The organism is Pontibacterium sinense (assembly GCF_015209595.1).
In the GTDB taxonomy this organism is placed as follows: Bacteria; Pseudomonadota; Gammaproteobacteria; order Pseudomonadales; family Balneatricaceae; genus Pontibacterium; species Pontibacterium sinense.
Map to the genome: position 1 here is coordinate 1 of NZ_JADEYS010000005.1, position 57,671 is coordinate 57,671.

General features: G+C 51.8%; 50 protein-coding genes and 1 tRNA gene (1 of these 51 running past the window's edge). 33 read left to right on the forward strand and 18 right to left on the reverse strand.

Annotation, left to right across the window (positions count from 1 at the left end; genetic code table 11):
* Positions 1–564 precede the first annotated feature (564 nt).
* Complete coding sequence (gene fabI, locus IOQ59_RS06020) at positions 565–1,338, forward strand: enoyl-ACP reductase FabI (protein ID WP_193952377.1); 774 nt, start codon at positions 565–567, stop codon at positions 1,336–1,338.
* A gap of 192 nt (positions 1,339–1,530) precedes the next feature.
* Here fabI and IOQ59_RS06025 read toward each other — a convergent pair whose 3' ends face one another.
* From IOQ59_RS06025 to IOQ59_RS06040, 4 genes are all read right to left on the reverse strand, one after another.
* Complete coding sequence (locus IOQ59_RS06025) at positions 1,531–3,198, reverse strand: acyl CoA:acetate/3-ketoacid CoA transferase (protein WP_228050726.1); 1,668 nt, start codon at positions 3,196–3,198, stop codon at positions 1,531–1,533.
* A 193-nt stretch (positions 3,199–3,391) separates the two neighbouring features.
* The gene (locus IOQ59_RS06030) at positions 3,392–4,777 is read right to left on the reverse strand and encodes a sigma-54 interaction domain-containing protein (RefSeq protein WP_193952378.1); all 1,386 of its coding nucleotides are present in this window, start codon (positions 4,775–4,777) and stop codon (positions 3,392–3,394) included.
* A gap of 194 nt (positions 4,778–4,971) precedes the next feature.
* Complete coding sequence (gene mtgA / locus IOQ59_RS06035; RefSeq protein ID WP_193952379.1) at positions 4,972–5,667, reverse strand: monofunctional biosynthetic peptidoglycan transglycosylase; 696 nt, start codon at positions 5,665–5,667, stop codon at positions 4,972–4,974.
* Between the two features lie 417 nt (positions 5,668–6,084).
* Positions 6,085–6,160: transfer RNA gene (locus IOQ59_RS06040), tRNA-Phe, on the reverse strand.
* 321 nt (positions 6,161–6,481) lie between these two features.
* Here IOQ59_RS06040 and IOQ59_RS06045 point away from each other — a divergent pair.
* The 14 genes from IOQ59_RS06045 (at position 6,482) to IOQ59_RS06110 (ending at position 19,302) form a co-directional block, all read left to right on the forward strand.
* Complete coding sequence (locus IOQ59_RS06045; RefSeq protein ID WP_193952380.1) at positions 6,482–7,447, forward strand: type IV pilus biogenesis protein PilM; 966 nt, start codon at positions 6,482–6,484, stop codon at positions 7,445–7,447.
* Positions 7,444–8,052, forward strand: a complete 609-nt coding sequence (locus IOQ59_RS06050; RefSeq protein WP_193952381.1) for a PilN domain-containing protein — start codon at positions 7,444–7,446, stop codon at positions 8,050–8,052. The genes IOQ59_RS06045 and IOQ59_RS06050 overlap by 4 nt, the downstream gene beginning before the upstream one ends.
* The gene (locus IOQ59_RS06055) at positions 8,045–8,770 is read left to right on the forward strand and encodes a type II secretion system protein M (RefSeq protein ID WP_193952382.1); all 726 of its coding nucleotides are present in this window, start codon (positions 8,045–8,047) and stop codon (positions 8,768–8,770) included. Before IOQ59_RS06050 ends, IOQ59_RS06055 begins: the two co-directional genes overlap by 8 nt.
* Entirely contained in the window at positions 8,763–9,107 is a 345-nt protein-coding gene (locus IOQ59_RS06060) for a hypothetical protein (RefSeq protein ID WP_193952383.1), read from the forward strand. The genes IOQ59_RS06055 and IOQ59_RS06060 overlap by 8 nt, the downstream gene beginning before the upstream one ends.
* A gap of 2 nt (positions 9,108–9,109) precedes the next feature.
* Entirely contained in the window at positions 9,110–10,738 is a 1,629-nt protein-coding gene (mshL, locus tag IOQ59_RS06065; RefSeq protein ID WP_193952384.1) for a pilus (MSHA type) biogenesis protein MshL, read from the forward strand.
* Positions 10,739–10,753: 15 nt separating this feature from the next.
* Entirely contained in the window at positions 10,754–11,668 is a 915-nt protein-coding gene (locus IOQ59_RS06070) for an ExeA family protein (RefSeq protein ID WP_193952385.1), read from the forward strand.
* Complete coding sequence (locus tag IOQ59_RS06075) at positions 11,665–13,173, forward strand: tetratricopeptide repeat protein (RefSeq protein ID WP_193952386.1); 1,509 nt, start codon at positions 11,665–11,667, stop codon at positions 13,171–13,173. The genes IOQ59_RS06070 and IOQ59_RS06075 overlap by 4 nt, the downstream gene beginning before the upstream one ends.
* 15 nt (positions 13,174–13,188) lie before the next feature.
* Positions 13,189–15,015 (forward strand): GspE/PulE family protein, encoded by a 1,827-nt coding sequence (locus IOQ59_RS06080; protein ID WP_193952387.1) that lies wholly within the window; start codon positions 13,189–13,191, stop codon positions 15,013–15,015.
* A gap of 6 nt (positions 15,016–15,021) precedes the next feature.
* Positions 15,022–16,254, forward strand: coding sequence for a type II secretion system F family protein (locus IOQ59_RS06085; protein WP_193952388.1), 1,233 nt, complete (start codon positions 15,022–15,024; stop codon positions 16,252–16,254).
* A 234-nt stretch (positions 16,255–16,488) separates the two neighbouring features.
* Positions 16,489–16,965 carry a type II secretion system protein gene (locus IOQ59_RS21445; protein ID WP_193952389.1) on the forward strand — a complete coding sequence of 159 codons (477 nt, stop codon included), beginning with the start codon at positions 16,489–16,491 and terminating at the stop codon, positions 16,963–16,965.
* Between the two features lie 14 nt (positions 16,966–16,979).
* On the forward strand, positions 16,980–17,495 hold the full coding sequence (locus tag IOQ59_RS06095; RefSeq protein ID WP_228050727.1) for a pilus assembly FimT family protein: 516 nt from the start codon (positions 16,980–16,982) through the stop codon (positions 17,493–17,495).
* Positions 17,476–18,021, forward strand: coding sequence for a type IV pilus modification PilV family protein (locus IOQ59_RS06100; RefSeq protein WP_193952391.1), 546 nt, complete (start codon positions 17,476–17,478; stop codon positions 18,019–18,021). The genes IOQ59_RS06095 and IOQ59_RS06100 overlap by 20 nt, the downstream gene beginning before the upstream one ends.
* Positions 18,021–18,881: a PulJ/GspJ family protein gene (locus IOQ59_RS06105; protein ID WP_193952392.1), complete on the forward strand. Its 861-nt coding sequence runs from the start codon at positions 18,021–18,023 to the stop codon at positions 18,879–18,881. The genes IOQ59_RS06100 and IOQ59_RS06105 overlap by 1 nt, the downstream gene beginning before the upstream one ends.
* Positions 18,871–19,302: a hypothetical protein gene (locus IOQ59_RS06110; RefSeq protein ID WP_193952393.1), complete on the forward strand. Its 432-nt coding sequence runs from the start codon at positions 18,871–18,873 to the stop codon at positions 19,300–19,302. Before IOQ59_RS06105 ends, IOQ59_RS06110 begins: the two co-directional genes overlap by 11 nt.
* Positions 19,303–19,325: 23 nt before the next feature.
* Here the strand turns inward: IOQ59_RS06110 and pyrE are convergent, their stop codons facing one another.
* On the reverse strand, positions 19,326–19,967 hold the full coding sequence (pyrE, locus tag IOQ59_RS06115) for an orotate phosphoribosyltransferase (RefSeq protein WP_193952602.1): 642 nt from the start codon (positions 19,965–19,967) through the stop codon (positions 19,326–19,328).
* A gap of 318 nt (positions 19,968–20,285) precedes the next feature.
* Here pyrE and IOQ59_RS06120 point away from each other — a divergent pair, with 318 nt between their 5' ends.
* On the forward strand, positions 20,286–21,059 hold the full coding sequence (locus IOQ59_RS06120) for an exodeoxyribonuclease III (protein WP_193952394.1): 774 nt from the start codon (positions 20,286–20,288) through the stop codon (positions 21,057–21,059).
* 85 nt (positions 21,060–21,144) lie between these two features.
* On the opposite strand, the gene rph is transcribed toward IOQ59_RS06120, so the two are convergent.
* Positions 21,145–21,915: a ribonuclease PH gene (rph, locus tag IOQ59_RS06125; protein ID WP_193952395.1), complete on the reverse strand. Its 771-nt coding sequence runs from the start codon at positions 21,913–21,915 to the stop codon at positions 21,145–21,147.
* Between the two features lie 101 nt (positions 21,916–22,016).
* On the opposite strand from rph, the gene IOQ59_RS06130 reads away from it, so the two are divergent.
* Together IOQ59_RS06130 and IOQ59_RS06135 are read left to right on the forward strand one after the other, a co-directional pair.
* On the forward strand, positions 22,017–22,886 hold the full coding sequence (locus IOQ59_RS06130; RefSeq protein ID WP_193952396.1) for a YicC/YloC family endoribonuclease: 870 nt from the start codon (positions 22,017–22,019) through the stop codon (positions 22,884–22,886).
* Between the two features lie 233 nt (positions 22,887–23,119).
* Entirely contained in the window at positions 23,120–23,959 is an 840-nt protein-coding gene (locus IOQ59_RS06135; RefSeq protein ID WP_193952397.1) for a YkgJ family cysteine cluster protein, read from the forward strand.
* 229 nt (positions 23,960–24,188) lie between these two features.
* On the opposite strand, the gene IOQ59_RS06140 is transcribed toward IOQ59_RS06135, so the two are convergent.
* From IOQ59_RS06140 to IOQ59_RS06155, 4 genes are all read right to left on the reverse strand, one after another.
* Entirely contained in the window at positions 24,189–25,487 is a 1,299-nt protein-coding gene (locus tag IOQ59_RS06140; protein ID WP_193952398.1) for a hypothetical protein, read from the reverse strand.
* A gap of 83 nt (positions 25,488–25,570) precedes the next feature.
* Positions 25,571–26,863 carry a glycoside hydrolase family 2 TIM barrel-domain containing protein gene (locus IOQ59_RS06145; protein WP_193952399.1) on the reverse strand — a complete coding sequence of 431 codons (1,293 nt, stop codon included), beginning with the start codon at positions 26,861–26,863 and terminating at the stop codon, positions 25,571–25,573.
* Positions 26,860–27,441, reverse strand: coding sequence for a glycosyltransferase family 2 protein (locus IOQ59_RS06150; protein WP_193952400.1), 582 nt, complete (start codon positions 27,439–27,441; stop codon positions 26,860–26,862). Before IOQ59_RS06150 ends, IOQ59_RS06145 begins: the two co-directional genes overlap by 4 nt.
* A 7-nt stretch (positions 27,442–27,448) precedes the next feature.
* Positions 27,449–28,123 (reverse strand): glycosyltransferase, encoded by a 675-nt coding sequence (locus tag IOQ59_RS06155; protein WP_193952401.1) that lies wholly within the window; start codon positions 28,121–28,123, stop codon positions 27,449–27,451.
* A 349-nt stretch (positions 28,124–28,472) separates the two neighbouring features.
* Between IOQ59_RS06155 and gmk the strand changes: the two genes are divergently transcribed.
* From gmk to spoT, 3 genes are all read left to right on the forward strand, one after another.
* The gene (gene gmk, locus IOQ59_RS06160) at positions 28,473–29,093 is read left to right on the forward strand and encodes a guanylate kinase (protein ID WP_193952402.1); all 621 of its coding nucleotides are present in this window, start codon (positions 28,473–28,475) and stop codon (positions 29,091–29,093) included.
* Positions 29,094–29,149: 56 nt separating this feature from the next.
* Complete coding sequence (gene rpoZ, locus IOQ59_RS06165; protein WP_193952403.1) at positions 29,150–29,362, forward strand: DNA-directed RNA polymerase subunit omega; 213 nt, start codon at positions 29,150–29,152, stop codon at positions 29,360–29,362.
* Between the two features lie 87 nt (positions 29,363–29,449).
* Positions 29,450–31,558, forward strand: a complete 2,109-nt coding sequence (gene spoT, locus IOQ59_RS06170; RefSeq protein ID WP_193952404.1) for a bifunctional GTP diphosphokinase/guanosine-3',5'-bis pyrophosphate 3'-pyrophosphohydrolase — start codon at positions 29,450–29,452, stop codon at positions 31,556–31,558.
* Positions 31,559–31,617: 59 nt separating this feature from the next.
* Here the strand turns inward: spoT and ggt are convergent, their stop codons facing one another.
* The gene (ggt, locus tag IOQ59_RS06175) at positions 31,618–33,354 is read right to left on the reverse strand and encodes a gamma-glutamyltransferase (RefSeq protein WP_193952405.1); all 1,737 of its coding nucleotides are present in this window, start codon (positions 33,352–33,354) and stop codon (positions 31,618–31,620) included.
* 194 nt (positions 33,355–33,548) lie between these two features.
* On the opposite strand from ggt, the gene IOQ59_RS06180 reads away from it, so the two are divergent.
* Complete coding sequence (locus IOQ59_RS06180) at positions 33,549–34,871, forward strand: HDOD domain-containing protein (RefSeq protein WP_228050728.1); 1,323 nt, start codon at positions 33,549–33,551, stop codon at positions 34,869–34,871.
* Positions 34,872–34,953: 82 nt separating this feature from the next.
* Here IOQ59_RS06180 and IOQ59_RS06185 read toward each other — a convergent pair whose 3' ends face one another.
* Positions 34,954–36,873 carry an ATP-binding cassette domain-containing protein gene (locus tag IOQ59_RS06185; protein WP_193952406.1) on the reverse strand — a complete coding sequence of 640 codons (1,920 nt, stop codon included), beginning with the start codon at positions 36,871–36,873 and terminating at the stop codon, positions 34,954–34,956.
* 22 nt (positions 36,874–36,895) lie between these two features.
* On the opposite strand from IOQ59_RS06185, the gene IOQ59_RS06190 reads away from it, so the two are divergent.
* Together IOQ59_RS06190 and bamJ are read left to right on the forward strand one after the other, a co-directional pair.
* Positions 36,896–37,417 (forward strand): TIGR02444 family protein, encoded by a 522-nt coding sequence (locus tag IOQ59_RS06190; RefSeq protein ID WP_193952407.1) that lies wholly within the window; start codon positions 36,896–36,898, stop codon positions 37,415–37,417.
* Positions 37,418–37,501: 84 nt separating this feature from the next.
* The gene (gene bamJ, locus IOQ59_RS06195; RefSeq protein ID WP_307726995.1) at positions 37,502–38,215 is read left to right on the forward strand and encodes a BamJ family beta-barrel-assembly machinery protein; all 714 of its coding nucleotides are present in this window, start codon (positions 37,502–37,504) and stop codon (positions 38,213–38,215) included.
* A 76-nt stretch (positions 38,216–38,291) separates the two neighbouring features.
* Here the strand turns inward: bamJ and IOQ59_RS06200 are convergent, their stop codons facing one another.
* Positions 38,292–39,269 (reverse strand): WD40 repeat domain-containing protein, encoded by a 978-nt coding sequence (locus IOQ59_RS06200; RefSeq protein ID WP_193952409.1) that lies wholly within the window; start codon positions 39,267–39,269, stop codon positions 38,292–38,294.
* Positions 39,270–39,293: 24 nt separating this feature from the next.
* Complete coding sequence (rsd, locus tag IOQ59_RS06205; RefSeq protein ID WP_193952410.1) at positions 39,294–39,770, reverse strand: sigma D regulator; 477 nt, start codon at positions 39,768–39,770, stop codon at positions 39,294–39,296.
* 148 nt (positions 39,771–39,918) lie between these two features.
* On the opposite strand from rsd, the gene IOQ59_RS06210 reads away from it, so the two are divergent.
* Positions 39,919–40,317, forward strand: coding sequence for a flagellar basal body-associated FliL family protein (locus tag IOQ59_RS06210; protein WP_228050729.1), 399 nt, complete (start codon positions 39,919–39,921; stop codon positions 40,315–40,317).
* Positions 40,318–40,399: 82 nt separating this feature from the next.
* Here IOQ59_RS06210 and gshA read toward each other — a convergent pair whose 3' ends face one another.
* From gshA to pyk, 3 genes are all read right to left on the reverse strand, one after another.
* On the reverse strand, positions 40,400–41,965 hold the full coding sequence (gene gshA / locus IOQ59_RS06215) for a glutamate--cysteine ligase (protein ID WP_193952412.1): 1,566 nt from the start codon (positions 41,963–41,965) through the stop codon (positions 40,400–40,402).
* Between the two features lie 119 nt (positions 41,966–42,084).
* On the reverse strand, positions 42,085–44,355 hold the full coding sequence (locus IOQ59_RS06220) for a Tex family protein (RefSeq protein WP_193952413.1): 2,271 nt from the start codon (positions 44,353–44,355) through the stop codon (positions 42,085–42,087).
* A gap of 78 nt (positions 44,356–44,433) precedes the next feature.
* Positions 44,434–45,870, reverse strand: a complete 1,437-nt coding sequence (gene pyk / locus IOQ59_RS06225) for a pyruvate kinase (protein ID WP_193952414.1) — start codon at positions 45,868–45,870, stop codon at positions 44,434–44,436.
* A gap of 269 nt (positions 45,871–46,139) precedes the next feature.
* On the opposite strand from pyk, the gene IOQ59_RS06230 reads away from it, so the two are divergent.
* Positions 46,140–48,398, forward strand: coding sequence for an ATP-binding protein (locus tag IOQ59_RS06230; protein WP_193952415.1), 2,259 nt, complete (start codon positions 46,140–46,142; stop codon positions 48,396–48,398).
* A 1-nt stretch (position 48,399) separates the two neighbouring features.
* Positions 48,400–49,785 (forward strand): sigma-54-dependent transcriptional regulator, encoded by a 1,386-nt coding sequence (locus IOQ59_RS06235; protein ID WP_193952416.1) that lies wholly within the window; start codon positions 48,400–48,402, stop codon positions 49,783–49,785.
* Positions 49,786–49,866: 81 nt separating this feature from the next.
* Here the strand turns inward: IOQ59_RS06235 and IOQ59_RS06240 are convergent, their stop codons facing one another.
* On the reverse strand, positions 49,867–51,477 hold the full coding sequence (locus tag IOQ59_RS06240; RefSeq protein ID WP_193952417.1) for a methyl-accepting chemotaxis protein: 1,611 nt from the start codon (positions 51,475–51,477) through the stop codon (positions 49,867–49,869).
* Positions 51,478–51,912: 435 nt separating this feature from the next.
* Here IOQ59_RS06240 and IOQ59_RS06245 point away from each other — a divergent pair, with 435 nt between their 5' ends.
* The 6 genes from IOQ59_RS06245 to IOQ59_RS06270 form a co-directional block, all read left to right on the forward strand.
* Entirely contained in the window at positions 51,913–52,896 is a 984-nt protein-coding gene (locus tag IOQ59_RS06245; RefSeq protein ID WP_193952418.1) for a TRAP transporter substrate-binding protein, read from the forward strand.
* Between the two features lie 211 nt (positions 52,897–53,107).
* On the forward strand, positions 53,108–53,689 hold the full coding sequence (locus IOQ59_RS06250) for a TRAP transporter small permease (protein ID WP_193952419.1): 582 nt from the start codon (positions 53,108–53,110) through the stop codon (positions 53,687–53,689).
* Entirely contained in the window at positions 53,690–55,087 is a 1,398-nt protein-coding gene (locus tag IOQ59_RS06255) for a TRAP transporter large permease (RefSeq protein ID WP_193952420.1), read from the forward strand.
* A 251-nt stretch (positions 55,088–55,338) separates the two neighbouring features.
* Positions 55,339–55,839, forward strand: coding sequence for a hypothetical protein (locus IOQ59_RS06260; protein ID WP_193952421.1), 501 nt, complete (start codon positions 55,339–55,341; stop codon positions 55,837–55,839).
* Positions 55,840–56,039: 200 nt separating this feature from the next.
* A complete protein-coding gene (locus tag IOQ59_RS06265) occupies positions 56,040–57,089 on the forward strand; it encodes an HD domain-containing phosphohydrolase (protein WP_193952422.1) in 1,050 nt (349 codons plus the stop codon).
* Positions 57,061–57,671 carry the beginning of a transporter substrate-binding domain-containing protein gene (locus IOQ59_RS06270; RefSeq protein ID WP_193952423.1) on the forward strand. It continues 3,604 nt past the right edge of the window, so 611 of the gene's 4,215 nt are visible here — the first part of the coding sequence; its start codon is at positions 57,061–57,063; the stop codon falls past the right edge of the window. The genes IOQ59_RS06265 and IOQ59_RS06270 overlap by 29 nt, the downstream gene beginning before the upstream one ends.

The window sequence follows — 57,671 nt, forward strand, 5'->3', positions numbered from 1 at the left end:
AAACGCCTTAGCGCCGATGGTAGTGTGGGGCTTCCCCATGTGAGAGTAGGTCATTGCCAAGCACCTAATTAGTACCCTTGTGGTATGAGAGAGAACCCCAGTTGCGATGCAGCTGGGGTTTTTTCGTTATGGCCGGAGATCAAAACGGCCGCGCACTGCGCGCTCCCATCTTAATGTAGGGTTATCTTCAGGCAACCAGGCAGGCATCAGCATGCCTTCTGCCAATCACCTTAGTTCTGAACTCGAACACGTCATCCGCGCTTCTCCGAAGCCCTTGTCGCCTAAAGACGCTTCTATAAGGCGCATTCTCTAAACTCATGGTGCGCTACACTGTGTTTACTCTCGCCACCACGTTGATATCTCATCGACTCTTATCAAAGTAATTCCGATTACTGTGCGACTGCAAAAAAAAGATCGCTAAATTTTCCTAATGCTATCTTCGTATGTGCCGCTATACCTGCATGTCTATATGGTTTCCTTATTATGCTGCGTATGCGTTAACCGCGCTGTAATAGAGCCACTCTAGGCTCAGGTTACAAAACACTTTTCTTACAGGTATTTGCAATGAGTAATAAGCTGTCTCTGGAAGGCCGTAAAGGTCTGGTTGTTGGTATTGCGAACGACAAAAGCATCGCTTATGGCTGTGCTCAAGCGTTGAAAGAGCTCGGTGCTGACCTGTGTGTGACGTATATGAATGAGAAATCATTGCAGTACATGGGGCCATTAGCTGATCGCTTAGGGGCGGAGCTCATCTTGCCTTTAGACGTGAGCTCGGAAGCGGAAATGGATGAGTTGTTTCAGACGATCGAGCGGACGTGGGGCAAACTTGATTTTGTCGTTCATTCCGTTGCGTGGTCACCTTTGGAGGAGTTGCACGGTCGATTGACTGACAGCACATCTGAAGGGTTTTGTAAGGCGATGGATATCTCTTGCCATTCTTTTATCCGAATGGCCAAACGGGCTGAGGGGTTGATGAAAGACGGTGGGACGTTGGTCACCATGAGTTACTACGGATCAGAGAAGGTTGTAGATCATTACAACATGATGGGGCCGATCAAAGCTGCACTGGAAAGCTCCACTCGTTATCTAGCGGCAGAGCTAGGCGACAAAAATATTCGCGTACACTCGATTTCACCCGGGCCTATGCCTACCCGAGCGGCTTCTGGTATTGATCATTTCGATCAACTGATGGAGCAGTCAATTGCACGCTCACCACTTCATAAACTGGCGACACCAGAAGACGTTGGTAACTTGGTGGCGTTTCTGATTAGCGATTTGGGCCAGAGAATGACTGGTAACCTCGTGTATGTGGATGCCGGCGATAATATTATGTCCTGATAGAGGATGCAGATCAGGAGAGAGGCCACGCAGTCTTGTGTGCACTGTAGTTAATAAACAGAGATTGATCGCCTCAATTCGAAAGGATTCGTAAAAGGCTCCGTACCCGACGCAAAAAATGACCAACGCACGACCAGATTTGGGTACGGAGAAAGGCCTTGATGTCAGATCTCAAGGCCTGAAACCAGCAGATTAGGCTGCCGGGGATGCAAGAACCCTGTGTGTTTCCAAGTGCTCGTCTTGGGCGTGTAGCATGTTGCGGAACAGATTACGCATGTGCTTGATGGGCATGCTACCGCGGTGATCCAGATTCATCGGGCCGTCGTGAAATAGACGCGGATCCATCATATCCAGATCATCATCAATGATCGGTCTGAAATCCATCTGATCAAGAATATCCCTTTGTAGGTCTATTCCAGGCGCAATTTCAATGAGCTTTAAACCTTCCGGGGTGAGCCGGAAAACAGCTCGCTCGGTGATAAACATAACGGATTGCCCGTTGCGTATAGCTGCTTCCCCGTTAAAGGTAATTTGTTGCACCGATTGACGGAATTTCCGAATAGCCCCGTTGCTGATAATCTTTAGATTGTGCTCTTCAATTTCCAGTGTTTGACGGCCGGAAGTGAACGTGCCGAGAAAATAGAGATCACCGGTATTCTGGGTAATATTGATGAAGCCACCTGCGCCTGCTAGCTTGTTGCCAAAACGGCTGACATTTACGTGCCCTTCCGGGCATGTTTCAGCAAGCCCCAAAAAAGCCTGATCCAAACCGCCTCCATCATAAAAATCGAATTGTGCTGGCTGATCTATGATTGCATGCGCATTGGTTACCGCGCCAAAACTGAGGCCGCTGGCGGGCTGCCCCCCGATTCCCCCGGGTTCGACTGTCAGAGTAAACTCGCTCAGGCGTCCCTCTTCGGCAGCAACTTGAGCTACAGTTTCGGGCATTCCAATGCCCAGATTAACCACGGAGCCCTTTCGAAGCTCCATCAGAGCTCGACGTCCAATGACCTTGCGGGCGTCCAATGGCATACTGCTCGTGCTGTTTTCAGAGACGCGGATATCTCCACAGTAGGCGGGGTTAAACGGTTCGGAGAAGGTTTGCAGATGATCTTCGGCAGGTGAGACAACAACATGATCTACCAGAATGCCGGGGATGCGCACCCGGTCAGGTGTCAGTTGGTGTTGATCGGTGATCCGTTCTACCTGCACAATCACTTTACCGCCGCTGTTTCTAACGGCTTGTGCAATAGCGAGCGCCTCCAGGGGCAATGCTTCACGCTCCATTGATATATTGCCTTTGTGATCGGCAGTGGTGCCGCGTAATAGAGCAATGTCGATGGAAAAGCCTTTGTAGAACAGCTGTTCCTCACCCATGATTTCGACTAGCTCAATGAGGTTCTCTTGCGAAATGTCGTTGATCTTTCCGCCTTCATATCTCGGATCGACAAATGTGTCGAGACCGACATGGGTCAGGGTGCCTTTTTTTCCGGCGGCTATATCTCGGAACAGATGACAGATGACGCCTTGGGGAAGGTTGTACGCTTCTATTTTGTTATCCAAGGCAAGTTTTCCGAGCGAAGGGGCTAAACCCCAATGACCGCCTACAACTCTCTGGACCAGCCCTTCATGACCAAAATGATTAAGGCCTTTCATCTGCCCATCACCCTGTCCAGCGGCATATACTAACGAGAGGTCACGTGGATGCCCTTCTTCCAGAAAGCGCCGTTCAATGGCTTTAGCCAGGTGTTCAGCGAAGCCTATACCAATAAAACCTGCGGTTACTACGGTACTGCCGTCAGGAATCAGTTGTGCCGCTGCTGCAGAAGAAAGGATGTAGTCGCTCATGTTCTCGCCCATCTGTTCTTTTTATTTTAGAAGGGGTTAATAACAGCAAAGGCTGAGCCAGAAAACGCTTAGCTTATTTAAAACAAAGAGTTATGTGGGTTTCTGCTTACGCTAAGGCTAATCTTTCTAGCAATATGTATGGGTTGCTATGCAGTTGTGTATAGTTGGTGTTTTAAAAATAAGACACTTTCTGTTTCGGAACAATTTATTGTTGATTACAGCGCTTCAGACGTTCGTAAAATGTAGCGCGAGAGATTCCCAGGTTGCGGGCCGCAGCCGATTTATTACCTCCCGATTGAATCAAAGCTTGCTCCAGAGCGATGCGTTCGGCCTGTAAGCGGTGATCATTCAGGCTTTCTGCTGTGCGGGGAGGCGAGAGTGGGGTATCAGAGGGCAGATCGTCTAGCGCCCCCAGATCGACAGGCTCGATCTGCTGGCCTTCGGCCATCACGCAGGCGCGCTCCAGACGGTTACGTAATTCGCGTACGTTCCCCGGCCAGGGATAAGAAAGCAACCATGATTGGGCCGCTTCTGAAAGCGATAGGGCAGGCAATTGAGTGTCTTTTTGGATTTGTGGCAGCAGCTTAGTACTGAGCATCAAGACGTCGCTGTTACGCTCTCTGAGTGGGGGCAAGCGCATCGGAAGGACGTTGAGTCTGAAGTAGAGGTCCGCCCTGAATTCGCCACTATCGACCAAGGCTCGAAGATCTTTTGCGGTGGCTGCGATCACCCGGACATCAACTTTTTCCAGGCGATTAGAGCCTAATGCTTCGACCTCCCGTTCCTGCAACACGCGTAGTAACTTACTTTGCATCGGCAGTGGCATTTCAGCGATTTCGTCGAGAAAGAGCGTTCCGCCGTTCGCGAGCTGAATTTTCCCCTGGCGTCCTTTACGGTCCGCACCCGTATAAGCGCCTGGCGCTGTGCCAAACAGCTCCGCTTCAACCAGGGATTCGGGCAGTGCGCCCATGTTAATACCCACAAATGGACCGTGACGACGGGGAGATGCGTGGTGAATACCTTGTGCCAGTAACTCTTTCCCTGTACCTGTTTCGCCCAAGAGCAACAGTGTGGTATCCAGTTGTGCGGCGCGCAGGGCTTGGCGTTTTAACAGGCGAATTGAGTCTGATTCTCCCAGTAGATCGTCCAGTGCGTATTTGGACGGGCGGATCAGGTTTTCCGATTCAAACTGGCGGCGCAGGCGGGCGAACTTATCAAACAGTGGCTGTAAGCTGTCCAGATCGTCGTAAAAAACGAATCCCAGTGCTCCCATGATCTCTTTGTTGGCATTCTTCAGCGGCAGACGAGTAACCAAACACCAGCGACCATTAATGGACATTAGATCGACAAATACGGGCTTGCCACTTTTCACCACTCTGGGCATTTGTGTGGTTGGTAATACAGCTTCTATATTCTGGCCTACGAGGTTGGCCTCATTGGGTAGTCCCATCAATTGGCGATATTGATCGCTGATCCAGGCAATACGGCATTCGGCATCTATCGCGATTGACCCCTGGCAAAGGTTGGATAGCAACTCCAGCAAGTGCTGGTTGTCTGCGTCAATATTGAGGATTTCTGAGAGGTGTTGCATACCAGTCCTTTCTTAATGCTCAGTGCAGTGTATGAATACTCATACTATCGTATTTTGAACATATAGGGATGTTTGGCTGAGAATAGCCTGTTCTCAGGGGTAGGGCTTGATGTTTCGGATAGACTAGTAATGATGGTGTGGGCGTATAGGGAATATGAATACGCCTCCTGATAAATATCCAGATTCGATAATGATTATTTAAGCGCGGTTAGATACTTTTGTTTATCCATAACTTTCAGCTGGCGGAGAATATTTGCTTGTTTGGCGGCTAAGCGGCGGCTAGGAGTACGTGCTTTAAATTGGGAGGGGGCAGGTAAAACTGCTGCCAGCAACGCGGCATCCTTATAGCTAATGTTCTGAATGGGTTTATTTAACTGGTAAATACTACCTCGTTTTACCCCATAGTCTGAGGTGCCAAACTGAGCAATATTCAGGTAAACCTCTAGAATGCGACGCTTATCCCAGAACAACTCAAGCAGCATCGCAAGCGGAATCTCTAGTGCTTTCCGGACATAACTTCTGCCCTCCCAGAGGAACAAGTTCTTAACGACTTGTTGAGTAATGGTGCTTCCACCTCTGGACGTCTTTCCTTGAAGCGCATTGTTAACGGCCTCAGAGGTTGCCTCAAAATCGACCCCATGATGGGTTGGGAATTTCTGATCTTCAGAAGCAATAACAGCAAACTGTATATTAAGAGGAATGTCTTCGATATCAATCCACTCAAACTTTACAGCGTCTTTTTTATTATCAAATACATAGTCAATACTATGTGCGATCATAAATGCGCTGGTTGGAATATTAATCCACTTAAATGAGGCCATAAGCAGCAGAATAATTCCAAGAAACGAGGCGCATAAATATAACAGCTTTCTAAAATATTTTTTCAGCATGGGGAATAATTCTATATATCCAGTAAATATTAAATATCCATAGGTATCTAATCTTCCCTGTTATATCTGCTTAGGTTTATTAATTGTAAACCGGCTAGCAACCCAGGATCCCATGTTTGCATGAAGTAACCTGAGCGAGTGTATTAAGAAAAGTAGCAGGTCTCTGCTGTTCAAAAAACGACCATTATAGCCGATTCATGTTCTAGAGAACACGCTTTCTAACAGGTGTGTGGTGCCGGTTGCGGGATCTGGGTGGTGTCTTTGATTCCTGCATTTGGGCAGTGAATGACACATAGACGTGGGAACTTTGCGTTGTTGAGGGATCGGCAGTGCCGAGGGAGGCAAATCTGTTTTTCTGAAAGGAGCAGAAACAAAAAAGCCCCGCTTTCCTAAAAAGGAATAAACGAGGCTTTAAAGTGGTGCCCAGACGCGGAATCGAACCACGGACACGGGGATTTTCAATCCCCTGCTCTACCGACTGAGCTATCTGGGCAACGTCGTAACGTGGGTGCGTATTTAAAAGGTTTATCCGAATCCTGTCAACGGAAAAACGGTGTTTTTTGTGTTTTTTTGCGTGCAAGGTGGGGGCATATTCAAATACAGGTGAAAAGGAGGGGCTTAGTTAGGGCTGATTCTAAAAACAGCCTGTATTTTGGGGGGTACGCAACGGAGGTTGTACTGATAACTCCCTAAATCATCAAACTTTTCTGGGGCTGGCCGATAAGAATCAAAACACTTGTTTGTTGTACTTGCTGAACAGGTGTAAAGATCGGTAGATTAGGGTACATACAAGAATTCTTCGGGCGGTCGCTAGATGGATGTAAAGCAGATTGCAGCTAACTTTCCTTTCCTTAAGAAAAAGGGGCAGGCAAAAGGGTTAACGGCTTTGGCACTGGTCGATGGCGGTGTCGCGTTGGCACATGTCAGCAGTGGTAAAAAATCTGCGTTGACGGTGTGTGAATTTATTGAGACCCCCTCTCCGTTTACCGATATTAAATTGCTACGTGACCGCATTGATGCTTTAGGACTGACAGGCTCTCAGACTGTGGGTGTGTTGGATCAGGGAGCCTATCAATTGTTATTGGTGGACGCACCTGATGTGCCTGATGAGGAGATGGCGGATGCTTTACGTTGGCGCGTAAAGGATCTGGTTGGCTTTGATATCGAAAACTCCACGATTGATTACATCGAGCTGCCTGAAGATGCTTACCGTGGGCGTTCCCGAATGGTCTATGCGGTTGTGGCTGAGAAATCTCAGACGGAACGGTTGGCTTCCTGGATAGAGGAGTTGGGGTTAGCTCCTGCAGTGGTCGATATCCCGGAGCTGGCGTTACTGAATATCACTAAAAAGCTGGCTGATGAAGAAGCGGGTTTGGTGTTATTTCATTTGGGATCGCCATCTAGCAGTGTGAGTTTGCTTTCACAGGAAGCGATGTATTTCACGCGCACACTGTCTTATGACGTGCAGCATGCGGATCTGAATCCGCATCAGTCTGCGAGTTCCGCCGTGTTGGAACTACAGCGGTCACTGGATTATTACGAAAGCCAAGTGGGTAAATCACCTTGCGTAAAACTGCTTGTTCTTCCGATTCAAGTCGGAGAAACAGCATTAATGACAGAATTGCGAAGTAATTTACCACTGGAGGTCCAGTCGTTGGACTTGGTGGATGTGGTCACGGCAGAGAAAGCATTGAATGTCGAAACGCAGCAACGTTGCCTACTCGCGGTGGCGGCAGCTTGTCGTAGTCTTCTCACTAGCCAGGGAAGTACCGCGAAATGAAACAGCAAATCAATCTTTATACACCCAAAGTTGCTGTTGCACGGAGCATCTGGTCTCTACCATCGGTCATCATGATGGTTGTGTTGGTTACGCTGATTACGGCTTTCGTATCTTGGGGCGTGACTCAATATGCTGATGCTCAGGTGGCAAAGCTGGATGCGTTGCAGGCTAAAAATGATGGTCTGCCTGATCAGATCAAGATGTTGGAGAAACAGCGTAAGGATCTGAGACCTGATCCTGCCCTGATTCAGGAACAGAAGCGAATCCGTCAACATATTGCTGAGAAACAAGAGTTGTCGGAAATGCTGAATCAAATGCAGCCGGGTGTATCCAATCAGGGGTTTTCTCCCTATTTGTACGGGTTGGCATCGGCGAGCCGCCGTGGTGTCTGGATTACACAGTTTGATCTGAATCTGGCGCAGAGTCAGGTACAGTTGAATGGCCTTTCCAGAGAGCCCAATGACGTCCCTTTATTATTGCGTGATTTGGGTGAAACAGCCGCGTTTCGTGCGATCCGTATTGCTGATTTTTCTGTTGCGAAAGAGATCAAAGATCACCGGTTTAAAGTACTGGCTTATGTGACAGGTGGAGGCGACGGTGAGTAATAAGGCGTGGAGGACAGTCAACGATGCCTGGGAAAAGCTGACTAAGCGTGAGCGTTTGTTGCTCTTTTTTACCGCCAGCGTTTTGCCGTTGATGTTGTTATTTGTAATGGTGCTGGAGCCGGCGTTGGACCGTATGCAAGGCGTTGATGGCCAGATTGCGTCACTTGAACATTCCGTGCGGGCGCAAGAGAAAATGCTGAGAATGTTGCAGGATGCTGACTTGCCGGATCCTAATGCTAAGGCTCATCGGGACCTTAAAGCGCTGGTGAACCGACTGGATGTCATTAATTCTGATGTAGATCGTTTTGCCCGTAATCTGGTCGGTCCGGAGCAGATGCTGGGGTTATTACATTCTGTGCTAGGGCCTGAAAAGGATCTGAAGCTGATAGAGGCATATAGTCTCCCGGTGGAGCCACTTGTACTCAATAAGGAGACAGAGGGCACTGAAGCTCCGGTTGCTCCTCGGCGCTTAACCGCTGATGCGGAGGTGCGGGCTCGGGAAAAGGCAATGCAGGAAGCGGTTATCTATATCCATCCGTTTGAAATGCAGTTACAGGGCAGTTACGAAGCCCTGTATCGTTATTTGCAAAGTATTGAAGCATTACATCAGGGATTCTTCTGGGATCGTCTGGAGTACACCGCGGATAAATATCCGAATGCAACCATCCGCTTGCGTGTTCATACACTCAGCACAGAGGAGAGTTGGCTTGGTGCGTAATTTGATTCTAGCTGGGGCGGTTGTACTGAGTATGCAGGTCTCCGCCAATGAACTCCCGGGTGACCCTACTCGCCCAACAGCGTATAAAACTGTGGTAAAAACGACCCAAGTGGCAAAGCGGCACTTTACCCTCAGTTACCTGATGGTGGGTGAAAAGCGGCGGGTTGCTGTTGTTAACGGTCAGCAGGTTGTTCCGGGAAGCCGGGTGGACGGTGCTCGTGTACTGACGATTACGCCAGACGGGGTGCGTTTGCAGGTGGGCAATCAACGCCGGACATTGCTGATCAATAAGCAGACGGGATTTAAGAAAGAACTAAGTGACAGGAAACGGAACTGACCATGAAGCGATTATTGAGTGTGTTGGCGCTGAGCGCCGGAGTCACCTTATCGGGTTGTTCCTCACTTGATTCGATGAACGATACTGCTGTAACCGATGAGAGCATCGCGGTATTGGAGCAGGCGATCAACGAACAAACAAAGGACGCTGAAGTTGCGGGGGATACCGTACCTCAACTGCTGCCCCCTCCGATTGTGCCTCCGCTGGATATACAGACATTGGGTCAAGCCAGTGAAGAGCGCTTTGACGTGATTGCCGATGGTCTTAGTGCGCACGACTTTTTTATGGGGTTGGTACAAGGTACTGACTACAACATGATTGTGCATAGAGATATCGAAGGGGCGGTTAACCTGAAGTTGAAGAACGTCACCGTAGAAGAGGTGATGCAAGCGATGCGCAAGGTATACGGTTACGAGTATCGTCGTGAAGGTAAGCTCTATCAGGTGGTTCCCGCCAAGCTACAGACAGAAATGTTTCAGCTGAATTATCTGGATATCCAACGTGAAGGTGTCTCTGATACCCAGGTTAGTGCGGGTTCTGTAAGAGATTCCGTATCTGACTCCGGTTCATCAAGCAGTGATAGTTCATCCGACAGCAGCAGCTCCGGTTCATCCTCTACGCTTGTGGGTACGCGGATCAGTACCAAAACGTCGGCTAATTTCTGGGTGAACCTGAAGCAAACGCTGGATGCGCTTATTTCAGGTGATGGGCGTCGTGTTGTAGTAACGCCTCAGACCGGCATGATTATCGTGCGGGCATTACCGAGTGAGTTGGCGACAGTGCGTGAATATCTGGAACGGGCTGAGCTGACACTTCACCGTCAGGTTGTCATCGAAGCCAAGATTCTGGAAATCACACTCAGTGATAAGTTCCAGGCAGGCGTAAACTGGGCAACACTGGGTGAGCCGAGTGCAGGAAAAACAATCACGCTGAATCAGGTCGCATCGTCAATTAGTGCAGATGGTTTGGGCGGTATATTCCGTTCAGCCTTTTCCTTAAATGACTTTACTGCAGTGATCGAGTTACTGGGGCAACAGGGCGATGTTCAGGTATTGTCTAGCCCGCGTGTATCAACCGTGAATAACCAGAAAGCCGTGATCAAAGTTGGTACGGATGAATTTTTTGTCACGGCTGTTGAAACGACCACCACCACCGGTACCTCAACGACCACCACACCAAGTGTTGAGCTGACCCCTTTCTTCTCGGGGATTGCGCTTGATGTAACGCCACAGATTAGCGGAAAGGGTGAAATTGTCCTGCATATTCATCCAACCGTGTCTGAGGTTGAAGATCAGCAGAAGCAAATTAATGTCGGTAGCGACGACTTCTCGATTCCTCTTGCGTTTAGCTCCATTCGTGAATCCGACAGCATTGTGCGTGCTGATAGCGGACAGGTGATTGTCATTGGCGGTTTGATGAAATCTGAGAACTCTGATCAGAATGAGAGCACGCCTTTATTGGGTGATATTCCCGGTGTGGGTAATCTGTTCAAGCAGCGTCGCTCGGTGGGTTCCAAAACCGAGCTGGTGATTCTTCTGCGTCCGGTGTTGGCAAACAACGACAGCTGGCAGAAAGAGCTGGAGCGTAGCTTGCAATCGTTTGAGCGTCTTCGCGCTGATAGCGTGAAGTGAATTGAGAGACAGTGAATGTATGCTGAGCACTTTGGCTTGCGCGAGCTGCCGTTCACATTAACACCCAATACCCGCTTTTTTCTGAATTTGGCCAGCCATCAGGAGGCACTAAATCTGATGCTGGTCGCGCTTCACAGTGGCGATGGGTTTATCAAAGTCGTGGGTGAGGTTGGCACCGGTAAGACGTTGTTGTGCCGTAAGCTGCTCAACACGCTGGATGATAACCACTACGTTACCGTTTTTATCCCCAACTCTTACTTAAGCCCGGATGAGTTTCGTTGTGCCGTTGCATCTGAATTAGGCATCTATGCGCAGGAAAAGTCGAATCATGACCTGTTACAGTCGTTAACCGAGCGACTGATCGAATACGCTCACCGGGGCCAGCGTGTGGTTTTACTGGTGGATGAAGTACAAGCTATGCCCGATGAAACAATCGAAGCGCTACGCCTGCTCACCAACCTTGAAACAGAGTCTGAAAAACTGTTTCAGGTGGTGCTGTTTGGCCAGCCAGAGCTGGACAAAAAACTGGACCAGTACAGCCTGCGCCAGCTCAAACAGCGGATCACCTATAGCCATTGCCTGAAGAAGTTGGATGAGGATGAGGTCCGTGGATATATTAACTGGCGGATGGAAACCGCGGGTTATAGCGGAATGCCGCCTTTTGACCACGAGACCTGTGCCGCGATTGCGAAAGCGTCGGGTGGTGTACCAAGGTTGGTGAATATTCTGGCCCATAAAGCACTGTTGGCTGCGTTCGGTAAAGGTGACGACCGGGTATCTGCCACGTATGCCTTTCGGGCTATTGCAGACACAGAAGGTGCCGATTTACCGGCGTCTTCCCAGATTAAGCAGTGGTTGCCAGCCGTTGCTGCAGTGATTACTGTCGCAGCAATCACCTGGACGGTGACGGTGCTGGGGTTGCTGCCATGAGCCTGGTGAATGACATGCTGCGAGACTTAGAAAAACGGGGACAAGGTGGACAATCGCCATTGTCCGACGATTCTGTTCGTAGTGTGAGTCATTCCGATTCTGCCAATCGACAGCAAAGGCGCTCCTGGCCTTTGTTGATTGTACTGGTGGCTTTGATCCTGGGGTTTGTTCTACTCGCGTGGCAGCTATGGCAGCAGCGCTCAAAGGACAGCGTGCCCGCGCAGAGGCAAGTGGCCTCTACAGCATTGTCTGTCCAGCCGACAGTGGTTGAGGTTGTTGATACTCAGCCTGAGCCTGCCCGTGTGGCTGAGAGGTTGGTGATTAGTCAGGTGCGTTGGTTACCAACATCTACAGGCGGCGATCTGGTGATACAGTTTAATGCGCGGCCGGATATTCAGCTGTTAAATCAAACCCGTCAGTCGGTGGTGATCGCGCTACCGAAAGCACGGTTAGATAACACTCTGCCGTTACCCCCATCTGAGGTAATCAGCGAGTTCAATCTGATGTCGGCGAAAGGTCAGCTGTTACTGGATCTAAAAGCCAGCCGAGACGCACGCTTTTCCCTGATACGAGACTCTGAGCATCAAATCCGCGTGCAAGTGCTGTTGGCGAAGCCGCAATTGCTATCGTCGACGTCCGTCGCTAAGTCCATTCGACAGAACCGAAGCGAAGTCGTGTCAGAACCCGTTGCCAATATTGCGATGCCTATTGCTGAAACGAAGAGCGTGAACGCGGCCCAAACCTCCGCGTCTGTATCCAGCACGACTGGTCGCTCTGTAAATACTGCCGTCGCAGACAGTAAAACGAAAAGGCCGCAGACCTCGCACAAACCTTCACCTGCTAAATCGAAAGCGGAAAAGCCGCAGCCCAATGCGAAGGTGGTTGCGCAGAGCAAGCCTGCACCTAAGCCGGTATTTCAGAAAACTGCTCAAGTTTTGACGGACGATCAGGCGGTTGCGAAAGCGCGTAAGCTGTTGCAGAAAAACAAAGTTTCAACGGCACAAGCGCTGTTACAGAAACAGCTAGAGCAGGCCCCAGCGTCCGTTGAAAGTCGTGCACTGCTGGCGGGGATCTATCTGGCGGCAGGTGATCATGGTCAGTCAGAACGGTTGGTGGATGAAGGCCTGCGGGTGATGCCGCTGGATTCGGGGCTGAAGAAAGTGAAAGCGCGTGTATTACTTGCAAAAGGTGATAGCGCTGCGGCCGTTAACCTGATGGAGAGTGCGCCGCCTGCAATCAAATTGGATGGAGAGTATCATGAGATCCGGGCTGCAGCATTGCAGCAGCAAGGACGGGCAGAGGATGCCGTTAACGTATATTATCAACTGCTGAAGTACGATAGCAGACAGGCACGTCTCTGGGTGGGGTTAGGTTACTCATTAGAGTTAGCGACCCGCGAGGATGAATCCCGCAAGGCGTATGAAAGTAGCCTGCAGGTGCCAAATCTGGATGACAATCTTAAGCGTTTTGTAACTCAGCGGCTTAAACAGCTGGCTGAGCGGTAGGAGGTACGGCACAACATGGCTGCACCCAAATTACGTATCGGCGATATGCTGGTTCAGGAAGGCGTGCTGACAGAGCCTCAGCTCATGGAAGCGCTCGCCCAGCAGAAAAAAACACGTCAGAAATTGGGTAAAACACTGGTCACAATGGGGCTGGTGGAAGAGAAGCATTTTCTGGAGTTTCTGTCCAAGCAGCTGAAGATCCCGATGGTGGATCTGGCCCACTACTCATTTAATCAGCAGGATGTATTGCGCCTGTCTGAAACCCATGCCCGTCGTTTTCGCTCGATTGTACTGAAGGAAGACAGTGATTCCTTTGTCGTGGGTATGAGCGATCCAATGGATATCTTCGCCTTCGACGAGTTGCAGCGCCTACTGCCAAAACCGGTTGATGTTGCTGTGGTATCGGAATCCCAGCTGCTGCAGTCACTGGATCTGGTGTATCGCCGTACCAGCGATATTGAGGTATTGGCGGATCAGTTGAGTGACGAGATCGCCGAAGACGCGTTCGATCTGGCCCAGATGACCGCGAACGATGAGAAAGACGTACCGGTTGTTAAGCTGCTCAAAAGTCTGTTTGAAGATGCGGTGCAGATTGGTGCATCAGATATTCATATCGAACCGGATGAAACCGTACTTCGCGTCCGACAGCGTGTAGACGGCATGCTGCACGAGCATGTGATGAAAGAGCATCGCATCGCCTCAGCACTGGTACTGCGTCTGAAGCTGATGGCGCATCTGAATATCTCCGAAAAACGCCTGCCACAAGATGGCCGCTTCAATATGAATGTGAAGGGGCGCAGTATCGATGTGCGTATTTCAACGCTGCCGATCCAACACGGTGAATCGGTTGTTATGCGTTTGCTGGATCAGTCCGGGGGGATTGTCGGGTTGGATAAAGCGGGGATGCCCGATGAAATGCTGGCGCGTCTGCGCCGCTTGATTCGAGAACCTCATGGCATCGTCCTGGTGACCGGACCAACCGGCAGTGGTAAAACCACGACCCTCTATGGCGCGCTGAATGAACTGAACAGTTTCGATAAGAAAATCATCACGGTGGAAGATCCGGTGGAATACCGGCTGCCACGTGTCAATCAGGTGCAGGTTCATCCTGAGATCGGCCTGACCTTTGCCAGTGTACTGAGGGCCTGTCTGCGACAGGACCCGGATGTGTTGCTGCTGGGTGAGATCCGTGATCGTGAAACGGCGGAGATCTCTCTGCGAGCGGCGATGACCGGGCACTTTGTCCTTTCGACACTGCATACCAATGACGCTGTTTCCAGTGCGATGCGGCTGGTGGATATTGGTGTCGAAGGTTATCTGGCGGCGTCTGCGATCCGCGCTATTCTGGCCCAGCGTCTGGTGCGCAAAGTCTGTAACAACTGCGCCAGCGAGTTTCGGCCTTCACCGCAGGAAAATGCGTGGCTAGCGGCCCATCTACCGAAACTGGGGCTGAGCGAAGGCGAGTTTAAAAAAGGGCGCGGTTGCACCTATTGCAATAATACAGGCTATAAGGGGCGTATCGGTATATTTGAACTGCTGGAGTTGAACGATGCTATGGCTGATGCATTGCGCCGCAACGACAGCTCTGCATTTACGGCTGCGGCCTCTACTGATCCGCATTACCAGCCTTTGGTGTATAGCGCATTGGATCTGGCTTCAAAAGGCCTGATCACACTCGAAGAAGTTTTCCGTGTGACCGAGCAGCTGGATGAGTCGAAGTACAATGCTGAGTCACTGGCAAACGCGGAGCAGGAAGCGAAAGAAGTTAAAACAGTCTCACCGACGACCCAGCAAGCGCCAGCTCGCACCCCGGGCGGTACAATCAAGTTGGAGCTGGAGTAAGACTGAATGCCACATTTCGAGTATGAAGGCCGTAACTCAGAGGGTGAGAAAGCCCACGGGCGTGTCGAGGCTGACGGTCGCAGTCAGGCCGCTTCGCAGTTGCTTGCAGACGGCATCACCCCCATCCGCATTACGCCCATTAGTCAGGCTGCGAAGGATGATAAAAAGGGCAGTGGTGAGATTCGGCTGAAGTTCCTGGAGAAGGTCAGCGTTGACGAGTTGATCATGTTCAGTCGCCAGATGTACAGCCTGACCAAGGCCGGGGTGCCATTAACCCGGGCGATGAGGGGGCTTGCGGGAAGTTTGCGCAATCAGATGTTGCAGGAAGCGGTGACGGAACTGTCGGACGATCTGGACAAAGGTAATACCTTGTCCGCTGCAATGAACAAGCATCCGAAGATCTTCAGTGATCTCTACACCAGTATCATCCATGTGGGTGAAAATACCGGTCGGCTTGATGCGTCGTTTGCCCAGATGGCCGCTTATCTTGAGCTGGAACGTAATACCGTAAAAAATGTGAAGCAGGCAACACGCTATCCCACCTTTGTATTTATTACGATCGCAGCCGCGATGGTAGTGATTAATATCTTCGTAATCCCGGCCTTTAAATCAGTTTTCGAAAGCTTAGGAGGCGGAGTGCCCTGGCAGACCCAAGTGCTGATTGGCATCTCCAACTTCATGGTGGACTGGTGGCATCTGCTCTTGGCGATCATGGTTGCTGGATATGTGTTCTTTAAACGCTGGAAAAAAACAGAATCCGGTGAGCTGCAGTGGGATAAATCCAAGCTGCGATTTCCGCTCATCGGCAGTATTTTCTATCGTGTCATATTAGGACGATTTACCCGGACGTTTAGCATGGTGTTAAAAGCCGGTGTGCCAATTGAACAAGGTTTAATGGTGGTATCCCGCGCTGTGGGTAACAAATACATTGGCGGCAAAGTGGCGGGAATGCGTCAGGCGATTGAGCGTGGAGAGTCCTTTACCCAGTCGGCCGCTCGCACCGGTATGTTTAGTCCGCTGGTGATGCAGATGCTGGCGGTGGGTGAAGAAACCGGTCAGGTGGATCAGATGTTATCGGAAGCGGCCGACTTCTATGAGGAAGAGGTGGATTACGACCTGAAAAACCTCGCCACAGCGATTGAGCCAATCCTGATTATGATTATCGGCGGGATGGTTTTGGTGCTGGCGCTAGGTGTCTTCCTGCCACTCTGGGAGCTAAGTACTGCAATAAAAGGGTGATTGACAGCAGTCGAGAAAAAATGATTTTCTTTGGGCTGGATGCTGTTACCAAGAACCTGTTACAGTACTCAAAAATCGAAAGCAGCGCATTTGGAAATTTGATCGCAGCCTACGTATTTAAGCGACGGATCGATCTGAATATGTTGTAGAGCGAAGATTTATGGACTTGCGTCATGCGTTTTTAACGCTTGGCGTGACAGAATGACAAATTGCCTAGGTTTAGTGGAGAAAACCATGAAAAAACAAGCAGGTTTTACGATTGTTGAATTAGTAGTAGTGATCGCGCTGCTCGGTATTCTTGCTGCCGTGGCATTGCCACGTTTTCTGAATGTAACTGATGATGCTCATAACGCATCTGTTAGTGGTACGGGTGGAGCGTTGCGCTCTGCGGCAGGCTTGGTAAAAGCTCAGTCCGTTGTTGATGAAGCGTCAGGCACAGTGACTTATGATGGTACTCCTGTGACCATTAACGCTAATCTTTACCCAGAAGCAGACAGTCATGCAACGTGCCAAAGTACTTGGGAGAATATCCTGCAGAATGGCGCACCCGTTGTGGCAACGGATGATTCTACTGACTACAAAGCAGAGTGGGTTGCAGCAGCAGGTGCCGTCGCTGCACATTGTAAATATACCTATAATGCTATTGCTGCGGGTACACATTTCATTACCTATACACCTGAAAATGGTGGTGTAGACATTACTGTACCATAATGCAGGCGTTGCAGTTGGGGGGAGCTACTCAGCGTGGCTTTACCCTGATTGAGATGGTTGCCGTACTGATCATGCTCGGTATTCTCAGTGCGGTCGCCTTTCCTCGTTTCGCGGGTATCTCTTCATATCGCGATCGCGTTTTTCAGGAAACGCTCCTCACCTCTCTTCGGTTATCGCAACGCACTGCACTGTCCCATAACGCATCCACTATCGAATGGCGCCTGAATCGACCCGCAGCGGAAAGTTGGCGATATGCGATCGATATTGATAGCGCTGAACAGGTGGGTGAGACGCAAGCGTCTAATCATGTGGTGACTTATACCGCGAGCCTGGCGGCCGGTGGCTTTATTGCGGGCACGCTGAATCTGAACAACACCCTGACCCTACGTTATGACTCGTCCGGCAATCTGATCTGGGCAGGCAACGGAACCGTGTCGGGTACGCTGAGCAGCAGTATGCGGTTGGACGCAAACGGTCGTCTGCTTTGTATCTCTCTGACAGGATTTGCCTATGATGGCGCGTGTCGCTAACGCAGGTTTTACCCTCGTTGAATTAGTCATTACGATCACCGTGACTTCGATTGCGCTGGTGGCCATTATCTATGGCTGGAGTATCGCGGCGAAGCATAGCGCGGATGTCACCTGGCAGGCCCGCACCGCCTATATTGGTCAAACTTACCTGGAAGAGATTCTGACTAAGCGCTTTGATGAAAACAGCACCAGCGATGGGCGATTGCCTTGTGGTGTGGGGGTTTTAGGTGGGGATACGATGCCTGCGTGCACTTCTGCAGCAAACTTTGGCAGTGATGGTGAGGCCAGAGCCAACTTTGATGACGTGGACGACTATCATGGTCTGACGGAAGTCCCGCTCTCCTTACTGAATAACATTTTCACCGGCAACAATAACCCCTACGGAAACTACAGTGTTGCGGTCGCTATTGCCTATGATACAACGCAGATCAACGTTGCCAGTATGGTGAAGCGTATCACTGTGACCGTCACCCCGCCGGGTAACCTGAATCCGGTTGTCTTCAGTGCATACAAAGGGAACTACTGATGCGCCCTGTCAGAGGTTTTACCCTGGTTGAACTGATCGTTGTGATTGTGTTGCTCAGTATCATGTCGCTCGTCTCCGTAAAGTTTATCGCCAACATTGCCGGGGGATATGTCGACTCTTCACGCCGTCAGAATATGGCCGACGTGACCCAGCTAGCGATAGAGCGCATCGGGCGTGAGCTGCGTAATGCGCTGCCGAATTCGGTTCGGGTAAGCAGTGATGCCAGTACCAGCTGTATTGAGTTTATTCCGGTTTTGGGTGCGTCGAGCTACGAAGATCTGCCTGTGACAGCGGCTAGCGATACCTTTACGGCTATCCCCTTGGGGGCCGATGCGATCACGCGTTGGCAAACGGGAGAGCCGTTGTACGTGGCCGTATACCCGATTACTGGAGCAGGCTTATATAGTGTTGAGGACGATACGGTCGTCGCACTGCTGAACAATGCTCAGACGTTTATCAATGCGATGAACGCAGCAGATCCGACAGCAAGTTTTACGGCAACGCTGTCGGATACCCATCAGTTTCCTACGGAGTCCCCTTCGGCACGATTCTATGTGGTGGGTTCGCCGGTCAGTTATTGTTTGCGGACCACTACAGGTGATTTGTATCGTTACGAAAATTACTTCTCTGCGGGCACTGCGTTTTTTTCAACGCAGCCCCTGATCGCGCAGTTGCCTAACTCTGAGCCTAACAGAGCGCTGCTCGCGAGTGGTATTTCAACGGTGTCCTCTAATCCCACCTTTGCATCACTCGAAATCAGCTTGCAGCGAAATGCACTGGTTGTGTTTGATATGCAGGTGAGCGATGCCGGAGAAAGTGTCCGTATTCAACATGTGGTACAGGTGAGAAATGCGCCCTGAGATAACATTCAGAAAAGCACAACGTGGTCTGGGATTGGTCACTGTGATCTTTATGATCACCGTGGGGGCCTTGCTGAGTGCTGGGATGGCGTCGATGATGATGCTGGGGCATAAACAGACTGTGCAAAGCTTTCAGTCAGCGCGAGCGTTGCAGGCAGCGGAAAGTGGTGTGCAGCTTGAACTGAGCAAATTGATCCATCCTCAGGTAAGCGGCGGATGTGCAGCGACAGATGATGAGGATTGGACATACAACTTTACTGCGGCAGGCATCAGAGGTTGTAGTGCTACCACAAACTGTAAGGTGACACCGATCGATGGGGTAGATTACACCACCATTACTTCAACCGGACGTTGTGGTGGCAACGCGGCCAGTATTGAAACCGCGTCACGTCGGATCAGGGTCAGGACGGTGCGTCCTTAACCCATCACGCGACAGCGGTTTACTCAGATGCCGTAGGCTTCACGGTACTTGCGAATCGCAGCCAGTTCGTCTGCTTTATCGCCTTTCTCTTCCAGATACTCGATCAGGTCGTTCAGGCTGACAATGCTGATTACCGGCATATTGTAGTCGCGCTCTACTTCCTGAATCGCTGACAATTCACCTTTGCCTTTCTCCTGACGGTTCAGGGCAATTACGGTTGCTGCGGGTTTTGCACCAGCCTGATCGATAATCTCCATCACTTCACGGATCGCGGTACCCGCTGTGATCACATCGTCGATGATCATCACGCCACCTTCCAGTGCCGCGCCCACCAGGCTACCACCTTCGCCGTGCGTTTTAGCTTCTTTACGGTTAAAGACGTAAGGCACGTCTTTTCCGTGATGATCCGCCAGTGCTACAGCCGTTGTTGTGGCCAGAGGGATACCTTTGTAGGCAGGGCCCAGCAGGACGTCATAGGGTACATTCGCCTGTTCGATCGCTGCCGCATAGAAACGCCCCAGCTTGGCCAGCGCCACACCACTGTTGAACAGACCCGCATTGAAGAAATAAGGGCTGACACGTCCGGACTTCAGGGTGAATTCCCCAAAGCGCAGTACGTTCTGTTCGATAGCAAATTCGATAAATTCGCGCTGGTAATCCTGCATTGTGTTCTCCGGCAAGGCATTAAAGACAGGCGCAGATTTTACCAGTGCAAGGCGTTGTACACCATCCATACAGGTGCACTGCGATAGGGCTGATCTGGCGCAAATATCCTGCATCATAGATAAGATGCGGATAAAAGGCAGATATGGTATTTTTGCAGTGCAACATTCAGGGGCATTTGATGTCCAAAAGCGGTCATGGTTCTACAATATCTGACAGAATTAGTGAGATATTTTCAATTTGGCCAACTTAGCTATACAATTCGCGTTTACTTTGTTCTCTTCATATTGCGCGCTGCTTGTAACGGGAATCCTTAATCTATGCGTGTTATTACATTCAATACTCAGGGTATTGAACAGGCTGCAGATAACGGCTTTTTTGACTGGATGGTCCAGCAGGACGCTGACGTCATTTGTCTGCAGGATCTGCGTGCGAAGGAATATCAGCTTGATGATGAGCGATATCACCCGGAAGGTTACTACCCTTATTTCTTTGATGCGTTCGAAGATGGGTACAGCGGTGTCGCTATCTACAGCCGTCATGTGCCTAAGGCGATTATGACCGGTCTGGGCTTTGAACTTTGCGATTTTCACGGCCGTTTTATCCAGGCTGACTTTGATAAAGTCAGTGTTGCATCTCTGAGTATTCCATCCGGTCTGGCGAACGAAGAAGCTCAGGCGGTGAAAGAGGAGTACATGGAGCATTTCCTGGGGCATATGAAAAAGACCCTGCGTAAGCGCCGTGATTTTATCTTCTGCGGTACCTACAGTGTTGCCCATAAGCCGATCGATCTGAGTAACTGGTATGTAAACCAGAGTGTCTCGGGCTTCTTACAGAACGAACGTGACTGGATGGAAGAGATCCTAGGCGATATGGGTTATGTGGACACGTTCCGCGAGATCAACAAGGCCGAGCGCCAATTTACCTGGTGGCCTGACTACAATCGTGCCCGCTCTCTGAACGAAGGTGCACGTCTGGACTATCAGATCGCGACCGCCAACTTACGTAAGATGGTGAAGTCGGTGCAGGTTTATCGTGATCAGTCCTTCAGTGAACACGCGCCGGTGATTATCGATTACGCACTTGATACCTGATCGACCACGTTTTTCTAAGGTCACAAAAAAGGGAGCTAAACGCTCCCTTTTTTAATACACGAGGTAATCTCGTTGGGTCAGTGGCTTATTCAGCCAGTGCCTTTTTCTGCAAACCGGACAGTTCCTTGATCCCTTTCTGAGCCAGATCCAGCATCTTGTTCAGCTCTTCCTGAGAGTAAGGCGCGCCTTCAGCGGTACCCTGAACTTCGATAAAGCCACCGGTACCGGTCATGATGACATTCATATCGGTTTCGGCTTTGGAGTCTTCTGCGTAATCCAGATCCAGAACGGCTTCGCCTTCGTAGATACCAACAGACACTGCGGCAATCTCGTGTTTCAGAGGGTTGCCTTTCATCGCGCCGTTCTTGTCCTGTTTCAGCACGTTGATGGCATCAACCAGAGCAACATAAGCACCTGTAATAGAAGCTGTACGTGTGCCGCCGTCGGCCTGAATTACGTCACAGTCGATGGTGATGGTGTTCTCGCCCAGCTTTTTCAGGTCCAGTGCAGCACGCAAGCTACGGCCAATCAGTCGCTGAATCTCAGTGGTACGTCCGCTCTGCTTGCCACGGGCGGCTTCACGGCCATTACGCGAATTCGTTGAACGAGGCAGCATGCCGTATTCAGCAGTGACCCAACCGCTACCACTGCCGCGCAGGAAGCGTGGCACACCGCGCTCAACAGATGCAGTGCAAATCACCTTGGTGTTGCCAAATTCAATCAGCACTGAGCCTTCTGCATGGCAGGTGAAGTTGCGGGTGATTTTCACCGGACGCATCTGGTCCGGTTGACGGCCACTCGGGCGTAACTTGTTCAGACCGAGATTGTTCAGCTGTTCGGAGATGCTGGAGCTCATACGTATTAACTACCGTTGCTTGTTTTCCGTACACCGCAGATAGCCGCTGTGTACGCTTGGCTGTTAGAATGAAGCCTGCATTCTAATCGAGATAAAGCCATATGACACGTAGTATGACCGCATTTGCCCGGCAGGAGGCCGAGCATTCCTGGGGTTCCCTGATCTGGGAGATCCGTTCCGTCAATCATCGTTATCTGGAACCTCACCTGCGCATGCCCGAAAGTCTGCGTGAACTGGAAGGGTCTCTGCGTGAACAACTGCGTAAGAAGCTGAGTCGCGGCAAAGTTGAATGCACGCTACGTTTTCACCCCGAAGCCCAAGCACAGCAATTGACGGTGAACAGCGAGTTTGCCAAAGAACTGATCGCGGCGGCCGATGAAGTAGCGGCATTGTCGCTATCGGGTAATACCCAGCCGATGAACCCATTGGATGTTTTGCGCTGGCCAGGTGTGTTGCAGGACGCGCAGATCGATATGGATCAGGTCAAGGCCGAAGCACTGAAGCTATTTGGTCGTGCCCTGGATGATCTGATTGCCGGTCGAGAACGCGAAGGTGCTGAGTTAAATGCGCTGATTGAGCAGCGCCTGGTCTCGATCTCAGAGATCGTTGTTGAAGTGCGCAGCAAACTGCCACAGATTCTGCAGGCGCAGCGCGATAATCTGCGCAGTCGCTTGGAAGAATTGAAAGAAGATCTGGATGAAGGCCGTCTTGAACAAGAGATGGTGATGTTGGCGCAAAAAGCGGATGTGGACGAAGAGATGGACCGTCTCAATACCCATGTGCTGGAAGTACGTCGAGTGCTGAAGCAAAAAGGCCCGATTGGTCGCCGTCTCGATTTCCTGATGCAGGAGCTGAACCGAGAAGCCAACACGTTATCGTCCAAATCCATTGTTGCCGATACGACTCAGTGCGCGGTGGAGCTGAAGGTACTGATCGAACAGATGCGAGAGCAGATCCAGAATATTGAGTGATTCGGAGTGTTCGCACGTATTCTAAGATTAAAAAGCCCCGTTTTAAGGGGCTTTTTTGGTTGTGGCGATTGGCAATTTTCACAACAGCGTCTATATCTTTATATCCCCAGTGTGTTGAAACGGATGTCGGGTGTTGGGGAACCTGCCCAGAGTATCGGATAGTTCTGTCTGAGATTAATCGCGGTATCCCTTCTTGGGAATAAGGCTGAGGATCTACAACAATGGATGTTGCTATGACCATCCCGCTTTTTGATCTGCTGATGAATATATCGCTCGGCCTGGTCGGCTTTGCGATATTGATGTCGATCACATTGGTGCTGACCGGACGTCAGGATCAAAAAGAGGCGGCTGACGCGAAAGAGGCGGCAGAATTCGAACGAAAATATATCGATCAGCCGTTGGAGCAAGCTGCGCAGGGTTGCGGTAGCAATCCCGAAGAAAAGGCCCGTGTGTTTTTCCGGGCGGTTGATCGCGTGATGACTCACTTGCCTCCCGTATGTCGTCACAAGTGCGGTCGTTGCTGTTATCAGGCGATTGATATCTATCCGCTCGAACGGCCCGCCTTAGAGGCACACATCCGGAAACTCCCGGATGAGAGAAAAGCGCATATCCGTCAGCATGCAAAGGTATGGATTGAGCAGTACAACCGTGTTTATGATCTGTGGCTCGGCAATGTCCTGAACGATTCGGACAGCGTAAGCTCGTCAGCTAGATTGGGCAGTCGCCGTGAGGCCGAGGGTAATATGCATGACTGGATTATTGATGAGTTCAGTAAAACCCCGGTGATGTGTCCTTTCCTATATGAACGCAGTTGTCTGATCTATCCGGTTCGGCCGGTGATGTGTCGTGATTACGTGATGAATGCTTCGCCTGTTCGGTGCGAAGAGCAAACAACGCCAGAGCACGCCTACCAAGCTCGTCATATATCGCATCAGACTCAAAAGCACCTGAAACAGTCTGGCCCTGCAGAGCCCTTGTTGTATGCGTTATCTGATGTGTTGTCATTGGATGTGACAATGAACGGAATGGGTAAAATTCTGAACCCCGATTTTAAAGCCCCTCTGGATTCTTAAGCCGATAATCGAGAAAACCGCTTATAACGCGCATTCAAGCCAAAAGGCATCCCTTCTGAGCAGTAAAGCTGAGCAATGATATGAGCGATACAAGAACTTTATATTTAGTCTCATCCCCATCATTGCTGGAAAATCTTGATTAAGTCAGAGCAATGACTGTAGACCCTCTGGTACGTGTCATCCTGACCCTTTCACTCCATGCGAAGTGAAAGGGTATTGCGGGACAACGTTATGGTTTGATAGCGGTCACGACGACATTACCTCCTTTGCCCGACATGCCGAAACTGGCGATGTAAAAGCGCCCTTCAGCGTCCCAGGCATTATGCCCACAGTGCAGTTCCCGGCCTTCTCCAACTGCCTCAGGTGCCAGCTGAGACAGTGGGGCGATTACTTCCGAGCGGCCTGCTGCGATATCAAAACGGTGTAAAAGGATATCGGGTGCACCAAGGTAGCGTTCATTCACCATGTAGATACTTTTCTCATCTGCAGAGAGTTGAAAGGTCCGCGTTGCCAGTCGTTGTTTTTCGTGGGGGGCCGGAAAACGGACCTGACCGAGGTATGTCCATTGCTCTGCGTTGTGCGTCTCGCGCCATCGATAGATACGTCCATTGTTATCCGACATATAACAGCGCTTACCTGAAGGGTCACATTGTCCGACCTTTGGGATGCGACCGATAGGGGCGGATTTCAGGCCTCCCTTAACCTGTTGTTTTTTCTTACCCTTCTTGCGAGGGGGCGGGCCCTGCAATTTCCAGTCATCCATGGTGCCGAATGTATTGCTGTCTGGATCAAAGTAATGGATACGCTTGAACCAGCCGCCGCGTCCCTCCATCGCAAAGTAGACCCGACCTCGACTGTTCACCCACATGAAACTGTCTGAAGGCAGATAGTTTTTCTTTAATTCTGGTGGGCGACCCAAATCTTCAGTGGTTTGGGTATGCGGGTCAAAACGTACCAGATGTCCCTTAGGTACTGCTGCGCCATAGAGACGATGATGCTTAGGATCAGCGATCAGATACTCCAGCTGAAACGGAGAAGCCGTTCCATCAGGGGCTTGTGCAGACAGGTCTTCGAACTGCCCGGTTGAGGGCCGATAACGGTACCAATGGAAACCACGTTTCTTGGCATAACCTTGGTTGTAATAGGAGTAGTTCAGCCCGCCCAGATAGATGTCTCCATCTAGATAGGTTGGGCGTACATGGAACTTCTCCAGCGTTTCTCCGGCTTCCCAGTTATCGACCTGTATTGAGGCTTGTTGGGCATCACCTACATAGCGAAATACCTGATCATCGGTTCTCTTTTCAAAAAGTGCGGAGTTGGTTTTGTGATCCGATGCAGCGATATAGATTGAACCGTCTGGAGTACTGCCCAGGGCATACCAGCACTGGAGAGGATCTAGCCCTCCCGGTGTTGACGGCAATCGAAAGGATTCCGCTGTGGGGGCCGACAGGGCTTGTGGTGACAGGCATAGAATCATTGCGGCCAAGGCGGATCTCAGAATGTGCTTAAGGATTCTTGGATGGAACACTAGCCACCTCCATTGAGTGATAAGAGTGCTTGCTGCTCTCGATAGCGAGGGTTGTTGGGACTCAGTTAGTTCGCGTGAATATTTCATGGTTGCTGCACCCTCAATGATGAACGTTGCATACAGGCGGTTCCGTTGGCATTCACTGCATGAGTGATTAACCAGTAGTCGCCGGGCTGATCGGGAGCGCTCACCCCCATATTTGGAGTTGTAGAGACCAGATCGGGCGTAAGCAGCGTGCTGGCCGGTTGTGTACGCACATGAGCTGCGACGGGCCAGAAATGGCTGCCGTAACGTACCTGCTTTAACGTCTGTTCAGATATCTGCAATTGCAGTGGTGTCCCCGGTGTTACCTGAATGCGAGAAGAAGGGGTGGCCTTGCAGATAGGTGCGTCATCCCAATCGTCCCCTTGGTAACGTTGTGCGATTGCAACGTATGCTGCGCGGGGATGATCGCCGTATGAGAGATTCCACCAATGGAGGTCGTCTGGTTTAGGATCACCCAAACGGAACACAAAGGCTCCCAGTGTCTGCTTCGACAGTGATTCCAGCTGGTCGAGGCGCCGTACGTAACGCTTGGTCTTAGCCTGATCCGTTGGGGTGAGCGGATACCCCAGCGCATCCAGACGCATGTCTTCAGGCCGCCGTGGTCCGAACTCCGTAAAGAGCAGGGGGCGCAATTCGCCTGATAGCTGTTTGCGGCGTTGTAGCTTACGTGGGTCGCTGTAGAGGTTGATACCAATGATATCGAGACTCTTTGCTGACTGGGCCAGCATCTGCAGATCGACCGATTCCGCTGCGGCGTAACTCACAAGGTGGTCGGGGTCGCGTGTTTTGATCTCTTTGATCAGGCTTTCGAGAAAGATCAGAAAACCTGTGCGTTCACTCGGACTGTCAGCGGAGTGCAGCACTTCGTTGCCCACCACCCATAACAGCACAGCAGGGTGTTTTCGTAACTGATCAACCTGTGTCAGGATGTGTGCACGTAAACGTACGAGTTCTTCCGAGTTGGGGTTTTGATAGAGCGACCTCGCTTTCGGGTGCGGTAGCCAGATCCCGACGGCTACTTGTAACCCTAATGCTGCGGCTCGATCCAGATAGCCTGTGTCCGTATGGGTTAGCCCCCAGGTTCTGACCGTATTGGCGCCCAGTTTTTTAGCTAAATGCAGGTAGTCCACACCACCCGTACCTTCAGCTTTGGCGCAACCCACTCCACGAATCTGATAGGGTTGGTCATTGACCAGAAGCTGCCAGTGTTGACGAGAATCGGTATCTCCGTTGAGCGCTTCCAGACGGGACGGCAAACCGTAAGCGGACTGTATTGCCAGGGTCAGCAGACCCAGTGACGACAATGTCAGCGTTTTCTTCAGATTGTTCATTTGCCCAATCCTCCCGGGCTCTGTGTGGTACGTGTGATCCAGCCCTGCTTGTTCATCGTGACGATGGCCAGAAGGTGAACGAACCACAGCATCAGCAGATAAAAAGGCAGTACCAATAACAGCCACCAGTGCTTACCGGGGCGCGCGCGACGGATAGCTCCGAACGCGGGTAGTCCACGTATCATACGTGTGAGCAAGAACCCAAACATCAGAACCCCGACTCTCGCGGCTATCTCGGCATATTCGTTGCCGAACCAAAAAAAATGGCCGCTTGAAATACTGAGTCCCAGCAGGGTAAAAGCCAGCCCGACCATAAAGGTATTTACCCAGGAACTTAGCATGTGCCAGGTTGCCAGTGGGTAGCGTCTCCAGACCCAGAGGCGGTCCCAGAACAGTGCCCGAAGCGTGCGCCGTCCCGTGTTTCTATACCAGCGTGTTCGCTGCAGCAGCAACGCGCTCATACTGCTCGGCGAGATCGTCTCGACCACTGAGGTGGATTGATAGAACGTCAGCCATCCTGCTTCGAGCAGCAGGCTGGTCATACGTCCGTCATCGCCAGATACGCAACGTTTACCCAAAAATATTTCATGGGTCAGGTGTTCCAGAAGCGGGAAATACCGCTGCGCGACGGTAGGCCACAGTGCGCCCTGACAGTACCGTCACCTGCGATGCTGCACTCAGTGCTGGATAGGTGAATCCGTACTTCACCTTCTCGCAGACAAAATCAAGAAAGGTCCAGAGGCTGCGCTTGGGGTCATGCACCTCCTGATCACCAATCACGCCGCCGATCCGTGGATCGGCAAAGGGTTTAATCAATTCATCTAGACTGTCTGGGCGTATGAGAACATCGGATTCAATAGAGACCACCACATTACACCGGCTTTTCTCGATACCGTGGCGCAGAGAAAAGCGTTTACCCGGCGTGTCTCCCACTGTGGTGATCATCCGCTCATCAGAAGCGAAATTCTGGTTCAGCCAGTCGGGTAGGTCCGGTTCACGCTGGTCACAAACCACAATAACCTCCGCGACGCGTGAGGTGGGTTGAGCAAGGACGCGGGAGACTGCTTGAAACAAGATAGATCGGTCTTCGTTATAAACTGGCATCACGACAGAGATAGCCTCATCGAAATGGGTTCGCTTGGGTCGATAGCGCCCACACAATATGAGCTTAAACGTCCACTGACACCAAAAGTAGGCGATGACGAGTAGGTAAAGGCTTATCGCCGGATCATTCATTAGTTCACGAATTGCGGAAATCATAGATAACTCCGTAGTTAGGTGGAGGGGTGGAATAGAAAACCGGCAGACGAGAGCTGCCGGACTGCATGTGCAGTCACCACCATAGAAAGGGAAAGGCGGGCAGAACACGAGGGGGAAATGGGTATTTCAGGAATTGCAGTGTGAGGTGCTGAGATCTTTAAAGTAGCGGTCGCTGAGAGATGAATTTTCCGCAGGAATAACGTAGATATGCTTATAAACGTGTGGGAATCTCTGAAACAGTACGATGAGTGGATGGGGAGAGAAATTCCGGCAAAGCCGCGTCATATTTGTATAATGGTCTCTTTGAAACCTGCGGCTTTGATAGCCCCGCGAACAACTGAGTAGCGATATGAGCGATAAAGGAACTCTGTATGTAGTCTCGGCCCCATCCGGTGCCGGTAAAACCAGTCTGGTTAAAGCGCTGCTGGAGCGCGATAGTCGTGTGCTGGTCTCTGTCTCACACACCACCCGTGATATGCGTCCGGGGGAAGTGGATGGTAAGGACTACAACTTTGTCGATATGGATCACTTCAATCAGATGATCGGCGAAGGGGCGTTCCTTGAGCATGCGGATGTCTTCACCAACAAATACGGCACTTCACAAGTGTGGGTTGAAGAGCAGCTGGCTCAGGGTATGGATGTGATTCTGGAAATCGACTGGCAGGGCGCTCAGCAAGTACGCCGTCTGATGCCTGAGTGTCTTTCCGTATTTATCCTGCCACCATCGCAGGAAGAGCTGCGTCGCCGTCTAACCGGTCGTGGTACCGACAGTCAGGATGTGATTGATCACCGGATGTCTCAGGCTGTGAGTGAGATGAGCCACTACGGTGAATATGACTACATGATCATCAACGATGACTTCGATACTGCCCTGAATGAATTGGTGGCGGTGTTTCTGAGTCGTCGTTTGGGGCAGAATCGTCAGTCCCAGAAACATCAGGAATTGCTGCAAGGACTCTTGTCAGCTTAACTATTGACCAGTAGAATGCCCGGTCTTTCGAAAAACCCCTAAACTAGAGGCTGAACATGGCTCGCGTAACCGTTGAAGATTGCCTGGATAACGTTGATAACCGCTTTGAACTGGTGATGGTCGCTTCTAAGCGTGCGCGTCAACTGGCTACCGGTGGTAAAGAAGCAAAAGTTGAGTGGGAAAACGACAAGCCAACCGTTGTTGCTCTGCGTGAAATTGCTGAAGGCCACGTAGATAAAACTGTTCTGGACGAAGTTGAAGAAGACTAACTCTTCCCCAACTCTGTTTTATACGGCATCATTCCAACTATCGGACAAATAAGTGCTTTTTTGCACTGACGGTATTGTGGAGGGGTGATGCCGACCATCGACGCACTTTCTGAACGCTTAACTGAATATCTGGATCCGCAACAGATCCGGCAGGTGCGTCGTGCTTATTTTTATGCCGAACAGGCTCACGAAGGTCAGCGCCGCAAAAGTGGTGAAGCCTACGTAACTCATCCGCTGGCTGCAGCCAGTATTCTCTCGACCATGCATATGGATCATCAAAGCCTGATGGCTGCGATGTTGCATGATGTGATCGAAGACACCGAAGTCTCCTATGATGGCGTATGCTCCCAGTTTGGTGAGTCAGTCGCTGATATTGTAGACGGTGTATCCAAACTGACCCATCTGGAATTTGAGACCAAAGCGGAAGCGCAGGCGAGCAACTTCCAGAAGATGGTGTTGGCCATGGCCGAAGATATTCGCGTCATTCTGGTTAAGCTGGCTGACCGTTTGCATAACATGCGGACGTTGGGCGCGATGCGCCCGGATAAGCAGCGCCGTATCGCCAAGGAAACGCTGGATATCTATGCACCGATTGCCGGTCGATTGGGTATGCGGGATGTGCAGATCGAGCTGGAAGATCTGGCCTTTCAGGCACATTACCCAATGCGCGCGAAATATATTCGCCGTGCCGTCGTACAGGCACGTGGTCAGCGCAAAGATGTGATCAGCTCCATTCAGGACACCATCAATCAGCGTCTGCGTCAGGAAGGCCTCAATGGCACAGTGACGGGGCGTGAAAAGCATCTCTATAGCATCTACAACAAGATGAAATCCCAGAATAAATCGTTTGCGGAGATCATGGATGTATTTGCCTTTCGGGTTGTGACCGACAATGTGGATGATTGTTACCGTGTTCTGGGGGCCGTCCATAATCTTTATAAGCCCGTTCTGAACCGTTTCAAAGATTACATCGCTATCCCAAAATCCAACGGCTACCAGTCACTGCATACCGACCTGTTCGGGGCGCGTGATATCACCATTGAGGTGCAGATTCGCACCAAAGAGATGGATGCCGTGGCGAGTCAGGGGGTCGCGGAGCACAGTCACTACAAAACGTACGGCGATTCCGACAGTGCCGTGGGCTCGTATAAACGTGCCCGTAAATGGGTACAGGGCCTGCTGGAGATGCAGCAGCGTGCCGGTAACTCGATGGAGTTTATCGAAAGCGTTAAGGAAGACCTGTTTCCGGATGAAGTCTATGTCTTCACCCCTCAGGGACGGATTCTGGAGCTGCCAGCCGGATCGACGCCGGTTGATTTCGCCTATGCCGTGCATACCGATATTGGTAACTCCTGCGTATCCTGCCGCGTGGATCGCCGTTTAGCGCCGCTGTCTCAGGCGCTGGAAAATGGCCAGACGGTTGAAATCATCACAACGCCAAGTGCACAGCCGAATATGGCTTGGCTCAACTTTGTGATGACCGGCAAGGCACGTACGGCGATACGTCACTTCCTTAAAAATCAGCAGCGTCACGAGTCGATTGATCTGGGACGTCGTCTGTTGAATCAGTTCCTGAGCAAGTACGGTGCAAACGTGAAAGACGTGGATAACCGTAAACTGCAGGAGCTGTTGGACGAAGCTGAATTTAAGTCCCTCGATGATCTGCTGGAAGATATCGGTATGGGCAATCGTCAGGCGTATGTGGTGGCCCGTCGTGTGCGTCCCGAAGCGGAAGACGGTGCGGAAGAGCAGCGTGAAAGCCCGCTGGCGATTAAAGGTACCGAAGGAATGGTGTTGCAGTACGCGAAGTGCTGCCGTCCGATTCCGGGTGATGAGATCATTGGTCACATCAGTGCGGGTAAAGGGTTGGTCATCCACCGTACCGCCTGCCGTAATATCGGTTATCTGCGTGACGATCCGGATAAATGTATTTATCTGGAATGGTATGACGAACTGAAAGATGAGTTTGTTGCGGATCTGTCCTGTGAAGTTGAATCACACCGCGGCATCATCGCCGAACTGGCCACCATGGCGACCTCAATGGGTGCTGATCTGTTACAGATCGACATTGATGATCATGAAGGCAAGTTGGCGAAAGTGAATATGGAGCTGCAGGTCAGTGACCGTATCCATCTGGCGCGGGTGATGAAAAAGATCCGTGCGCTGAAAACCGTCAATCGGATCGTGCGCAAGTAACGGGCATTACTCGCACACTACGATCTTTGTCAGGTTTTATGTTCCTCAGGGCTGGATGACTATTCGCCCTGAGCACTCCCCTCACGGCGGTTATCAACCGCACTGTGCCAGATCCCATCTTCGTCTTTGTGCATACCGTGTAAGCCGCTATTCAGATCGCGCACTTTAACGGTATGTCCACGTGCCTCGAGTGCCTCCGCTAACTTCGTCGCGTCGGTGTTTTCCTCCAGTTCGGTCAGGCTGTTGCGGTTGCTGACGTGGGGCAGGTTAACGACCTGTTGCAGGGGAAGTTTGTGATTCAGGCTGACTAATAAGCTTTGTGCCACATAGTTGATGATACGGCTGCCACCGGGAGAACCAATCGCGGCGATCAACTGGTCATTCTGGTCAAACACCATAAACGGTGACATTGAGCTACGCGGACGTTTACCCGCTTCTACCCGGTTGGCGATCAGTTCGCCGTCCTTTTCAGCGACAAACGAGAAGTCAGTAAGCTGGTTGTTCAGCAGGAACCCTCCGGCCATTAACGTTGAGCCAAATGCCATCTCAATACTGCTGGTGACGGAGATCGCGTTCCCCCACTGATCGATCGCGACAAAATGACTGGTCGACGGCAGTTCGGGGGATTGGTCATCACGGCGGTTGAGGGCTGGCTCAGGTGTTCCTGCCTGGGCGGTGCCTGCGTCCTTGTCCAGACTCAGCAACTGACGGCGTTGCGCCAGATAGCTTTCATCCAGCAAACCATCAACTGGGACTTCGACAAAGTCGGTGTCGGCCAGATAGCGGGCGCGGTCGGCGTATGCCAGACGGGAGGCCTGAGTGAACAGGTGGTTGAACTCGACGCCCTTCGGGTCAAGTTCTGCCAGCGGTTGTTGCTCCAGCAGTTTCAAAATCTGTAACACGGTGACGCCACCGGATGTTGGGGGTGGGAATCCACAGACTTTATACGTCAGGTACGGGCGACAAAGCGGATCGCGTTCTTGTGCACGATAGTCTTCAAGATCATCCAGACTCAGGTGACCGGGATTATCCGTTGCCTGTTGTACTGAGGCGATGATCTTGCGTGCCAGCGGACCACCGTAGAAGTAACCGGCTCCACTGCGGGCGATACCTGCCAGTGAGTTGGCTAAGGTTGGATTTTTCAGCACAGTCCCTACAGGAAGTGGTTCACCTGCATCGGTATAGAAATAGGCCCGCGTGGCAGGGTAGCGATTCAGTCCCGGGTTAATGTCCGACTTGATCAGTTCATGCAGTCGGGGGCCCACCTTAAAGCCTTTACGGGCTTGTTTGACCGCGTCGACATACAGAATATGCCACGGGGTTTTGCCGTGTGCCACGTGTGCCGTTTCCAGCATCTTGAGGACGCCGGGTGTGCCAACCGACCGGCCGCCCACTAAGGCGTGATACCAGTTCATCGGTTTACCATCCGGTTTGATAAACAGGTTTTCATCGGCGGTGGCCGGAGCTGTTTCACGTCCGTCGTAGGCATGCAGCTGTTTGTTTTCGTTATCCCAATACAGCATAAAAGCGCCGCCACCAATGCCCGATGACTGGGGTTCCACCAGTGTCAGCATGGCTTGAATCGCTACGGCAGCATCTACGGCCGAACCGCCGTTTTTGAGCGCTTTGTAACCCGCCTCTGTGGCCAGTGGGTGGGCAGATACCGCAAGAAACTTCTCGGCCTTAACGGTCTGGCTCTCTTGTTGGCCGGTTGCTGTTTCTGGGACCTGATCTTCATTGACGGCCCATAGGGGTGAGGAAAAGAGCAGAAGAGCCAAAATAAGGTGGCGGAACATGGATAACTCCCGGAAATAGGTAAAAAAACGCCGGATACATTGCTGAACGCTATATATTTACGGTAGGTTAGGCGTTAACGAACACTTTGTCATATATAGTTCGGGATAGCCTTGCTACCCGAGGTTCGAAGCCCTGCCCGCAGAGGATCCCGCGGTCAGATTATAAGACGTAAATCCTAGCTGGAGAGAGTACATTGTCTGTAGGCGTTCAAGCTGCACCTATGGGGCATGATGGTAGTTTGGCCCGTCTGGTGTTGATGCATGATAAGGATGGTAAGGTTCTGGCATTGCTACCGGCCACAACCCTACTGAATCTGGCAAATGTCTGGAAACTGACGGGACGCCAACTGCAACCGGTTAAAGGTGCAGATGCTGAGCGTTTCTTCGGTCAGGATGCGGTGCAGTCTCAAAGCGGTTTTCGTAAATTGGCAACCTTACCTCTCCTGCCTTTGCTGGTGGACGAGCGTTGCCTGCAGTATCCAACACTGCAGGTTAATGAGCCGTACTCAAAGACCACTTGGGAGGTTGCTGCCAGCCTGCTCAGTGATGCGTCGCATGGCAAGCTGGCGACCGATGCAGATGAAATAGCGCTGCAAGCACCACAAGGTGACGACGAGACGGTGATTACCAGTGCCGTGAAGAAATTCACGAAGCTGCGTATTCAACAGCGTCTGGAAGACACGCTGGGTTTGCCGTCTATGTCGCCAACCACTCAAAAAATTCTGATGCTGCGCTCTGATCCAGAGGCGGATGTACATGCGTTGGTCGAGGTTGTGCGGGTTGACCCAAGCCTCTCCGCACAGGTGATGAGTTGGGCAGCTTCGCCGTATTATGCGGCGCCAGGTGATGTCAATTCGATCGATGATGCGGTGATCCGTGTGCTCGGTTTCGAGTTAGTGGTGAATATGGCGTTAGGGACGGCGATGGGTCAGATGCTGACCGTGCCGACCAACGGTCCGCGTGGTGGTACACCGTATTGGTTACAGTCGGTTTATTGTGCTGCCTTGTCTGAGCAGTTATGCAAAAAAATTCCTCAGGAACAGCGCCCTAAGCCGGGTCTCGCGTATTTGAGTGGTTTGCTGCATAACTTCGGTTACTTGCTGTTGGCTCACCTGTTCCCACCGCAGTTTGCATTGCTGGCCCGTTATATCGAAGCCAATCCTCACTTTAGTCTGGAAGCGATTGAACAGCAGGTGATTAATGTCACCCGTGAACAGATTGGCGGTTGGTTGCTGTCTAGCTGGACGTTGCCGGAAGAGGTGTGTGACTCAATTCGTTATCAGAATCACCTTGAATACGATGGTGAGCATGGGCCTTACGTGAAGCTGCTGTATGTAGCGAACCGACTGTTACGCCAGCAAGGGCTGAGTGACGGTCCGGTTGAGCAGATTTCGGATGAAGTCCTGGCTGATCTGGGGCTAAGCGCTGAGGTGGCTGCTGAAACGGTACAGGAACTGCTTAACGATGATGCAGCGATCCGTGAACTGACGGCGCTGCTTGAAGGTGGTCAGAGCTGATTGCTCTGGCCACCGCCTCTCTTTTGTATTTAAAATTTTCTCGTATTAAGCGGCAATCGGAGTGCTGCTTAACTTACGGTCTTTAACCGCTTAGCTCCGCTTCCAGAATCTCAAGTGCTTCCTGCTGTTCCAGCCATTGCTCTTCAGTATCTTCTGCATTGCGTTTCAGTTCGGCCTGCTTTTGTAACAGTGCCTTAAGCTCATCCTTGCGGCTATCTTCATAGAGTGTCGTATCGGATAGCGCCTCTTCAGTATCAGCCAGCTCGGACTGGTATTTATCCAGTGCCTTCTCCAGCTTGTCGAGTTGCTTCTTTAACGGACTGAGCTGCTTGCGTTTGTCGGCTTCCAGCCGCTTCTGTTCTTTTTTCTCGGCGGCGCTGAGAGAGCGGTTTTCCCGTTCGTTCGCGGGTTCGCTACTCGCCTGTTGCTGACGTTTGTTCTCTGTTAGCCAGTTTTGGTAGTCGTCCAGATCACCTTTAAACTCTTTAACGGCTCCGTCGGCAACCAGCAGGAACTCGTCTACGGTATTGCGCAGTAAATGGCGATCATGTGATACCAGAATCAGCGCGCCCTCAAAGGTTTGTAGCGCCAGTGTCAACGCGTGGCGGACTTCAAGATCCAGATGGTTGGTCGGTTCATCCATCAGCAGAAGGTTGGGTTTCTGCCAGGCGATGATCGAGAGCGCGACGCGAGCCTTTTCGCCGCCGGAGAAACGTTTTACCGGATCCAGCGCGGCATCGCCGAAGAAACCAAAGGTCCCCAGGAAGTCGCGGATCTCCTGGTCGGATGCCTGTGGTGAGATGCGTTTGATGTGCAGCAGGGGGGAGGCATCCAGATCCAGCGCTTCGAGTTGGTGCTGAGCGAAGTAACCAATCTTCAGGTGTTCACCGCTGTGGGGTTCACCACTGACCAGCCCGATGTCGCCCACCAGGGTTTTGATCAGTGTAGATTTACCCGCACCGTTCGGCCCCAGAAGCCCGATACGGGCGCCAGGTTGTAGGTTGAGGGAAACATCCTCAAGGATCACTTTGTCGCTGTAACCGCATTGTGCGTGGCGCAGCCCCATTAGCGGATTAGAGATCTTCTCTGATTCGCGGAAGGTAAATGAAAATGGACTGTCCACATGGGCAGGGGCGATCTTCTCCATGCGTTCAAGTTCTTTGATCCGGCTTTGCGCCTGCTTGGCCTTGGTGGCTTTAGCACGGAAGCGACGGACAAAGTCCTCAATTTCGCTGATGCGAACCTGCTGTTTCTCAAACGCCTGTTGCTGTTGAGCCAGCTTGCTGGCACGCAGGACTTCGAACTGGCTGTAGTTGCCTTTATACAGCTCGATTTTCTGGTTATAGAGATGAGCAATATGTCCCACCACATTATCCAGAAAATCCCGGTCATGGGAGATCAGGATGATCGAACCCTGATACTGGCGAAGCCACTGCTCCAGCCAGATCGTTGCGTCCAGATCGAGATGGTTGGTCGGTTCATCCAGCAACAGCAGGTCGGAACGGCACATCAGTGCCTGGGCCAGATTCAGTCGGATACGCCAGCCACCGGAGAAATCTTTAACCGGGCGCTGAGCGTCTGAGGTACTGAAGCCAAGACCGGCCAGCAGTTGGTAAGCACGGGACTCGGCCGTGTAACCTTCAATAGCTTCCAGCTCTGCGTGTAACTCAGCGATTCGGTGGTTGTCATGTTCCGCTTCGGCCCGGTCCAGATCAATCTGCACCTGACGCAGTTGGGGATCGCCGTCGAGAACGTATTCCAATGCGCTGCGATCGGTGGCGGAGACCTCTTGCGCCATATGCGCAATGCGCAACTGGCCGGGCAGGTAGAGATCCCCTTTATCGGCATGAAGTTCGCCCAACAGCATCTTGAACAGGGAGGACTTACCCACGCCGTTTGCGCCGATAAGGCCGACCTTCCAGCCGCTGTGGATTGTAAGGTTGGCATCCTCTAGTAGAAACTGGGTGCCGCGGTGTAAGCTGATGTCTTGTAACTGAATCATGGGCGCGGATTGTAGCATAGCAATGAAACTCGAAAACGATCTTTGGCACTACGCGTTACGTCTTTATAGCCAGCCGGGGGTGGAGTCCGCCTGTCTTGAGCTGCAAAAAACAGGGTTAAGCATCAACCGTCTGTTGTTCTGTTTATGGCTGGGGCAGGACGCCGGGCGTCAACTGGATCTGACGGTATTGCAAGGCGCAACAGATTGGCAGTCAGAGATCACCCATCCGCTGCGTGCGCTGCGCTATAAGGTGCGCACGTACAAACAACAGGATGAAACCTATCAGGCGTGTTATTCAGCGATGCGCAAAGCTGAGTTGGCGTGTGAGCAGCTGGAACTGGCGCTTATGTATGATGTGGCGGAGCAGATGCTTAAGGGGGAGGCGGGTAGTTCTTTGGTGCTGGAAAACCTTGCGGGTTACTTGAATGGTTGTACACTGAATGCGGCCCCTTCGGTGACCGCTGCGTTTGAACCGTTACTGCAGGCTGCTTTACCGGAGATGCCCGAGGACTGGCAGCAGATATTGTCGCTCCCAGTCGAATAGATTCACCCTAAGGGATCTGTGGGATTGAACTTTCCTTCATCTGACCCCACTAAACATCCATGTGGAAAACACAACAAGGATAAAATGATGAAAAAAACCTGGCTGGCTGCCGCTCTTGCGACAGCGCTAACTGCGCCTTCGGCGTTTTCTTTTGAACTGACGACCGAACAGCAGAAACTCAGCTATAGCCTGGGCCTGATCGTGGGTGGACAGCTTAAGCAGGATGTTCAGGATGTGGATCTGGAAGCGTTTCAGGAAGGTTTGCAGACCATCTATACAGATGGCGAGCCACTGCTGACTCCGGATCAAGTGAATCAGGTGATGCAGGCATTCCAGCAGCGCAAAATCGAAGAGCAGCGTCAGGAAGTTGCTAAGCTGGCGCAGGCAAATATGGAAAAAGGTCAGTCTTACCTGACGGATAACGGTAAAAAAGACGGCGTGATGACCACCGAATCCGGTCTGCAGTATCAGCAGTTGAAAGCCGGCAACGGTAAGAAGCCACTGGCGACGGATAACGTACAGGTGCACTACCGCGGCACACTGGTTGACGGTACCGAGTTTGACAGTTCTTACTCCCGTGGTGAGCCGGTTACTTTCCCTCTGAACGGTGTTATCGCAGGCTGGACCGAAGGTGTTCAGTTGATGGACGAAGGTAGTAAAGCGCGTCTGGTGATCCCGTCGGATCTGGCTTACGGTCCGGGTGGTATGGGCAACGCGATCGGTCCAAACGAAACTCTGGTGTTTGAGATCGAGCTGCTGAAAATCATGCCAGCAGCAGAGGCCGAAGCGGCTAAATAAGTCGTTTTATAAGATACAAAAAAGGCTGTGCTCCATTGGGGCACAGCCTTTTTTATGGGTCCGTTTTCAGACGTATTTATTTCAGCACGTTCATGATGCCGTTGGAGCTGAGCGCGAAGTATTGTCCGCTGCCAAAGCCCACAGCATAAATACCGGCATTGACGGGGCCATACGGGTCACGGCGATGAATACGCCAGGCTTTGATCTCTTTGCCGCTACGGACATCCCACAGCTGCACCAGACCTGAGACAGTCCCTGTCAGCAAGCGATCACTGTTTTTAGAGAAGCGAGCGCTGAGATAGCTGATCCGTTTCTTAAAAAAGTCACCAGAGGTACTGAGCGAGTGCTTGATCTGTCCGGTGTTGGTATTCCAGATAACTGCTTTATCCAGGCTGCCAGAACTGAATGCCCACTGGCTATTCGGTGACAGGGCGACCGTATCGACCACATTACCGAATTCCAGCTCCTGCAACAGTTCACCACTTTCCACATTCCAGAGCTTCGCTTTGTATGCATCAGATCCGGTGATGGCCAGTTGGGCATCCGGACTCAGGTCAACACTGCGCACCCGTCCATCGTGACGGAAAACACGGCGTTCACCGCCGTTTTTAGCGTCAAAATAGACTGCGGTATGGTTTGCCAGACCCAGCAGGGCAAAATCCCCGTTGGGAGACAGATCCATCTGCAGAATTTCTGCGGGTGAACTCCAGAACCCTGCGGGCTGCCCGTTAGCGATATTCCATAGCACCAGATCCTGCTGGTTCGCCGTCGCCGCATAGGTTTCATCCGGAGAGATTGCGGTCGCAGCGATCAGGCTAAATTCTTTGGCTTTATGATTCCAGTTGAACTCACGGGCATGTTTCTTCAAGTCCCAGAGGCTGCTACCGTGGTTAAACGACCCCAGTGTGGCATAGCTCCCGCTTTCTGAAATCGCGGCAGAGTACGCACCTGTTGTTGCGTACTCTTTCCAAACCGAAGGAGGATTGCCACTGTTACAACCCGTTAAAATCAGGGCAAGTGAAAGACCTGCCAGAACAGGGTGCGCGCTGCGCATCGGTACCGCCTTGTTGTTCTGCTGTTATTCGGTTTCGGAAACCAGATTGGAATGCGAGGTGTGCAGCACTTCAATCATCTGATCTTCCAGTTCAAATCGTTCTTCCAGCTGTTCACCCAGACTGGATAGGTCATGCGCCATCTCGGCAACAGTGCGTACCGTCAGGACTTCAATGGACGCATACTGGTCATTAAAATCCAGTGCTGCATCAGTACTGAGCTGGATGCGTGGGAAGAGCTTCTGAGCTTCTTCAACACTGCCATCATCAAACTCACTGCCTTCGCGCAGCAATTGCTCGTAAACCTCAAAGTGCCCGGAAGAGAGGTAATCAACAAGCAGTTCACAAAACTTCTCCACCTGCTCACTGAGGCCGTTGTCGACAGGTTGCTCTGGCAGGTGTACAAATGCGCTGATCAGCTGCTGTCGCTCTTCTAACCAGTGATCAATGATGTCGCTGACACCACCCCAACGTTCTTTGGCGTTGCGGCATTTTTCCAACATCGTGCGCCTCCTTTCATTTTTTTGTATGAGAGAGACTCACATAATAGGCCCAACCGGAACAGCGGTGCAACATGGCGATGACTGGCAGGAGCAGGTTATACTGAGCGCTACTGCCGAGCTGAGTGAATGGATAGCGGGGAGAGAGACTTTGAAACAATTGTTTTTAGTGCTGGTGTTGGGTTTATTCTTGCAGACTGCCTGGGCTGCTGATGAAGAAGCCGTACCAGAAGATTACGTGAACTACATCGAACTGAAGCCATTTCTGACGAACTACGGTGAACCGGGAAAGGTTAGTTTTGTGAAATGTGAGATCACCATTCAGGTGTCGTCTCCTGCTGCGCACCATGCAGTGAACTTTCATATGCCGCATATTCGGAATGACATTGTATTTTTGCTGAGTGATCAGACCGAGACTCAGATGATGTCAGTAGAAGCGCAATCGGACTTGGCGAAAAAAGCACTGAAGCTGGTACAGAATATATTGGTCGAGGAGGAGGGCGAGGCTTTTGTCAGCGACCTGTTCTTTACCAGTTTTATCACCCAGTAAGTTATAACGGCGATAGTGTTAGCACAAAAAAAGCCCGCCCCAAGATGATTGGGGCGGGCTTTTTAATAGCCGCTAGCGTAGGTTAGCCGGCCAGATATTCAGCCAGATATTGATCAAAGTCCTGCGTGTCACTGGCTTCGATATCGGTTTGCTCCTGCACAGACTCAATTGCCTGCTGAGCCAGATACTGGCTGCCCTGTTCGCTAAGCTGGTGTCCCAGCAGCGTATCGCGATGCTTGGCGCTTTGCTGCAGTACAAACTGCTCGTAGCTGATACCGTCCTGCTGCAGTGCAGCCAGGACCTGAGCGGAGGGAGTCAGTGCCGGATTATCCAGCTTCGCGCGCTGCGCGGTGATACTGTCGCTGTAGCGTGTAGAGCCATCGACCGTATCCATCATGTTGGCCGTGAGCTGAATCTTCTCCAGCAGTTCGTAGCCCCACTGAATCAGCTCGATCTCATCATCTTTACGCTGCAGCTTCAGGCCGGGTTCGCGTCCGCGGGTGACAACCAGGTCGTGGTTGTCATTGATGCGTTCGCATTCACAATCGCTGATTTCTGAATCGTCAGCCAGCAGACAGGTAATCAGAAACAGGTCGATAAAGTCGGACTGGGTCTGATCAATGCCTAACGGAAGCATTGGATTGATGTCCGTGTTACGGACTTCGATATATTCCACGCCACGTTCTTTCAGTGCGTGCAGTGGTTTTTCGCCGGAGTGGGTGACCCGTTTAGGACGGATGTCACTGTAGTACTCGTTTTCAATCTGCAGGATATTGGTGTTTAGCTGACGGTAGCTACCGTTTACTTTTACACCGATCTCTTCATAGGCCCCATACGGTGTATTGATCGCCTGGTGCAGCGAATCCGCATAGGTGGCCAGATGGTTGAAGCAGATATTTAGCGATGCCTGCGCCTTGTTGGAGTAACCCAGATCGCTCATGCGCAGCGATGTGGCATAGGGCAGGTACAGGGTGTCTTTGTCCAATTCTTCCAGATCGTGCTGTTTGCCCGCCATAAAGGATGCCGATAGCACGGGAGACGCGCCAAACAGGTACAGTAATAACCATGAATAACGACGGAAGTTACGGATCAGGGTGAAGTACGCTGCCGAACGGAAATCCTGTAAACGGTCATTGTTGTTGCAGAATTTTTGATATTCCGGCCACAACGCTTCCGGCAGGGAGAAGTTGTAATGAATACCGGCGATGGTTTGCATCATTTTGCCGTAGCGGTAGTTCAGACCTTCACGATATACCGATTTCAGTGTGCCAACGTTGGAGCTGCCAAAGCGGGCGACCGGGATGGCGCTTTCATCAGGCAGATGACACGGCATACTGGCAGACCAGATCAGTTCGCCATTTAACTTGGTGTATGTGAAGTGATGCAGGTCCGTCAGAAAATCCAGCGCTTCACCGGACTGTTTGAACACCGGCGTAATAAATTCCAGCAGCGCTTCAGAGTAGTCGGTGGTGATATGACTGTGGGTCAGCGCGGAGCCAAGTGCAACAGGGTGGTCTGTTTCTGCCAGCTGACCCTGTAGGTCAACGCGCAGACCTTCCTTCTCAATGCCGTGGAGAATCCCTTTCAGCAGAGGGGCGTGGCCCTGATTGCTCAGCCATTCCAGCTTCTGTTCAAATGCTGCAGACAAGGTGCTGTCCTTCCGTAAAAATGTAAAGGTCGCCCATTATAGATGAGCCGTTTATAAATTACCGTAGTGTAACACTCTGTTTTACGCTTAGTGTCAATGCGCGTAAAGGCCAAATATCGTCATGACTTCCAGCCCGCTGCGCGGAACTTATCGGCCAGACTGCCTTTGGGTTGGGACTGCTTCGGCGCAGATTTGTTCGTTTTTGAACGATTTTCTGTATGTGGCGGTGTCGCTGTCGCCGACTCATTTTTCATCGAAAGAGCGATGCGTTTGCGCTGAATATCCACTTCGGTGACACGTACCTGAACAATATCACCGGCTTTGACCAGCTCATGCGGGTCTTTGATAAAGCGGTTGGCCAGCTGGGAGATATGCACCAGCCCATCCTGATGAACACCAATATCAACAAATGCACCAAAGTTTGTGACGTTGGTAACAACGCCCTCCAACTTCATGCCCGGTTCCAAATCCTTCATCGTTTCAATACCGTCACTGAACTGCGCTGTGCGGAATTCCGGACGCGGGTCGCGGCCGGGTTTTTCCAGTTCCTGCAAGACGTCTTTCACCGTGTAGTGGCCAAACCGGTCAGAGACGAACTGTTGTGGATCGATCTGCTGCAACCGTTCGGATGCACCGATCAGCGCATCCTGTTTGCAGTTCAGTGCCGTCGCGATCTGTTTGACCAGTGCGTAGGACTCGGGGTGTACCGCCGAGTTATCCAACGGATTATCACCGGAACGAATCCGCAGGAAACCTGCACACTGCTCAAAGGCCTTGGGCCCTAAGCGTGGCACCTTTTTCAGTTGGTTACGATTACAGAAGCGACCTGTTTCATCACGGAAATGGACAATATTGCGGGCCGTTGTTGTGTTCAGTCCCGCTACTTGTGTCAGCAGTTCCACTGATGCGGTGTTGATATCCACGCCCACGCTGTTAACGCAGTCTTCCACCACGGCATTGAGCTGATCTCCCAGCTGATTCTGATCCACATCGTGTTGATACTGGCCCACGCCGATAGCCTTAGGTTCAATTTTTACCAGTTCAGCGAGCGGGTCTTGTAAGCGTCGGGCGATGGAGACCGCACCACGGATGGTGACATCCAGATCAGGAAACTCGTTTGCCGCTTGTTCCGATGCGGAATAGATAGACGCCCCGGCCTCGCTGACCATCACGGCAGTCAGGTCCAGCTGCGGGTATTTCGCGATCAGCTCTTTTGCCAGCTGCTCGGTCTCACGTGAGGCCGTGCCGTTACCAATGCTGATCAGTTCTGCGTGGTGAGTCTGGGCCAGCTTAGCCAGTGTTGCCAGTGCCTGATCCCACTGCTTTTTTGGCGCGTGCGGATAGATCGCGCAGTGCGCCAAAAGCTTCCCGGTGTTGTCGACGACGGCGACTTTGACACCCGTACGCAGGCCCGGATCGAGACCAATCGTGGCACGGGGGCCTGCGGGGGCCGCTAGCAAAAGATCATGCAGGTTACGACCAAAAACGCGAATCGCTTCGGCGTCGGCATGCTCACGCAGGCGCTTGAGCAGGTCGGATTCCAGTTGAGACTGAAGCTTCTGTTTCCAGCACTGACTGATGGTTTCACTCAGCCAGAGGCCAGCACTGTTTTGACTGGGATTGAGGCGGTGAACACGACGGATCTGCTCTGCCGGGTACTGTATATCCGCGTCTTCAAGCGCTAATTGCAGCCGCAGAATTCCCTCTTTGTTCCCGCGCATCAGGGCCAGGGCGCGATGGGAGGGAACCTTACGAATTGCTTCGTTGTAGTCAAAGTAATCGCGGAATTTGATGCCTTCCTGTTCCTTGCTCTTGACCAGTTTGCTGCGCAATTGACCGCGGGACCAGAACCATTCGCGCAGTTTGCCCACCAGTTCGGCCTGCTCTGCGAACTGTTCGATTAGAATATTGCGAGCACCGTCCAATGCCTGCTCCGAACTATCAACGCCTTTATCACTATCGATAAACGGGCGAGCCAGCGACAACGGGTTGTCATGGCTGCCTTTCAGCAGCTGCTGAGCCAAGGGTTCCAACCCGGCTTCGCGTGCTTTCTGTGCTTTTGTGCGCCGTTTGGGACGGTACGGCAGGTAGAGGTCTTCCAATGCACTTTTGCTGTCGCTGCTCAGGATCTGCTGCTCTAACGATGGCGTGAGTTTGTCCTGCTCGCGGATACTGTTGATGATCGTTTGTTGACGGTTATTCAGTTCGCGCAGGTAACCCAGACGCTGAGACAGCTGGCGTAACTGGCTATCGTCCAACGCGCCGGTGATCTCTTTTCTATAGCGGGCGATAAAAGGCACGGTAGCACCTTCATCCAGCAGTTTAATGGTCGCTTCGACCTGTTGCGGACGAACCTGAAGTTCATGGGCGATCAATTGGGCAACTTGCATGGAGATCTCTTTAGTGCAGCGGGGAAGGGAAGAGCAAAGACACCCGCACAACAGAGGCTGTGCGGGCGGTAGTGATGATCAGGAAACTTTCAGCACCTGCATGGAGTTGGTGCCGCCGTGTTCACCCAGCTGGGCACCACGGGTCAGAATCACCAGATCACCCGGTTGTAGCTGATCTTTCGCTTTCAGACCTTCCAGAATTTCACGGTTTAGGTCAGCTTCGTTGACCGCTGTGGAGTCAAAGAACATCGGCTCTACGCCACGGTACAGCGCCATACGGCGTAGCGTACGGTCATTGCGGGTCAGCGCATAGATCGGCAGGCCAGAACGGATACGGGACATCCACAGTGGTGTGGAGCCGGATTCGGTCAGGCAGACGATCGCTTTGGCCCCCACCAGATGGTTGGCAGTGTACATGGCAGAACGTGCAATGGTTTCATCGAAACGTTCACAGCGCTGGGTAATCCCGGTTGGCGCCGGACGTGACAGCTGATGTTTCTCCGCACCCTGACAGATGTGGGTCATCGCTTTCACCACTTCGATCGGGTTGTTACCCGCAGCGGTTTCCGCTGACAGCATCACCGCATCGGTGCCATCCAGAATAGCGTTTGCCACATCGAATACCTCGGCGCGGGTCGGCATCGGGTTTTCGATCATGGTTTCCATCATCTGGGTGGCGGTGATAACCACGCGGTTCAGTTCTCGGGCACGTTTGATAATGTGTTTCTGCACGCCGATCAGCTCTGCATCGCCAATCTCAACACCCAGATCACCTCGTGCGACCATGACGCCGTCACAGGCGAGAATCACATCATCCAGAGCTTCGTTGTTGGCGACGGTTTCGGCACGTTCCACTTTTGCGATAATTTCCGCCAGAGAACCGGCATCGTCGAGCAATTTGCGGGCTTCACGCAGATCATCGCCGGAGCGAGGGAAGGATACCGCAACGTAGTCCATGCCGATCTCTGCCGCGACTTTGATATCACGACGATCTTTATCGGTTAGCGCCGCGGCAGACAACCCACCACCTTGACGGTTGATGCCTTTGTTGTTGGACAGCGGGCCGCCGATCAGAACTTTTGTTTCAACACGACTGCCATTGATAGCAACGACTTCCAGCTGTACACGACCATCATCCAGCAGCAGGACGTCGCCGGTGTTGCAGTCTTCCGGCAGCTGTTTGTAGTCGATGCCGACCTGAGTCTGGTCACCGGCGTTGGTTTCCAGTGTCGCATCCAGCGCAAAACTGTCACCGACGGCCAGCTGGATTTTATCGTTCTGGAAACGGGCGACGCGGATTTTTGGGCCTTGCAGGTCACCCAGAATCGCAACAGGCAAACCGAGGCCACGGGAACATTCACGTACCGCCTGTGCGCGGTTGCGGTGGTCATCTGCGCTGCCGTGGGAGAAGTTCAGGCGGACCGTGTTGACGCCGTTGCGCAGCAGTTCTTTCAGTACGCCCGGTTTATCCGTTGCCGGACCCAGTGTTGCTACAATTTTGGTACGTTTTAGCATTAGGCTCTCTCGATTTATAAAAAGTGCAGACAGTGGAGGGCCGGTTATCCGGTCTTATTGTTGGCAGTTGCGGTTTAATACAACTGCAGATAAGTACAAGTATGGGGCTCAATAGGGACAACATTAGGGCTCTGACTGCAGTATTTCAAGTTCTTCCGCTTCAGCGCATAATAAGAAGCCCTTGTGGGGTGCAGACCTCTCTCATTCGGTTCACGTCTGGTTATCCGCGCCACACTGCGGAGCTGTTGGCGTCTTATAATGTAAAGGTAATGAACAGCTTAGGCCCCCTAATTCAACCCTGGCGCAAGCACCGACTGCTGATTACGCTGATGGCAACCATCGCGTTTGTGCTGATTGTCGGACAAACTGCCTCGCTCAGTCGCAAGCAGGCGATGGATACGTTGCAGACACGTTCGCAGGCGGACCTGAGCCGTTATGTCCTCAGCCTGCAGCAGAAACTCGACCGCTATAACAAACTCCCCAGCCTGCTCTCTACTCACTCTTTACTCCAGGATGTCCTGCGTAAACCCGGCAATGCGGCAGCCCGCAGCGCAGCCAATGTGTATCTGGAGTATGTTTCCAATACCGTAGAAGCGGCGGACGTGTATCTGATGGACAGTCAGGGGATCACGGCGGCTGCGAGTAACTGGGCAGAGCCGCGCTCGTTTGTGGGACAGAACTACAGTTTCAGACCCTATTTTCAGGATGCCATTGAGGGCCGACCGGGGCGTTACTTCGCGCTGGGCACAATGTCGTTGCGACGGGGGTACTACTTCTCTTATCCGGTGAGTGTGCGTGATGAAATTATCGGCGTGGTGGTGGTCAAAATTGATCTGAATGAGATCGAAGACGACTGGAGTGATCCCGCCCAGCATATTCTGGTAACGGATGAAGATGGTGTGGTGTTCATCTCCACGCAGGAACAATGGAAATTTCGCACCTTGAAGCCGTTGGAACCGCAGGATATGCAACGCATCGTTGATAGCCTGCGTTACGGTGATCGGGAGCTGCATGCGCTGGAAATCATTGAGCGTAAGCGGCGCCAGGATGGCAGTCAGCTGATAACGTTGATCGATGGAAAACGTATCGATAATGCGGCACTGGACGGTATTTCACCCAACCAGTATCTGTTGCAAAGCCGGATGATGCCCGACAGCGGCCTCAACGTGGTAATCCTCGCCAGTACCCGAGAGGTCAGTAAACAGGTCTTTAATGCCGTGGTGCTGGCTTCGTTTGTCTACGTAGCGCTGGGTTTGCTGGTGCTGTTCCTGTTGGCACGGGAACGTATCAAGCGTGAACGGGAACGTTTCAAGCAGCACCGGACCGCAGCCCTGGAGGAGAATGAATCCCGCATCCGGGCCATCATCGATAATACTCAGGCGGGCCTGATCACGTTGGATGACAAGGGACGCATCGAATCACTCAACACCACCGCTGAACGTCTGTTTGGTTACAGCGAAGAGCATATCCGGCAAGAGTATTTCAGTATTCTGGTGTGTTACCGTGACCGCCGCGTGTGCTGGGAACATATCACGGCCTCCGACGAGACGCGTGAATCTGAGCTGTTTATTGAGGCCTATGGCTGTCGCAAAAATGGCAGCAACTTCCCCATTGAACTGATCATCGGACAGATGCAGGTGGGGGGCGTAAAGCGCTTTATTGTGACCATCCACGATATCACCGAACGCAAACTGTACGAGCAGGAGCTACAGCGGGCGCGGGATGAGCTGGAGTCGCGTGTTGAATCACGCACCGCTGACCTGACATGCGCCAACGAAAAACTGATCGAAGAGGTCGAACAGCACCGCAATACGCAGAATGAGCTGATTCAGACGGCGAAGCTGGCAGTGCTGGGGCAGATGTCGGCCGGTATCAACCACGAGCTGAACCAGCCTCTGACGGCGATCCGTGCTTACGCCGATAATGCCCGGGCATTCCTCAATATGGGCAAAACGGAGGTTGCCGCCTCCAATCTGGATGAGATTGGCGGGCTGACCGAACGGATGGCGAAGATTATTCATCCGCTGAAAGAGTTTTCCCGTAAGAGCTCGGGGCAACCTGAAACAGTCTGCCTGCAGGCGGTACGTGATGGTGCTATGTCGATTATGTATGGCCGCCTGAACAAACAAGGTGCAGAGATCAGCTGGCCGCCACATCTGGAAAAAATCTATGTCATGGCGGACATGGTGCGGTTGGAGCAGGTGATCGTGAACCTGATCAGCAATGCCTTGCAGGCGATGGATGAAGTTGAACACAAGCGCATCGAAATCGACGTACAGCAGCAATCAGACACGTTAACGATCCGCGTGCGTGACTTCGGTCCGGGAATTCCGGCCGATGAATTGGGGCGGGTATTTGAGCCTTTCTTTACCACGAAACAAGCGGGGCAGGGGTTAGGCTTAGGTTTGTCGATCTCCCATCGGATTATCGAAAACCTGAACGGCCGCCTGAGTGTGGCAAACCACCTTGAGGGTGGAGCAATATTTATAATCGAATTACCACTGGCGCAGGTTGCGGGGATTGAGTGATATGACAGCAGAGTCTCAGGTGCATACTGAAGAGAGTCTCCCCATTATTCTGGTGGATGATGAGAAGCATATCCGCCTTGCCGCAGGGCAAACGCTCGAGCTGGGGGGATACGATGTGACGGCATTGGAAAATGCCGAGCAGGTCCAGACGCTGATCAGCGATGACTGGCCCGGTGTGCTGGTGACGGATATCAATCTGCCCGGCATCGATGGTCTTGAACTGATGCGCCGGGTGCAGGCGCAAGACCCGGATCTGCCAGTAATTCTGATTACCGGTCACGGTGATATCTCGATGGCGGTGAGCGCCATGCGTGACGGCGCCTATGACTTTATTGAAAAACCGTTCTCGTCTGAGTGGTTGCTGGATGTGGTGCGGCGGGCGGTAGAGAAGCGTCGGCTGACCATCGAAAACCGTCGCTTACGTCAGGAGCTGGAACTGCAGAGCTCTCCCGGTCCACGCATCATTGGCAATACGGCAGCGGTGGTGCAGATGCGCCGTCTGGTGCAAACCATCGCCGATGCACCGGCGGATATTCTGATCATGGGTGAAACTGGGACAGGTAAGGACCTGACCGCCCGTTATCTGCATGATCACAGTGTGCGACGGGATCACAATTTTGTTGCGATCAACTGTGGGGCGGTACCGGAAAATCTGATTGAGTCGGAGCTTTTCGGTCACGAAAAGGGTGCATTTACCGATGCCAAAGCACGCCGTATTGGTAAGTTTGAACACGCCAACGGCGGCACCTTGTTTCTCGATGAGATCGAGAGCATGCCGATGACCTTACAGATTAAGTTGCTGCGGGTATTGGAAGAACGTGCGATTGAGCGCCTGGGCTCCAACGAACTGATTCCGCTGGATATCCGTATTATTGCGGCAACAAAAGCAGATCTGAAAGAGCTGTCCGCAGAAGGGGCTTTCCGAGAAGACCTCTATTATCGTTTGAATGTAGTCCGATTGGATATACCGTCACTGCGCCAGCGCCGTGATGACATTCCCATGTTGTTTCAGCATTTCTCCTTGCTGGCCTCCAACCAGTATGGCCGGGCGATTACACCATTATCCGCTGAACGCATGCACAGTTTGATGACCCATGACTGGCCCGGTAACGTGCGTGAGCTGCGCAATCTGGCGGAGCGTTACGTACTGCTGGGTGAATCCTGTACCTTTGACTTTGATAACCGCCCGATCACCAATGGTGAGCAAGGTGGAGCGATGACGTTGCCTGAGCAGGTTGAACGTTTTGAGAAAATGCTGATTCAGGCGGATCTGGCGCAACACGGTGGTTCGATCAAAGATACGCTGGTGAGTCTCGGGCTGCCGCGAAAGACGCTGTACGACAAAATGAAGAAATACGGCTTAGATAAAAACGATTATAAGAACTGATCCCGGATCTGTGTTTGCGGATCGACAGACACCAAAAAGGCCGCTGATGCGGCCTTTTTGGTGATGTACTGAGTGATCAGATCAAAGCTTGAAGCGCCGTACCAGAGTATCCAATTCGCTGGCCAAAGAGCCCAATTCATGCGCAACGTCGTTCAACTTACCGGCCCGCTGCGAGGTATGTTCGGATGTCTTCGCGATCTCTGTGACGCTGGACTCTACGCTGGAAGCCATTTGGGTCTGCTCTTTGACTGACGAGGCGACCTGATGGTTCATGTCATTGATCACGCGGACCTCTTCGGCAATATTGTTCAGGGCGTTAGAGGTGCTTTGTACCTGTGCGACACCGTCTTCCGCACTCTGATGTGCGCGTTGCATCACATTGACCGCGTCCCGGGCATCGTGCTGCAGGGCTTCAATGATGGAATTGATCTCTTCGGTTGAATTGCGAGTGCGACTCGCCAGCGTCCGGACTTCATCGGCAACAACGGCAAAGCCTCGGCCTTGTTCACCCGCACGGGCGGCTTCGATCGCTGCGTTCAGGGCAAGTAGATTGGTCTGCTCTGCGATCTTCTGGATCACTTCCAATACGGTACCCACGTTCTGGCTTTGCTCATCCAGTTTATGAATCACTGTGGTAGCGCCGTCAATCTCCTGTTTCAGCACTTCAATCGCGCTGATGGCATCGGTGGTAATGCTGGTGCCGTTACTGCTCTCTTTCAACGCAAGTTCAGATGCTGATACCGTACTCTCGGCGCTGGCCTCCACGCTGCGGGTCGCCACCTCCATCTGTTCCATCGCCGCTGCAACAGCACTGGTCTGCACCTGCTGATTGTGAACTGCATCGTTCGCCATGGTTGCGATGTCGTTAATCTGATGGCTGGATGAGCCAAGCTTATGAATTGTGCTGCTGACCTTATTCAGGCTGTCGTGAAAACTCTGCAACATGGAATTGAACGCTACAGACATCTGACCAATTTCGTCGTTAGAGGTGACTTTGATACGTTGGCTTAAGTCAGCATTTTTGTCGATATCTGAGATCGTTTTGCTGAGCTGGTTCACTGGCTGCAACACGATACGACGTAACAGCCAGCTGATGACGATTAAACCGGCAATAAACAGCGCGAGTTCCACAAACGCGACTTTCATCACGTTGTTGTTGATCTGAGTATCCAGATTGGCGAAATCGTAGGTGACACGTACCGCACCGAGCACGGTGCCTTCAGGAACCTGATGGCAGAGCAGACAGTTAGTGCCTTTGTATGAAGAGAGTGCCTTCATCGGTGTGATCACCGTCAGGAAATGTCCCCGGTCGTCATTGATTTCCTCAACAATCGATTCACCTTTCATCGCCCGGCGGTCGAGGTCGTCAATGATGGCGGAGTCTGCCGAACCCGGACCGTAGATACTGTTGACTGCATCGCCTCGAATAATACGTGCCTCATTCAGGTCGTCATTCGTGAGGATTTTTTCCTGCAGTGACTGGCGGTTATTCATCGCGCCACTGAGCATCAGAATATTGATGCTGTCGAAATAAGAGCTGGCTGTGTCAGTGGTGGTTTTGCGTGCAACGTTGTTTGCCAGTGAACTCTCGCTCTTATAGATGGTTGTGAGTGAGCTGATCAGAACGAGCAGAAATACAGCTGCCAGAGAGAGATTGACTTTTGTCTGGATTGAACTGCCTGAAAGTTTCACGTTTATACCACCTGAGTAACCGGGAACGAGGGCCTGAGCATTTTTTGCAAAGCTCACAGTGTAGGCCGTAAAGCGCCGTATCGCATAGCACCTATGAGCTTTATCGGCGGATACAGATCAATATTTAATACATTTATTTGCAGTGACAGTGCAGTGGAAAGCTCATCTGGTGGGTGGTTTCTCGCCAAGCGATAGCCTGGAAATGGGTGGTTTTCCACCCATGAATGGAGCGGATTATAAAGGGAGTGCTTAATATTGAGTGTACGTAACTCTATGAATATAAAGAATTAATAAAATAAGTAAACGCAAGTTTTAAGAGTTGGCATCTTGTTTGCTGAATACATTGGTAATCATCATGCGCATCCCTCTAAGGGTGACGCGGGTGACTTTGTCCAAACAAACAACGCTAATAAATCAAAAAACAGGAGATGCGTTATGCGTTTACTTACTGCTGCAGTGGCCTCTTTGGCTCTTATGGTTGGTGCTCAGACGGCTTCGGCTGCACCGGTTGAAATTAAGTTTTCCCACGTAGTGGCTGAAAACACCCCGAAAGGTCAGATGGCGATCAAGTTCAAAGAACTGGTCGATGAGCGTCTGGCAGGCAAAGTAGAAGTCAAAGTTTTCCCTAGCTCACAGCTGTTCGGCGACAACAAAGTGTTGGAAGCGATGTTGCTGGGCGATGTGCAGATGGCTGCACCATCCCTGTCTAAATTCCAGAAATACACCAAGTCTCTGCAAGTGTTCGATCTGCCATTCCTGTTCAAGGATATGGATGCAGTAGAGCGTTTCCAGAAAGGCCCTGAAGGTCAGAAACTGCTGGGTGCTCTGCAGAAAAAAGGTCTGGTAGGTTTGGGTTACCTGCACAACGGTATGAAACAGTTGTCTGCAAGCGCGCCGCTGAAAGTGCCTGCTGATGCTTCAGGTAAAAAATTCCGCATCATGACCTCCGATGTACTGCAGGCGCAGTTCGAAGCGGTTGATGCTGTGCCTCTGAAAAAGCCTTTCTCCGAAGTATTCACCCTGCTGCAGACCCGCGCGATTGACGGTCAGGAAAACACTTGGTCCAACATTTTTTCCAAGAAATTCTTCGAAGTACAGCCTTACATCACCGAATCTAACCACGGTGTTCTGGACTACTTGATTGTAACTTCCGCTGAGTTCTGGATGGGTCTGGATGACGATCTGCGTACTGAAATCAGCGCTGCGCTGAACGACGCGATTGCATACGGTAACCAGATTGCTGCACAGAAAGCAGAGTCCGACAAACAGGCGATCATCGATTCCAAGCGTTCCGAAGTGGTGAACCTGTCTGACGCTGAGCGCGCTCAGTGGGTGACTGCAATGAAGCCGGTTTGGAAGCAGTTTGAAGACGAAATTGGTGCTGATGTGATCAGCGCTGCTGAAGCGTCTAACCAGTAAGCTTCGGTCTGTCTTAGAGGCGGGCCTGTCGGTCCGTCTCTGTCAGCAGCTATGCGTAGCTGTCGTAAGAGTTGCCACATTTCATACCTTCATGCTCAGAGGAGAACTTCCCTCAGATGCAATGCATGTGAGTTGTCCTGTGAGTTCTATGTTCCTTCGGCGATAACGATAAGCGGTTAAGTCCAAACAACCGCGCGATAAGGGGGCCGTCATGATAAGAAAAGTGATTGATCATTTTGAGGAGAGTTTCCTCTCTCTGCTGATGGTGTCGATGACACTGTTGGTGTTTGCTGAGGTGGTTCTGCGCTTTGGCTTTAATACCGGTATTCACTGGGCGCAGGAAGTGACCCTGCTGATCGCTGCATGGTTTGTACTTTACGGTGCAAGTTATGGGGTAAAAGTGGGTGCGCACATCGGTGTTGATGTCTTCGTCAAACTGCTACCAAGTCCGATTCACCGTTTCCTGACACTGCTGGCGATTGTGTTGGCGCTGGTTTACTGCGGCATGTTCCTGTACGGCTCCTGGATCTATCTGGCGAAGATGAAGATGATCGGGATCGAGCTGGAGGACCTGCCAATCCCTAAATGGATACCGATGAGTATTCTGGTGATCGGTTTTGCCCTGCTGGCCCTGCGTTTTCTGGAGCTGGGTTGGAAAGTACTGAAAGGCGAAGTGGAAGGTTTCCATTTTGTTGATGAAGCGGCGGAATCCATGGAGATCGCCGAAGAGCTGAAAGCCGCCGAAGCGGCCGAAGCAGCGGCTAAAGAGAACAATACTAAGGAGACCAAATAAATGACTATTGCTGCGTTGTTCCTTATGTTGTTCGGTTTCATCTTTATGGGGATGCCGATTGCGATTGCGTTGGGTTTCTCTTCCGTGACAACGATTTTGCTGTTCTCGAACGATTCGCTGCCTTCAGTGGCACTGAAGTTGTTCGAAGCCACCTCTGAACACTATACGTTGCTGGCGATCCCGTTCTTTATCCTGTCTTCCGCGTTTTTGTCGACCGGTGGTGTGGCAAAACGCCTGATTAACTTTGCAATCGACAGTATTGGTCACGTACGGGGTGGTCTGGCGATGGCCTCGGTGATGGCATGCATGCTGTTCGCTGCGGTATCCGGTTCCTCTCCGGCCACGGTAGCAGCGATCGGTACCATCGTTATTGCCGGTATGGTGCGTGCGGGTTACCCGGAATCGTTTGCGGCCGGTGTTATCGCGAACGCGGGTACGCTGGGTATCCTGATTCCACCATCCATTGTGATGTTGGTATACGCGGCGGCGACCGAAGTGTCTGCGTCCCGTATGTTCATGGCTGGCTTCATTCCGGGCCTGATGATGGGCGGCATCCTGATGATCGCAATCTATATCACGGCGCGCATCAAGAAACTCCCGGCGCAGCCGTTCCCGGGTTTCCGTCAGTTGGCGAAGTCCGGTTCCATTGCAATGGGCGGTCTGATGCTGATCGTGATCGTTCTGGGTTCCATCTACGGTGGTATCGCATCGCCAACAGAAGCCGCAGCGGTAGCAGCGGTATATGCTTACCTGGTCGCTGTGTTTGGTTACCGTGATATCGGTCCGATGAAGGGTATTCTGTGGCGCAATCAAGGCGAGAGCAGCGGGGCTGCGGCAATACGTAACCTGTTCCAGATGGCGATTGCGTTGCCGAAATCCGTGACTAATCCTGAAGTTCGTAAAGTGGTCCTGGATGGCTCTAAAGTGTCGCTGATGCTGCTGTTCATCATTGCTAACGCAATGCTGTTCGCGCACGTGCTGACCACTGAGCGTATTCCTCACACCATTGCGGAAACCATCATTCAATGGGGTCTGCCTGCGTGGGGCTTCCTGATCGTCGTGAATATCCTGCTGCTGATCGCCGGTAACTTCATGGAGCCGTCTGCGATCCTGCTGATCATGGCACCGATCCTGTTCCCGATCGCCACACAGCTGGGTATCGATCCGATTCATCTGGGTATCATCATGGTGGTGAATATGGAGATCGGCATGCTCACGCCTCCGGTGGGCCTGAACCTCTTTGTGACCGCAGGGATAACCGGGAAGAATATGGTATGGGTGATCAAGGCTTGTCTGCCTTGGCTCAGCCTGCTGCTGTTCTTCCTGATCCTGATTACCTACATTCCGCAGATCTCTCTGTTCCTGCCGGAGCTGATTGATTCCATGCGCGGCTACTAATTTCCGAATCCCAATCCGGAAACTGACGGAACCTTTCCACTCCTGGCGGGGTTCCTGTTTGCTCCTATCTGTACCCTTTTGTTAGTGCAGTTGCCACCGAGGCTTCCTCGGTGGCTTTTTTATTTATGCCACGTTTTGCAGAAAAGGGACTGCCCCCCCAACGTTGCCCGAACGACCTATCTGTTACGGTTGTCGAATCCCGCGCCACAGTTACGTATAATACGCTGCTGATTTAGTTCTGGAGTACTACGGTGTTGGGATCTGTTGCTGCGTTATGGGGATTTGCCGGGATCAGTCTGATCTTGGGCAGTGCTATCTATCGCTTGAGCCAAATCGCCTGGCAAATGTTTGAGCAGCCTTTCAGCTGGTATCACTGGGCCGCACTGGCGTTCAGTGTTGCATTTATGGGGTTTGCTGAAGGTTATCGTGGTTTCCAGAAAGCCTTCTCACCGCGTGTGGCTGCCCGTATCTATTACCTGTCGCAACACGTGACGCCGATGCGTGCGCTGTTGGCCCCCCTGTTCTGTATGGGGTATTTCCACGTGCGTCGTAAGCGTCAGATTGTGACAGTCTGCCTGACGTTAGGCATTATTGTGCTGGTGCAGTTTGTTCATATGCTGGATCAGCCCTGGCGTGGCATTGTGGATGCGGGTGTTGTGGTGGGCCTGACCTGGGGGTTGCTGTCCATTGCGCTGTTCAGCCTCAAGGCATTCTTTGGCAACGGATTTAACCACTCACCGGAAACACCTTAACCCTCTTCTCCTGTACGTTTTCTGTCTGCCGCTTATATTCACATAAGCGGCAATATGCCACTTTCTCCCTGAATTCTCCTGCCTTTATCATCCGGATTAGGTTGAATTATCCACTTGCTGTGACTCCTGACGGCGCCCATAATAGATCGCGATAAGGAAGTAACCCGGCACTTCACGCGCAACGTTAAGTGGGTATTACAGTGAAATTTGGATATCACATACTGATCGTCGATGATGTCACCGAGAATATTCAGGTGGTGATGAACATCCTCAAAGAACAGAACTACCAGTTCTCGTTTGCAACCAGTGGCGCTGAGGCCTTGGCGCTGGTGGATCAACAGGATTTTGATCTGATCCTGCTGGATATCATGATGCCGGATATGAACGGTTTTGATGTCTGTAAGCAGATTAAATCCCAACCCTCCCTGCACGATGACGTGCCGATCATTTTCCTGACTGCCAGAACCGATATTGACTCCATCAGTCAGGGGTTCGCTTTAGGAGCGGTGGATTACATTGTTAAGCCATTCCATCCAGAAGAACTGATTGCCCGCGTAGGGAATCATCTGGAGTTAAGCCATGCCCGCAAGCTGTTGGAATTTCACAACATCACTTTGCAGCGGAAGATGGAAGGCAAAGAGAAACGTATTGCCCGTGAGCTGGAAAACTACCAGAAAGATATTATCCGGGTGCTTACCGAACTGATGGAAGCGACGTCGGATGAGACGGGTAAACATATCCGTCGGGTCGCTGAGGTTTCCCGCTTACTTGCCCAGCACTGCAATAGCATCAGTGATGAAGAAGCCCATATCATCTACTACGCTGCACCCATGCACGACATCGGAAAGATTTCGCTGCCCCATGGTCTTCTGCATAAACCTGGGAAACTGACCGAAGCGGAATACAGCACCATGCGCACACATACCCAGCGGGCGCACGATTTCCTGAAACACTCTGACCGCCTGATCATGAAAGCGGCGGATGTCATCGCCATGCAACACCATGAAAAATGGGATGGCACCGGATATCCCAAAGGCCTGAAAGGCAATGAGATCCATATTTATGGACGTATTGTTGCCTTGGCGGATGTGTTTGATGCGTTGACCCACAAGCGTTCCTATAAAGATGCCTGGTCACTGGATGACGCGGTGGACTACATTCAGAAATTGAAAGGAATCCATTTCGATCCTGAGCTGGTCGATATTTTTTCTGAGCATATCGATGAGATCGCTAACATTATTGAAAGCTGAGTGCTGGCTGGTTCTATTGCTGGTTTGTGCTCTTCTGGTGTGTTCTCCGCCGCAGGCCCATGCATTGGAACTGACGGCTGAAGAGCAGACATGGATTGCAGAAAATCCCACGATCTATCTCGGCTCGGACTACGCCTGGCCACCCTATGACTTCGCCGATGCCAGTGGTCAGCACTCCGGCATATCTGCCGATTTTATGGCGTTGATCAGTGAAAAAACCGGGCTGAATATTCAGGTTCGCAGCGGTGTCTGGTCAGAGGTGATGGCACAGATGAAAGCCGGGGAACTGGATGGTCTGGCCTGCGCCATGAAAACCCCGGAACGTGAAAGTTTCCTGCATTTCTCAACGCCATATACCCGTATGCCGCTGGCGGTTGTAGTTCAGTCTGACCGCAGTGATATTCGATCGTTTGATGATCTTCAGGGGCATACGGTTGCCGTCAATAAGGGCTCGTATCTGCATGAGTGGTTTTCCACCCATCATCCTGATCTTCAGCTGTATCTGACGACCTCCAACAGCGACTCTCTGGATGCCGTCAGCTTCTCTCAAGCAGATGCCTATGTGGGTAACGTGGGGGTTGC

Coding starts and splice junctions, on each gene's coding strand:
- IOQ59_RS06050 (WP_193952381.1), top strand. CDS start 7,444: ATGAAACAGCAAATCAATCTTTATACACCCAAAGTTGCTGTTGCACGG.
- IOQ59_RS06130 (WP_193952396.1), top strand. CDS start 22,017: ATGACACGTAGTATGACCGCATTTGCCCGGCAGGAGGCCGAGCATTCC.
- IOQ59_RS06120 (WP_193952394.1), top strand. CDS start 20,286: ATGCGTGTTATTACATTCAATACTCAGGGTATTGAACAGGCTGCAGAT.
- IOQ59_RS06245 (WP_193952418.1), top strand. CDS start 51,913: ATGCGTTTACTTACTGCTGCAGTGGCCTCTTTGGCTCTTATGGTTGGT.
- rsd (WP_193952410.1), bottom strand. CDS start 39,770: ATGTTGGAAAAATGCCGCAACGCCAAAGAACGTTGGGGTGGTGTCAGC.
- IOQ59_RS06220 (WP_193952413.1), bottom strand. CDS start 44,355: ATGCAAGTTGCCCAATTGATCGCCCATGAACTTCAGGTTCGTCCGCAA.
- spoT (WP_193952404.1), top strand. CDS start 29,450: ATGCCGACCATCGACGCACTTTCTGAACGCTTAACTGAATATCTGGAT.
- IOQ59_RS06250 (WP_193952419.1), top strand. CDS start 53,108: ATGATAAGAAAAGTGATTGATCATTTTGAGGAGAGTTTCCTCTCTCTG.
- IOQ59_RS06075 (WP_193952386.1), top strand. CDS start 11,665: ATGAGCCTGGTGAATGACATGCTGCGAGACTTAGAAAAACGGGGACAA.
- IOQ59_RS06045 (WP_193952380.1), top strand. CDS start 6,482: ATGGATGTAAAGCAGATTGCAGCTAACTTTCCTTTCCTTAAGAAAAAG.
- IOQ59_RS06105 (WP_193952392.1), top strand. CDS start 18,021: ATGCGCCCTGTCAGAGGTTTTACCCTGGTTGAACTGATCGTTGTGATT.
- IOQ59_RS06235 (WP_193952416.1), top strand. CDS start 48,400: ATGACAGCAGAGTCTCAGGTGCATACTGAAGAGAGTCTCCCCATTATT.
- IOQ59_RS06100 (WP_193952391.1), top strand. CDS start 17,476: ATGATGGCGCGTGTCGCTAACGCAGGTTTTACCCTCGTTGAATTAGTC.
- rpoZ (WP_193952403.1), top strand. CDS start 29,150: ATGGCTCGCGTAACCGTTGAAGATTGCCTGGATAACGTTGATAACCGC.
- ggt (WP_193952405.1), bottom strand. CDS start 33,354: ATGTTCCGCCACCTTATTTTGGCTCTTCTGCTCTTTTCCTCACCCCTA.
- IOQ59_RS06200 (WP_193952409.1), bottom strand. CDS start 39,269: ATGCGCAGCGCGCACCCTGTTCTGGCAGGTCTTTCACTTGCCCTGATT.
- rph (WP_193952395.1), bottom strand. CDS start 21,915: ATGAGCTCCAGCATCTCCGAACAGCTGAACAATCTCGGTCTGAACAAG.
- IOQ59_RS06080 (WP_193952387.1), top strand. CDS start 13,189: ATGGCTGCACCCAAATTACGTATCGGCGATATGCTGGTTCAGGAAGGC.
- IOQ59_RS06135 (WP_193952397.1), top strand. CDS start 23,120: ATGACCATCCCGCTTTTTGATCTGCTGATGAATATATCGCTCGGCCTG.
- IOQ59_RS06230 (WP_193952415.1), top strand. CDS start 46,140: ATGAACAGCTTAGGCCCCCTAATTCAACCCTGGCGCAAGCACCGACTG.
- IOQ59_RS21445 (WP_193952389.1), top strand. CDS start 16,489: ATGAAAAAACAAGCAGGTTTTACGATTGTTGAATTAGTAGTAGTGATC.
- fabI (WP_193952377.1), top strand. CDS start 565: ATGAGTAATAAGCTGTCTCTGGAAGGCCGTAAAGGTCTGGTTGTTGGT.
- IOQ59_RS06255 (WP_193952420.1), top strand. CDS start 53,690: ATGACTATTGCTGCGTTGTTCCTTATGTTGTTCGGTTTCATCTTTATG.
- IOQ59_RS06110 (WP_193952393.1), top strand. CDS start 18,871: ATGCGCCCTGAGATAACATTCAGAAAAGCACAACGTGGTCTGGGATTG.
- pyk (WP_193952414.1), bottom strand. CDS start 45,870: ATGCTAAAACGTACCAAAATTGTAGCAACACTGGGTCCGGCAACGGAT.
- IOQ59_RS06190 (WP_193952407.1), top strand. CDS start 36,896: ATGAAACTCGAAAACGATCTTTGGCACTACGCGTTACGTCTTTATAGC.
- IOQ59_RS06185 (WP_193952406.1), bottom strand. CDS start 36,873: ATGATTCAGTTACAAGACATCAGCTTACACCGCGGCACCCAGTTTCTA.
- IOQ59_RS06085 (WP_193952388.1), top strand. CDS start 15,022: ATGCCACATTTCGAGTATGAAGGCCGTAACTCAGAGGGTGAGAAAGCC.
- mshL (WP_193952384.1), top strand. CDS start 9,110: ATGAAGCGATTATTGAGTGTGTTGGCGCTGAGCGCCGGAGTCACCTTA.
- pyrE (WP_193952602.1), bottom strand. CDS start 19,967: ATGCAGGATTACCAGCGCGAATTTATCGAATTTGCTATCGAACAGAAC.
- IOQ59_RS06025 (WP_228050726.1), bottom strand. CDS start 3,198: ATGGGCGAGAACATGAGCGACTACATCCTTTCTTCTGCAGCAGCGGCA.
- bamJ (WP_307726995.1), top strand. CDS start 37,502: ATGATGAAAAAAACCTGGCTGGCTGCCGCTCTTGCGACAGCGCTAACT.
- IOQ59_RS06145 (WP_193952399.1), bottom strand. CDS start 26,863: ATGAACAATCTGAAGAAAACGCTGACATTGTCGTCACTGGGTCTGCTG.
- IOQ59_RS06070 (WP_193952385.1), top strand. CDS start 10,754: ATGTATGCTGAGCACTTTGGCTTGCGCGAGCTGCCGTTCACATTAACA.
- IOQ59_RS06155 (WP_193952401.1), bottom strand. CDS start 28,123: ATGATTTCCGCAATTCGTGAACTAATGAATGATCCGGCGATAAGCCTT.
- gmk (WP_193952402.1), top strand. CDS start 28,473: ATGAGCGATAAAGGAACTCTGTATGTAGTCTCGGCCCCATCCGGTGCC.
- mtgA (WP_193952379.1), bottom strand. CDS start 5,667: ATGCTGAAAAAATATTTTAGAAAGCTGTTATATTTATGCGCCTCGTTT.
- IOQ59_RS06030 (WP_193952378.1), bottom strand. CDS start 4,777: ATGCAACACCTCTCAGAAATCCTCAATATTGACGCAGACAACCAGCAC.